56 protein-coding genes (1 of these 56 cut by a window edge) are annotated in these 56,076 nt (G+C 68.9%); 28 read left to right on the top strand and 28 right to left on the bottom strand.

Features of this window, described 5'->3' with window-relative positions; translation table 11 throughout:
* Positions 1-60 precede the first annotated feature (60 nt).
* From E0H92_RS23995 to catC, 4 genes are read left to right on the top strand one after another with little or no spacing between them, the layout of a single operon-like run.
* Positions 61-606 (top strand): flavin reductase family protein, encoded by a 546-nt coding sequence (locus E0H92_RS23995; protein WP_131460073.1) that lies wholly within the window; start codon positions 61-63, stop codon positions 604-606.
* Positions 607-618: 12 nt separating this feature from the next.
* Positions 619-2,172, top strand: coding sequence for a 4-hydroxyphenylacetate 3-hydroxylase family protein (locus E0H92_RS23990; RefSeq protein WP_131460074.1), 1,554 nt, complete (start codon positions 619-621; stop codon positions 2,170-2,172).
* Between the two features lie 11 nt (positions 2,173-2,183).
* Positions 2,184-3,029: a catechol 1,2-dioxygenase gene (catA, locus tag E0H92_RS23985; protein WP_131460075.1), complete on the top strand. Its 846-nt coding sequence runs from the start codon at positions 2,184-2,186 to the stop codon at positions 3,027-3,029.
* Complete coding sequence (catC, locus tag E0H92_RS23980) at positions 3,029-3,310, top strand: muconolactone Delta-isomerase (protein WP_131497777.1); 282 nt, start codon at positions 3,029-3,031, stop codon at positions 3,308-3,310. The genes catA and catC overlap by 1 nt, the downstream gene beginning before the upstream one ends.
* Here the strand turns inward: catC and E0H92_RS23975 are convergent.
* The 4 genes from E0H92_RS23975 to E0H92_RS23960 form a co-directional block, all read right to left on the bottom strand.
* Positions 3,270-4,592 (bottom strand): sensor histidine kinase, encoded by a 1,323-nt coding sequence (locus E0H92_RS23975; RefSeq protein WP_131497776.1) that lies wholly within the window; start codon positions 4,590-4,592, stop codon positions 3,270-3,272. The genes catC and E0H92_RS23975 overlap by 41 nt on opposite strands.
* A gap of 2 nt (positions 4,593-4,594) precedes the next feature.
* Positions 4,595-5,287 (bottom strand): response regulator transcription factor, encoded by a 693-nt coding sequence (locus E0H92_RS23970; RefSeq protein WP_131287356.1) that lies wholly within the window; start codon positions 5,285-5,287, stop codon positions 4,595-4,597.
* A 114-nt stretch (positions 5,288-5,401) separates the two neighbouring features.
* Complete coding sequence (locus E0H92_RS23965) at positions 5,402-6,043, bottom strand: hypothetical protein (protein WP_131497775.1); 642 nt, start codon at positions 6,041-6,043, stop codon at positions 5,402-5,404.
* 14 nt (positions 6,044-6,057) lie between these two features.
* The gene (locus tag E0H92_RS23960; RefSeq protein ID WP_131287360.1) at positions 6,058-6,879 is read right to left on the bottom strand and encodes a tryptophan 2,3-dioxygenase; all 822 of its coding nucleotides are present in this window, start codon (positions 6,877-6,879) and stop codon (positions 6,058-6,060) included.
* An 82-nt stretch (positions 6,880-6,961) separates the two neighbouring features.
* On the opposite strand from E0H92_RS23960, the gene E0H92_RS44250 reads away from it, so the two are divergent.
* From E0H92_RS44250 to E0H92_RS23915, 8 genes are all read left to right on the top strand, one after another.
* A complete protein-coding gene (locus tag E0H92_RS44250; RefSeq protein ID WP_165549932.1) occupies positions 6,962-7,477 on the top strand; it encodes a hypothetical protein in 516 nt (171 codons plus the stop codon).
* Between the two features lie 173 nt (positions 7,478-7,650).
* A complete protein-coding gene (locus E0H92_RS23950) occupies positions 7,651-9,018 on the top strand; it encodes a glycoside hydrolase family 76 protein (RefSeq protein WP_131498354.1) in 1,368 nt (455 codons plus the stop codon).
* 143 nt (positions 9,019-9,161) lie between these two features.
* On the top strand, positions 9,162-11,255 hold the full coding sequence (locus E0H92_RS23940; RefSeq protein ID WP_165549931.1) for a hypothetical protein: 2,094 nt from the start codon (positions 9,162-9,164) through the stop codon (positions 11,253-11,255).
* Entirely contained in the window at positions 11,252-11,740 is a 489-nt protein-coding gene (locus E0H92_RS23935; RefSeq protein ID WP_131497772.1) for a hypothetical protein, read from the top strand. The genes E0H92_RS23940 and E0H92_RS23935 overlap by 4 nt, the downstream gene beginning before the upstream one ends.
* Entirely contained in the window at positions 11,733-14,207 is a 2,475-nt protein-coding gene (locus E0H92_RS23930) for an Hsp70 family protein (protein ID WP_131497771.1), read from the top strand. Before E0H92_RS23935 ends, E0H92_RS23930 begins: the two co-directional genes overlap by 8 nt.
* The gene (locus tag E0H92_RS23925; RefSeq protein WP_131497770.1) at positions 14,204-15,118 is read left to right on the top strand and encodes a hypothetical protein; all 915 of its coding nucleotides are present in this window, start codon (positions 14,204-14,206) and stop codon (positions 15,116-15,118) included. Before E0H92_RS23930 ends, E0H92_RS23925 begins: the two co-directional genes overlap by 4 nt.
* A 17-nt stretch (positions 15,119-15,135) precedes the next feature.
* Positions 15,136-15,627, top strand: a complete 492-nt coding sequence (locus E0H92_RS23920) for a DUF2505 domain-containing protein (RefSeq protein WP_131497769.1) — start codon at positions 15,136-15,138, stop codon at positions 15,625-15,627.
* A gap of 76 nt (positions 15,628-15,703) precedes the next feature.
* A complete protein-coding gene (locus E0H92_RS23915; protein WP_131287374.1) occupies positions 15,704-15,910 on the top strand; it encodes a hypothetical protein in 207 nt (68 codons plus the stop codon).
* Between the two features lie 3 nt (positions 15,911-15,913).
* Here E0H92_RS23915 and E0H92_RS23910 read toward each other — a convergent pair whose 3' ends face one another.
* Together E0H92_RS23910 and E0H92_RS23905 are read right to left on the bottom strand one after the other, a co-directional pair.
* Positions 15,914-16,576, bottom strand: a complete 663-nt coding sequence (locus E0H92_RS23910) for a hypothetical protein (protein ID WP_131460087.1) — start codon at positions 16,574-16,576, stop codon at positions 15,914-15,916.
* A 47-nt stretch (positions 16,577-16,623) separates the two neighbouring features.
* Positions 16,624-17,487, bottom strand: coding sequence for an esterase/lipase family protein (locus E0H92_RS23905; RefSeq protein WP_131497768.1), 864 nt, complete (start codon positions 17,485-17,487; stop codon positions 16,624-16,626).
* 140 nt (positions 17,488-17,627) lie between these two features.
* Between E0H92_RS23905 and E0H92_RS23900 the strand changes: the two genes are divergently transcribed.
* On the top strand, positions 17,628-18,260 hold the full coding sequence (locus E0H92_RS23900) for a TetR/AcrR family transcriptional regulator (protein ID WP_131497767.1): 633 nt from the start codon (positions 17,628-17,630) through the stop codon (positions 18,258-18,260).
* A 2-nt stretch (positions 18,261-18,262) separates the two neighbouring features.
* Here the strand turns inward: E0H92_RS23900 and E0H92_RS23895 are convergent, their stop codons facing one another.
* Positions 18,263-19,315 (bottom strand): hypothetical protein, encoded by a 1,053-nt coding sequence (locus E0H92_RS23895; RefSeq protein ID WP_131460090.1) that lies wholly within the window; start codon positions 19,313-19,315, stop codon positions 18,263-18,265.
* Positions 19,316-19,380: 65 nt separating this feature from the next.
* Positions 19,381-21,009: an L-glutamate gamma-semialdehyde dehydrogenase gene (gene pruA / locus E0H92_RS23890; protein ID WP_131497766.1), complete on the bottom strand. Its 1,629-nt coding sequence runs from the start codon at positions 21,007-21,009 to the stop codon at positions 19,381-19,383.
* Positions 21,010-21,137: 128 nt separating this feature from the next.
* Between pruA and E0H92_RS23885 the strand changes: the two genes are divergently transcribed.
* Positions 21,138-21,527 (top strand): nuclear transport factor 2 family protein, encoded by a 390-nt coding sequence (locus E0H92_RS23885; RefSeq protein ID WP_131497765.1) that lies wholly within the window; start codon positions 21,138-21,140, stop codon positions 21,525-21,527.
* Between the two features lie 6 nt (positions 21,528-21,533).
* Here the strand turns inward: E0H92_RS23885 and E0H92_RS23880 are convergent, their stop codons facing one another.
* From E0H92_RS23880 to E0H92_RS23865, 4 genes are read right to left on the bottom strand one after another with little or no spacing between them, the layout of a single operon-like run.
* A complete protein-coding gene (locus E0H92_RS23880; protein WP_131497764.1) occupies positions 21,534-21,986 on the bottom strand; it encodes a VOC family protein in 453 nt (150 codons plus the stop codon).
* On the bottom strand, positions 21,983-22,909 hold the full coding sequence (gene ku, locus E0H92_RS23875; protein ID WP_131460095.1) for a non-homologous end joining protein Ku: 927 nt from the start codon (positions 22,907-22,909) through the stop codon (positions 21,983-21,985). The genes E0H92_RS23880 and ku overlap by 4 nt, the downstream gene beginning before the upstream one ends.
* 16 nt (positions 22,910-22,925) lie before the next feature.
* Entirely contained in the window at positions 22,926-23,447 is a 522-nt protein-coding gene (locus E0H92_RS23870) for a DUF6912 family protein (RefSeq protein ID WP_131460096.1), read from the bottom strand.
* A complete protein-coding gene (locus E0H92_RS23865) occupies positions 23,444-24,901 on the bottom strand; it encodes a WS/DGAT/MGAT family O-acyltransferase (protein WP_131497763.1) in 1,458 nt (485 codons plus the stop codon). Before E0H92_RS23865 ends, E0H92_RS23870 begins: the two co-directional genes overlap by 4 nt.
* Before the next feature lie 169 nt (positions 24,902-25,070).
* Here E0H92_RS23865 and E0H92_RS23860 point away from each other — a divergent pair, with 169 nt between their 5' ends.
* Positions 25,071-25,565 (top strand): cupredoxin domain-containing protein, encoded by a 495-nt coding sequence (locus E0H92_RS23860; protein WP_131460098.1) that lies wholly within the window; start codon positions 25,071-25,073, stop codon positions 25,563-25,565.
* The gene (locus tag E0H92_RS23855; protein WP_131498353.1) at positions 25,565-26,881 is read left to right on the top strand and encodes a hypothetical protein; all 1,317 of its coding nucleotides are present in this window, start codon (positions 25,565-25,567) and stop codon (positions 26,879-26,881) included. The genes E0H92_RS23860 and E0H92_RS23855 overlap by 1 nt, the downstream gene beginning before the upstream one ends.
* Here the strand turns inward: E0H92_RS23855 and E0H92_RS23850 are convergent.
* From E0H92_RS23850 to E0H92_RS23830, 5 genes are all read right to left on the bottom strand, one after another.
* Positions 26,842-28,080, bottom strand: coding sequence for a glycosyltransferase 87 family protein (locus E0H92_RS23850; RefSeq protein WP_238152495.1), 1,239 nt, complete (start codon positions 28,078-28,080; stop codon positions 26,842-26,844). The genes E0H92_RS23855 and E0H92_RS23850 overlap by 40 nt on opposite strands.
* Positions 28,077-28,733, bottom strand: coding sequence for an HAD family hydrolase (locus E0H92_RS23845; RefSeq protein WP_131460099.1), 657 nt, complete (start codon positions 28,731-28,733; stop codon positions 28,077-28,079). The genes E0H92_RS23850 and E0H92_RS23845 overlap by 4 nt, the downstream gene beginning before the upstream one ends.
* Positions 28,734-28,791: 58 nt before the next feature.
* On the bottom strand, positions 28,792-29,586 hold the full coding sequence (locus tag E0H92_RS23840) for a DUF4097 family beta strand repeat-containing protein (protein ID WP_131460100.1): 795 nt from the start codon (positions 29,584-29,586) through the stop codon (positions 28,792-28,794).
* 98 nt (positions 29,587-29,684) lie between these two features.
* The gene (locus E0H92_RS23835; RefSeq protein ID WP_131460101.1) at positions 29,685-30,962 is read right to left on the bottom strand and encodes a CpaE/TadZ family protein; all 1,278 of its coding nucleotides are present in this window, start codon (positions 30,960-30,962) and stop codon (positions 29,685-29,687) included.
* Entirely contained in the window at positions 30,962-31,621 is a 660-nt protein-coding gene (locus E0H92_RS23830; protein WP_131460102.1) for a CpaB family protein, read from the bottom strand. The genes E0H92_RS23835 and E0H92_RS23830 overlap by 1 nt, the downstream gene beginning before the upstream one ends.
* Before the next feature lie 185 nt (positions 31,622-31,806).
* Here E0H92_RS23830 and E0H92_RS23825 point away from each other — a divergent pair, with 185 nt between their 5' ends.
* Complete coding sequence (locus E0H92_RS23825) at positions 31,807-32,055, top strand: helix-turn-helix domain-containing protein (protein ID WP_131287409.1); 249 nt, start codon at positions 31,807-31,809, stop codon at positions 32,053-32,055.
* A gap of 110 nt (positions 32,056-32,165) precedes the next feature.
* On the opposite strand, the gene E0H92_RS23820 is transcribed toward E0H92_RS23825, so the two are convergent.
* The gene (locus E0H92_RS23820) at positions 32,166-32,714 is read right to left on the bottom strand and encodes a hypothetical protein (protein ID WP_131287411.1); all 549 of its coding nucleotides are present in this window, start codon (positions 32,712-32,714) and stop codon (positions 32,166-32,168) included.
* Positions 32,715-32,883: 169 nt separating this feature from the next.
* Here E0H92_RS23820 and E0H92_RS44710 point away from each other — a divergent pair, with 169 nt between their 5' ends.
* The 3 genes from E0H92_RS44710 (at position 32,884) to E0H92_RS23805 (ending at position 36,001) form a co-directional block, all read left to right on the top strand.
* Positions 32,884-34,056 (top strand): LysM peptidoglycan-binding domain-containing protein, encoded by a 1,173-nt coding sequence (locus tag E0H92_RS44710; protein WP_202873786.1) that lies wholly within the window; start codon positions 32,884-32,886, stop codon positions 34,054-34,056.
* Between the two features lie 292 nt (positions 34,057-34,348).
* Entirely contained in the window at positions 34,349-34,963 is a 615-nt protein-coding gene (locus E0H92_RS23810; protein WP_131497762.1) for an Rv3235 family protein, read from the top strand.
* 264 nt (positions 34,964-35,227) lie between these two features.
* Entirely contained in the window at positions 35,228-36,001 is a 774-nt protein-coding gene (locus E0H92_RS23805; protein ID WP_238173566.1) for a VanW family protein, read from the top strand.
* 1 nt (position 36,002) lies between these two features.
* Here E0H92_RS23805 and E0H92_RS23800 read toward each other — a convergent pair whose 3' ends face one another.
* Complete coding sequence (locus tag E0H92_RS23800; RefSeq protein WP_165549930.1) at positions 36,003-36,296, bottom strand: cupin domain-containing protein; 294 nt, start codon at positions 36,294-36,296, stop codon at positions 36,003-36,005.
* A 177-nt stretch (positions 36,297-36,473) separates the two neighbouring features.
* Here E0H92_RS23800 and E0H92_RS23795 point away from each other — a divergent pair, with 177 nt between their 5' ends.
* Together E0H92_RS23795 and E0H92_RS23790 are read left to right on the top strand one after the other, a co-directional pair.
* Positions 36,474-37,181, top strand: a complete 708-nt coding sequence (locus E0H92_RS23795) for a helix-turn-helix domain-containing protein (protein ID WP_238173565.1) — start codon at positions 36,474-36,476, stop codon at positions 37,179-37,181.
* Between the two features lie 12 nt (positions 37,182-37,193).
* Complete coding sequence (locus E0H92_RS23790; RefSeq protein ID WP_131460104.1) at positions 37,194-38,219, top strand: aminoglycoside phosphotransferase family protein; 1,026 nt, start codon at positions 37,194-37,196, stop codon at positions 38,217-38,219.
* Here the strand turns inward: E0H92_RS23790 and E0H92_RS23785 are convergent.
* The 6 genes from E0H92_RS23785 to E0H92_RS23760 are packed head-to-tail and all read right to left on the bottom strand — an operon-like array spanning position 38,200 to position 45,144.
* Complete coding sequence (locus tag E0H92_RS23785) at positions 38,200-40,092, bottom strand: hypothetical protein (protein WP_131497759.1); 1,893 nt, start codon at positions 40,090-40,092, stop codon at positions 38,200-38,202. The genes E0H92_RS23790 and E0H92_RS23785 overlap by 20 nt on opposite strands.
* Positions 40,089-41,147 (bottom strand): glycoside hydrolase family 130 protein, encoded by a 1,059-nt coding sequence (locus E0H92_RS23780; RefSeq protein ID WP_238152498.1) that lies wholly within the window; start codon positions 41,145-41,147, stop codon positions 40,089-40,091. Before E0H92_RS23780 ends, E0H92_RS23785 begins: the two co-directional genes overlap by 4 nt.
* A 10-nt stretch (positions 41,148-41,157) precedes the next feature.
* Positions 41,158-41,976 (bottom strand): carbohydrate ABC transporter permease, encoded by an 819-nt coding sequence (locus E0H92_RS23775; protein WP_131460106.1) that lies wholly within the window; start codon positions 41,974-41,976, stop codon positions 41,158-41,160.
* The gene (locus E0H92_RS23770) at positions 41,973-42,857 is read right to left on the bottom strand and encodes a carbohydrate ABC transporter permease (RefSeq protein ID WP_131497758.1); all 885 of its coding nucleotides are present in this window, start codon (positions 42,855-42,857) and stop codon (positions 41,973-41,975) included. The genes E0H92_RS23775 and E0H92_RS23770 overlap by 4 nt, the downstream gene beginning before the upstream one ends.
* Positions 42,854-44,122 (bottom strand): extracellular solute-binding protein, encoded by a 1,269-nt coding sequence (locus tag E0H92_RS23765; RefSeq protein ID WP_131460108.1) that lies wholly within the window; start codon positions 44,120-44,122, stop codon positions 42,854-42,856. Before E0H92_RS23765 ends, E0H92_RS23770 begins: the two co-directional genes overlap by 4 nt.
* Positions 44,119-45,144, bottom strand: a complete 1,026-nt coding sequence (locus E0H92_RS23760; protein ID WP_131497757.1) for a LacI family DNA-binding transcriptional regulator — start codon at positions 45,142-45,144, stop codon at positions 44,119-44,121. The genes E0H92_RS23765 and E0H92_RS23760 overlap by 4 nt, the downstream gene beginning before the upstream one ends.
* A gap of 274 nt (positions 45,145-45,418) precedes the next feature.
* Between E0H92_RS23760 and E0H92_RS23755 the strand changes: the two genes are divergently transcribed.
* The 6 genes from E0H92_RS23755 to melA are packed head-to-tail and all read left to right on the top strand — an operon-like array spanning position 45,419 to position 51,502.
* Positions 45,419-46,222, top strand: a complete 804-nt coding sequence (locus E0H92_RS23755) for an endo alpha-1,4 polygalactosaminidase (RefSeq protein ID WP_238173564.1) — start codon at positions 45,419-45,421, stop codon at positions 46,220-46,222.
* A gap of 34 nt (positions 46,223-46,256) precedes the next feature.
* Positions 46,257-47,549 (top strand): ABC transporter substrate-binding protein, encoded by a 1,293-nt coding sequence (locus tag E0H92_RS23750; RefSeq protein ID WP_131460110.1) that lies wholly within the window; start codon positions 46,257-46,259, stop codon positions 47,547-47,549.
* Entirely contained in the window at positions 47,549-48,472 is a 924-nt protein-coding gene (locus E0H92_RS23745; RefSeq protein ID WP_131460111.1) for a carbohydrate ABC transporter permease, read from the top strand. The genes E0H92_RS23750 and E0H92_RS23745 overlap by 1 nt, the downstream gene beginning before the upstream one ends.
* Entirely contained in the window at positions 48,469-49,281 is an 813-nt protein-coding gene (locus E0H92_RS23740; protein WP_131497756.1) for a carbohydrate ABC transporter permease, read from the top strand. The genes E0H92_RS23745 and E0H92_RS23740 overlap by 4 nt, the downstream gene beginning before the upstream one ends.
* A 5-nt stretch (positions 49,282-49,286) precedes the next feature.
* Positions 49,287-50,210, top strand: coding sequence for a carbohydrate kinase family protein (locus tag E0H92_RS23735; protein WP_131460113.1), 924 nt, complete (start codon positions 49,287-49,289; stop codon positions 50,208-50,210).
* A complete protein-coding gene (melA, locus tag E0H92_RS23730) occupies positions 50,207-51,502 on the top strand; it encodes an alpha-glucosidase/alpha-galactosidase (RefSeq protein WP_131460114.1) in 1,296 nt (431 codons plus the stop codon). The genes E0H92_RS23735 and melA overlap by 4 nt, the downstream gene beginning before the upstream one ends.
* Here the strand turns inward: melA and E0H92_RS23725 are convergent.
* From E0H92_RS23725 to E0H92_RS23715, 3 genes are all read right to left on the bottom strand, one after another.
* Positions 51,466-52,365, bottom strand: a complete 900-nt coding sequence (locus E0H92_RS23725) for an NAD(P)H-dependent flavin oxidoreductase (RefSeq protein WP_238173563.1) — start codon at positions 52,363-52,365, stop codon at positions 51,466-51,468. The two genes, melA and E0H92_RS23725, sit on opposite strands and share 37 nt — an antisense overlap.
* A 151-nt stretch (positions 52,366-52,516) precedes the next feature.
* Positions 52,517-55,486 carry a preprotein translocase subunit SecA gene (secA, locus tag E0H92_RS23720; RefSeq protein ID WP_131460116.1) on the bottom strand — a complete coding sequence of 990 codons (2,970 nt, stop codon included), beginning with the start codon at positions 55,484-55,486 and terminating at the stop codon, positions 52,517-52,519.
* A 198-nt stretch (positions 55,487-55,684) separates the two neighbouring features.
* Positions 55,685-56,076: the end of a winged helix-turn-helix domain-containing protein gene (locus E0H92_RS23715; protein ID WP_131497755.1), read on the bottom strand. 823 nt of this gene lie beyond the right edge of the window; 392 of the gene's 1,215 nt are visible here — the last part of the coding sequence; the start codon falls outside the window, past its right edge; the stop codon is at positions 55,685-55,687.

Here is a 56,076-nt window from a genome sequence, read left to right as displayed (position 1 = left end):
CTTGTCGTACGCCAAGCGTACGAGCTGTACGCAGAGCGTACAACCAAGGAGGTAGCGCCGATGGACTCGCGAGAACTCCGGAACGCGTTCGGTCAGTTCGCCACCGGCGTGACCGTCGTGACCTGCACCAGCGCGGAAGGCGGTCCGCACGGCGCGACCGTGAACGCCTTCACCGCGGTGTCGCTCGAGCCCGCGCTCGCCCAGGTCACGCTGACGCGCACGTCCAAGGCGTGCCAGTACCTCGACGGCAAGCCGTTCGCGATCAACGTGCTCGCCGACGACCAGCTCGACGTCGCCTGGCACTTCGCCGGGCGACCCGCGGACCGTGCGCCCGGCTGGGTCGACGGTCCGACCGCTCCGCTGCTCGAGGGCGCGGCCACGACGATCTCGTGCCGGCCGTGGCGGACGTACGACGGCGGCGACCATCTCATCGTGATCGGTGAGGTGGCCGCGGTCGGCATCACCGCCCGGGACCCGCTGCTGTTCCACGGCGGCCGGTTCCGCTACCTGGGTCCGGTCGAGACCCACTGGTCGGGCTCACTCGACTGCCCGGACTCCGGCTGGTTCGACGCCAGCGCCGTCTTCACGCCCCTAGCCCTTGCCTGAAAGGACCTTTCGATGACTACCACGGCCGACCCCGAGACCACCACGAAGCGCCCGATGACGGGTGCGGAGTACCTCGACTCGATCCGCGACGACCGGGAGATCTGGATCTACGGCGAACGCGTCAAGGACGTCACCGAGCACCCCGCGTTCCGGAACCCGGCGCGGATGGTCGCCCGGTTGTACGACGCGTTGCACGACCCCGCGACCAAGGACGAGATCACCGTCCCGACCGACACCGGCAACGGCGGCTACACGCATCCGTTCTTCCGGACGCCGTACAGCTCGGCGGACCTGCAGAAGGACCGGGTCGCGATCGAGCACTGGGCCCGGCAGACGTGGGGCTGGATGGGCCGCAGCCCCGACTACAAGGCCAGCTTCCTCGGCACGCTGGGCGGGAACACCGAGTTCTACGCGCCGTACGAACAGAACGCGAAGCGCTGGTACAAGGAGTCGCAGGAGAAGGTCCTGTACTGGAACCACGCGATCATCAACCCGCCGGTCGACCGCAACCTGCCGCCGGACGAGGCCGGTGACATCTTCATGCGGGTCGAGAAGGAGACCGACGCGGGCGTGATCGTGTCCGGCGCGAAGGTGGTGGCGACCGGTTCGGCGATCACCAACTACAACTTCATCGCGCACTACGGCCTGCCGATCAAGAAGAAGGAGTACGCGCTGATCTGCACGGTCCCGATGGACGCGCCGGGCGTGAAGCTCATCTGCCGGCCGTCGTACACCATGCAGGCCGACGTGATGGGCAGCCCGTTCGACTACCCGCTGTCCAGCCGGATGGACGAGAACGACACGATCTTCGTGTTCGACAAGGTGCTGGTGCCGTGGGAGAACATCTTCCTGTACGGCGATGTCGACAAGATCAACGGCTTCTTCCCGCAGTCCGGGTTCATCCCGCGGTTCACGTTCCACGGCTGCATCCGGCTGTCGGTGAAGCTCGACTTCATCGCCGGACTGTTGCTCAAGGCCCTCGAATGCACGGGCAGCAAGGACTTCCGCGGCGTCCAGACCCGGGTCGGCGAAGTGATCGGCTGGCGGAACCTGTTCCGCTGCATGGCCGACGCGATGGCGCTGAACCCGGACCCCGGGCCGAACGGGACCGTGCTGCCGAAGCTCGACTACGGCCTGATCTACCGGCAGTTCATGATCACCGGGTACCCGCGGGTGAAGGAGATCATCCAGCAGGACGTCGCCTCCGGCCTCATCTACCTCAACTCCAACGCCGTGGACTTCAAGACGCCCGAGGTCCGGCCGTACCTGGACCGCTTCGTCCGCGGATCGAACGGGTACGACGCGGTCGAGCGGACCAAGCTGATGAAGGCGCTGTGGGATTCGGTCGGCACCGAGTTCGGCGGGCGGCACGAACTGTACGAGCGCAACTACTCGGGCAACCACGAGAACGTCAAGGCCGAGATCCTGTTCGCCGCCGAGGCGCAGGGCGAGACCGCGGCGATGAAGAGTTTCGCCGAGACGATGCTCAACGAGTACGACCTGGACGGCTGGACCGTGCCGGACCTGGTCAACCCGACCGACGTCAGCCGGATCCTGAACCGCTGAAGGAGAACATCATGACCACAGTGCACGATTCACCGACCGCGGCCGGCTCCGGCGCGAACGCCAGCTCGAACTTCAAGGACCGCGCGCGAGACACCGCCGACGTCTCCCCCGAACGCGTGAGCACAGTCGTGACCGCCGTACTGCACGGTGTCCACGCGGCGATCCGCGACAACCAGGTCACGTACCCGGAGTTCCAGGCCGCGAAGGCGTGGCTGATGGCGGTCGGCGAGGGCGGCGAATGGCCCTTGTTCATGGACGTTTTCGTCGAGCATGTGGTGGAGGAGGTCGCGGCCTCGTCGCAGCGCGGGACACTCGGCACGATCGAGGGTCCGTACTATCTGCCTTCGCAGGTCCAACTGAACGCTGACTGTGAGCTGCCACATCGCGAGGACGAGAAAGGTACGCCGCTGGTGCTGCGCGGTCAGGTCCGCGACCTGGACGGTACGCCGTTGGCGGGCGCCGAGGTGGATATCTGGCACGCCGACGCCGACGGGTACTACTCCGGGTTCGCGCCCGGGGTACCGGACGGCAACCTGCGTGGAGTCGTCACGACTGATGCCGATGGCAACTTCTCGATCCGGACCGTGCAGCCCGCGCCGTACCAGATCCCGACCGACGGCCCGACCGGCAAGCTGATCGAAGCCGCTGGCTGGCACCCGTGGCGCCCGGCCCACCTGCACATCATGGTCCGCGCCGACGGCCACCGCACCATCACCACCCAGCTCTACTTCGCCGGCGGCGACTGGCTCGACTCCGACGTCGCCGAGGCCACGAAACCCGACCTGATCCTCGACCCGGTCGACGACGGCACCGGCGTCCGCGAGGCGACGTACGACTTCGAACTCGAGGGGAATTGATGCTGTTCCACGTCCGCATGGACGTCCAGTTGCCGCCCGACCTGGACCCGGACGCGCGCGCCTCCCTCCTCGCGCGCGAACGGGACCGGGCCCTCGAGCTCCAGGCCGCCGGCAGCTGGCCCGAACTGTGGCGGATCGTCGGCGAGTACGCCAACTTCAGCATCTTCGACGTCGAGTCGAACGACGACCTGCACGAGATCCTCTCGAGCCTGCCGCTGTTCCCCTACATGTCGATCCAGGTCACCCCGCTGGCGAGGCATCCGTCGAAGCTCGGAGCGTGATGACGACCTCGTTGCGGTGCAGGGTCAGGGTGCCGCCGGCGGCTTCGGCGCAGCGGCGGGCGATGTCCAGGCCCAGGCCGGTGGAGCCGCGGTCGCTGCGGCCGCGCTCGCCGGCGCCCAGCGGGATCCCAGGACCGTTGTCGGCGACAACTATCCGGACGACGCCGTCCGCGCGGGTCAGCGTGATCCGCGCGGGCGTTCCGTCGGGGGTGTGCGCGACGACGTTCTCCACCAGCGCGTCCAGCGCCGCGCCGAGGTCCTCACCGGACGATCGGACCGTCGCGGGCGCGTTCGGCAGGTCCAGCGCGAGCTCACGGCCTTGGTCCTCGAACAGCGGTTCCCAGAACGCGGCCCGCTGACGCGTCACCTCGACCGCGTCCGAGTGCGGGACACGGCCTTCGCGCTGCGGCCGGCGGGCGGCACTGATCACCGCGGTCAGTGTCCGTTCGAGCGTGTTGACCTGCGTGTTCAGCTCCTCGGCGCTCTCCCGGTCCGGGAGCGCCTCGACCTGCAGGCGCAGCGCAGTCAACGGCGTCCGCAGGCGGTGCGACAGGTCCGCGACGGCCTCGCGTTCGACCGCGATCACCTCGTCGATCCGGTCCGCGAGCCCGTTCAGCGCGGAGCCGACCTTCGCGACCTCGGCCGGCCCGGTCGTCGGGGCGCGCGCGTCCATGTCGCCGCGGGCCAGGCGTTCCGCCGTACTCGCGGTCTCCTCCAACGGGCGCGCGAGTCGCCGGGACACCAGTTCGGCGCCGGCGATGCTGAGCAACAGGACGAGCAGGCTCCCGCCGATGAGGACCAGGATCCTTGGGACCACACTGTCGTACAGCTCGTCGCTGGTCAGATACAGGCAGACGGAGGCCGCGCCGTTCGGCGTACCGACACCGACGTCCACCGCGAGACCGCCGCCGACGTCGCGGTAGTCGGCGTCGCCGATCTTCGGCGGGCCCTTGTCGTCACGGTCGCCGTCGCCGTACCCGGCCGGCACGTTCTTCGGCGTCGGCACCCCACCGGGCGGCGGATCGCCGAGCGTCGTACCGTCCGGCATCCGCACCGAGATCCGTCCCGGATGATCGCTCAGGCCGTTGAGGTACGCCGTGATGTCGTCGTTCGTGTGGTCCTTGTCGCCGACGTAGTACGCGACGCTCTCCGCCAGGTACCGCGCCTTGTCCTTGGACTCGCTGGCCGTCGTACTGCGCAGCAGAATCACCAGCGGGACGGCGAACGCGAGCACGACCAGCGTGGTCATGCCCACCGAGAGCAGGAGGATCCGGCGGCGCATGCTCAGCCGTCCCCGTCGGGCACTGAGAGCTTGATCCCGACGCCGCGCACGCTGTGCAGGAACCGCGGCGCGGCGGCCGTCTCGCCTAGCTTCCGGCGCAACCACGAGAGGTGGACGTCGACGGTCCGGTCACCGCCGCCCCACGGCAGCCCCCAAACCTCGGCGAGCAGTTCCCGCTTCGTCACCACGGCTCCGGGCCGGCGCGACAACGCCAGCAGCAGGTCGAACTCCTTGCGGGTCAGGTCGACCGGCGCACCGTCCACGGTCACCTCACGGCTCCGCGGATCAATCCGCAACCCGCCGACCTCGACCGTCGACTCCTCGTGCGGGTCCTGTCCGAGCCGCCGCAGTACGGCGCGAATCCGGGCATCCATCTGCGCCGCGCTGAACGGTTTGATCACGTAGTCGTCCGCGCCCGCGTCCAGCAGCCGTACGACGCTCGCGTCGTCGTCCCGCGCCGTCGCCACGATGACCGGTACGTCACTGACCGCCCGCACCATCGCGAGCACGTCCCGCCCGTCGAGGTCCGGCAGCCCGAGATCGAGCAACAGCACCTCGGGCCGCTCCCGCGCGACCGCCGCGACCCCGTCGGCACCGGCCGCGACCGCCGAGACCACGTGCCCAGCCGCCGTCAGAGACTTCCCCAACGACGTCCGAATCGCATCGTCGTCCTCGACCAGCAGCACCCGCGCCATGCCCCGAGCGTATCCGCCGACCCGGCGGCCGATCCTCAAGCTGGTGTTAAGGGCGGACGCCCACCACTCACCAACCTCGCGCCCGCGCAGTCGGCCACGCTCGGCGGGCCGGGTTCACGGGGCATCGGCGGGGGTTTCTGAGTGCTGGAGGTCCGGCGGTGGCTTCAGCCCGGTGCTCCGGAGTTCGAGGGTCGCCAACGCTCTGACGACCTCGCGGTCGCCCTCGCGCCAGGCGGTGACCGGGTCGGCGGAGATCTTCGCGAGTTTGTGCATCGGCTGGTTCGCCATCGCCCGCAGCGCGAACAGGTCCAGATCCGCCGCGTTGTCGATGAACCGCTGCGCCGCCGTGGCCCGGCGCGCGAACCGGATCCGGCGCGGCAGCCAGATCAGTACGGCGAACAGCACCGGCACCCCGATCGTCACGGCCGCCAGCACATACGCCAACTGCTCCACCGCGTGCGCCTGGTCCCGCCCCGCCTGCGCCAGCTTCCCCGCCGCGCCGGCCGCACCGTCGATCGGCGCCCGCAGCTGATCCCCGACCGCCGGCACCTTTCCGATCGGCTCGGACATCCGCCGCAGATCCCCCGCCAGCCCGTCCCCCGCCTCAGCCGCCTTCCGCCCCGGCGCCCCGAGCGCATCGGTCACCTTGTAGACCAGCAGACCGAGCTCCACACATGCCCACACCCACGCCGCCAGCACCAGATCACCGACAACCTGCCCGAACCGCTGAACCGGTACGTCGGAGTAGAGCTTCAAGAGGCCCGCCCTGGCTAGAGGTTGCTGCGGAGGTTCCAGAGGAGAGGGTAGTAGCGGAGGTCGAGACGGCTGCGGAGGTAGTTGGCGCCGGACGAACCACCGGTGCCCGGCTTGGTGCCGATCATGCGCTCGACCATCACCACGTGGCGCGCCCGCCACGCCGCGGCGAGTTCGTCGTGCTGGACGAGGGCCTCGGCGAGTTCCCAGATGGCAGCGTAGTGCGAGCGGTCGCCGGCGACCTTGCGGAGCGCGTCGCGGATGGCGTCCTCCGAGTCGGTGTCGAAGCCCGACTTCCCCAGTACGTCGAGATACGCGTCCCAGAGCGTCGGCTCCTCCAGCCGGCGGCGCAGGCGGTCCTTCTCGATCTCGGTCAGCCCGCGGAACCGGCGTACGAAGGACGGATCCTTCGCGCCGGACAGGAACTCGATCTCGCGGAACTGCACGGACTGGAACCCGGATGCGGGCGACAGCCGGTGCCGGAACTCACCGAAGTCCTGCGGTGTCATCGTCTCGAGGATGTCCACCTGCTGCGTCAGCACGCGCTCGATCGTGTGCACCCGCCGCAGCAGGTGCTCGGCCAGCCAGTGCTCACCGGCGAGCATCGCGTCCCGGGACGCGGTCAGCTCGTGCAGAACCTGCTTGAACCACAGCTCGTACACCTGGTGGATCGTGATGAACAGCAGCTCGTCGTGCGCCGGCGGATCGGACTCCAGCCGCTGCTGGTCGAGCAGCTCGGCCAGTCGCAGGTAGCTGCCGTACGTGAGCCGGCCGCCCTCCTCACCGAAATGCACGTCGACCCCGCCCCACTGCCCCGCAACCCCGTCACCAGTGCTCATGACACGGAGACTAACCGACCATTTCGTGACCGGTCAGTGATTCGTTCGTTGGTTCTTCCGTACGCCGAGTTCGAGGAGATGCATGTCCGCCACGGTCGAGACACCGATCGTTCCCGGTCCGGTTCAGGGGCCGACGCGTGAAGAGCCGCTGATCGAGGCCCTGCTGCTCGACGACTACCGGTCGCTCGTCCACCTCGCTTATCTGATCCTCCCGCCTGCGATCAGCCGGGCGAGGCGGGTGGCGGCCGCGCACGCCGTCGTCCAGCGGGCGCTCCCGCCGGGGCTGCCGCTCCCGAGCGCCCTCGTACTCCCGTCGAGCCTGACCGTGCCGCCGGACGTCAGGGTTCCGGCGACCAGGCACCGGGAGTTCCTGCGCCGCCGGGTCGTCGAGGAGGCGACTCGGCAGGCGGAGCATCGGCCGTTCCTCGCCCGCCTCGGCAGCGCACTCGCACCGGCCGACGAGCTCGGTTTCGACCCGTGCGGCCTCCGCCCCGACCGGTCCGCGATCGGCCGCCGCCAGGCCCGCGGCCGCCGCTTCGCGATCGCGGCGACCCTCGTCCTCACCGCCGGGATCCTCACCGCGCTCCTCACGCTCTAGCCCGCATCACGTCTTGACGTGGTGTCGCGCCCCACCTACCTTCAGTGACACCGCTCTCTTCCTACCGCCCCAGGGAGATCTGTGATGTACGTTGGAATCGTTTCCAGCCTGTCCCTGCTGATCGCTCCCCTCGGCGCACCCCGCCCGCGCCGGCTGAGACCCCCTCGGTGAACATGTCGACCCAGGCAACGATCTGCAACAAGTACTGCGACGCCCGCGACCCGGCCCTCGCACCGACCGACCGCGCCCCGGTCTCAGCCACGCTCTTCGGCCGCACGATCACCCTGCACTTCGACGACGACGACGCGATGGACTGGGCCTCGATCGAGAACGGCAGTCCCGGCGACGAGGTCTGGCTGGACCGCTCGATGGACGGCGGCCGCACCTGGTCCGGCGGCAGCCGCCTCGGCAACACCGCGATCCCGGCCGGCCAAGGCGGCTGGCGGACGCAGATGTTCAACGTCGACGACTGGAACAACCTCGGCGTCGGAGCACTCCGCGCATGCGGCAAGGCCGGCGATCGCGCCGACATCGCCTGTACGCCGTGGGCCCGTACGACGTGGAACGCCTGGGACCGTCGTACGGCGGCCGCGACCGCGTTGATGCAGGACTACAACCTGACCAGCGGACTGTTCGACACCACCGGCTGGTGGAACTCGGCGAACGCCCTGAACGCGCTGATCGACAACGCCCGGGTCAGCGGGATGCAGAGCTACCGGTACGCGATCGGCAAGACCTACGACCTGAACCTGACCAAGTTCGAGGGCCAGTTCCGCAACGACTACATCGACGACACCGGGTGGTGGGGACTCGCGTGGGTCGCGGCGTACGACCTCACCGGGGAGGCCCGCTACCTGCAGACGGCCCGGGCGGACGCCGATCACATGGCGGCGTACTGGGACAGCACGTGCGGTGGTGGCGTGTGGTGGAGCGAGGCGAAGACGTACAAGAACGCGATCTCGAACTCGCTCTACATCCAGCTGAACGCGCAGCTGCACAGCCGGATCGGCGGCGACACGACGTACCTGCAACGTGCACAGGCCGGGTGGACGTGGTTCCAGCAGACCGGGATGATCAACGGGTCGCACTTGGTGAACGACGGGATCGACCTGTCCACGTGCAAGAACAACGGCGACACCGCGTGGACGTACAACCAGGGCGTGCTGATCGGCGCGCTCACCGAGTTGTCCAAGGCAACGAACAACTCGGCGTACCTGACGTCGGCCCGCCAGCTCGCCGACGCGTCGACCACGGCGTCGTCGCTGCACACCGCGGACGGCATCCTGCGCGAGCCGTGCGAGAGCGGCGACTGCGGCGGCGACGGCCCGTCGTTCAAGGGCGCGCACGTCCGCGGCCTCGGCAAGCTGAACGCGGCGCTGTCCGACCACCCGTACACGTCGTACCTGCAGCGCCAGGCCGACCGCGCCTTCGCGGCCGACCGGACGCCGATGGACCAGTACGGATTGCGCTGGTACGGCCCGGTCGACAAACTCGACGCCGCCCGCCAGCAATCGGCGCTCGATCTGCTCAACGCCATCTGAAAATGCAGGTTCGGTCCAAGGTCTGTCCACAGGGGATCCAGGGGAGGTCCAGACCGGTCTGAAGGCGGCCGAAAGGGTCCGTTTCCGGTGTCAGGGTGAAATGACGGGGTCGCACAGGACCCGACAACCCTGGGGGTGAGCCGGTGGCGGATCCGATTGTCGACGAGTTGCGGAGACTGGCCGGGCCGGACCTGTATCGGCGGAACGCCTTCCGGATCAGCGGTCTGCTCGCGGATGCGAACGCGCGCACCACCCGTCAGGTCGCGCAGCGGTTGCGCGCGGCGCTCGAGGTGGGCGCCGATATCGACCTCGGTACGGCGTCCTCGCGCGACCCGCACGAGATCCAGGCCGCCTGTGACCTGATCCTCGGCGACCCGCGCCGCCGGCTGGTCCACGAGGTGTTCGCGCCGTGGGGCGACGACGTCTCCGGCTGCGGCTGCCATCCGCAGGTGCACCAGGACCACGACGCCGCGGTCGCGGCCCACCACGAGTCGATCAGCCGGGAGCAGAGCCGGGGTACGCCGGACATCGAGTGGAGCCGTGCCTCGCAGTCCTGGTCGAAGGTCTCCGGCGCGCTGACGAACCATCTGGAGTACCGGGTCCGCGTGCTGGACGACCGGCAGCTCGACGACTCGGCCGTGGCCGGGATCGAGCGGGAACTGCCGCGGACCCTCGTCCAGCCGGCCGTCGATCTCGCCGTCAACGGTCCGCTCGGCCGTACGGGCGTGCTGGTCAAGACGGCGCGCAGGTTCCCGAAGGCGGAGACCGTGCACCGCAGGCTGGTCGAGGCCGCTGCCGCGCCGCTGTACGAGGACCTGGAGGAACGCCGTACCCAGGTGGCCCGGCGGATCGGTGAGGAACCGGTCGACCCGCTCGTCGCCGAGATCGAACGCGACCTGCTGCCGCAGCTGAAACGACTCGACGCCCTGCTGCCGCCGAAGGACAACCACCGGACCTCGGCGCTGCACGACCAGCTCGCGATCCTGCTCAACAACTGCGCCGTCGAGCTGATGAATCGCGGCGACGCCGGCGACGGCCGCGCCGAACGCTGGCTGGACCGCGCCAGGAAGCTGGTGATCGACCAGCGCGACCGCGACCTGATCACCGAGAACCGCGACGCGGTGCTCGAGAACCAGCGCGCGATGCGGGAGTTCCGCGAGCAGGTCGAGTACCTGTTCCGGATGAGCGGGAAGTACGCCGCCCAACGGCTGCTCCGGCAGGCGCGGGCGCAGACCAGCTCGCCGTCGGTCCGCGCCGAGATCGACCAGATGCTCGCCGAGATCTCGGCCGGCACGTTCGACTCGTTCTACTCCCCTTCACCACAGACGACGAGACCGACCAGGCCGCCGCGGAAGCCCGTGTCCCCGAAGCGCCGCCGCGGTCGCCGGCTGGTCGCCTGGCTGCTCGTCCTCGCGCTGATCGGTCTGGGCGTGTGGCACTGGTGGCCGCAGAAGATCAGCATCTCCAACGACAAGATCTCCGACAACGCACCGGCCGGGACCTGCCTGGACGAGCAACCGGCCGGCCCGCAGACAGGTCTCAGCGGCAGCGACTGCGACTCGCCGCACTGGGGCGAGATCATCGGGTACGTCGCGATCACCAAGGTGCCCGCGACGTACCCGGGCGACGCCCAGGCGAACGCGCTCGGCCAGTTCCTGTGCGGCGAGAAGATGGTCCAGCAGCGTCTGAACGACGACGTGTACGACGTGACCACGCTCCACGCGCCCGCGCAACGCTGGAACAACGGCAAGAACTCGAGCAAGTACGAGAACTACGCGGCCTGCGTGGTCCATCGGCAGGACGGTCTCGACCTCCACGGCGGACTGACACCGATCGCCGAGCTGAAGGATCCGAAGCCGGTCGCGATGGACCTGCAGGCCAAGAAGGTCGCCGACAACGCGCCGGTCGGCACGTGTGTCCGGGACCGGATCAACGGCCAGGTGACCGACGGAGCACTCATCGACCAGGTCATGATCGTCCGCTGCACCGAGTGGCACTGGGGTCAGATCTTCGGCTACCCGACGCTCTACGAAGCCGGCCAGTCCTTCCCCGGCGACAGCGAGGTCAACGCCCTGTCCCGGAAAGCCTGCGCGGCCAGGATTCCCAGCCTGCCGGGTTTCGCGACCTGGGTCGGGCCGCCGGACTATCCGTCGTGGTCGGACCTGGAGCAGGTCAAGTACGCCATCTGCGTGGTGCACCGCGCCGACAACAAGCCGTTCAAGGGAGCAGCGAAATGACCTGGGCCTGGTTCCGCCAGTGGCGGCAGCACAAGGCGTTCCGGATCGCGGCGCCGAGCTGGTCCGGTTCGGCGTACGACGACCTGGAACGCTCCCTCGCCGAGCTCGGGCAGACCGCGGCGCAACCCGCCGAGGACGCGGACGACGACGCGCTCGCCGAGGCCGCGACCAATCTCTGGCGGGCCCGCCGCAAACTTGCCCAGGGCAACGATGGCCAGGGGAAGCAGGCTGCGCGGTACCTGCGGACCTGCGCCGGTGCGCTGGCGTCCGCGGGGCTCACCGTCCAGGACCACGACGGGGAGCCGTTCCACGCCGGCCGTTCGGTCGACGTACTGCTCTACTCCGACGATCCCGAGGTGACGGTCGAGACCGTCGTCGAGACCGTACGGCCCGCCGTGTACCACCACGACCGGCGGATCCAGACCGCCCAGGTGATCGTCGCCGTACCCACCGGCTCGAAGAACAGCGAGGACAGCCATGCGTGACACCATCGACATCGGGATCGATCTCGGCACCACCAACAGCGCGATCGCCCTGGCCGAGGGCGACACGGTCACGGTGATCAAGAACAACGAGAGCCAGGACACCACGCCGTCGGCGGTCTGGATGCCGCGCGCGGGCGAGGTCCGGGTCGGCACGAAGGCTCGCACCCGGGCCGAGTCCGATCCGGAGAACACCGCGTCCGAGTTCAAGCTGGAGATGGGTCTGGCCGATGTGGCCCGGAAGTTCGTCCGGGCCGGCGTCCAGCTCACGCCGCCGCAACTGTCGGCCGAAGTCCTGAAATCCTTGCGCCACGACGCGGGCCGGTTCCTGAACGAGGCTCCGACCGCGGCCGTCATCACGGTCCCGGCGGCATTCGCGCTGAACCAGAACAAGGCGACCGTCGAGGCCGCTACCCTGGCAGGGTTCGTTCCCGGTTCGCCGCTGCTGCAGGAGCCGACCGCGGCCGCGTTCGCGTACGGGCTCCAGGACACCAGCGACCGGGCGTACTGGATGGTGTTCGACTTCGGCGGCGGCACCTTCGACGCCGCGGTGGTGAACAAGCGCGACGGCGAACTGCGGGTGCTGCACCACGCCGGCGACCCGTACCTGGGCGGCAAGCTGATCGACTGGGCGCTGGTCGAGCGCGTGCTCGCACCGGCGGCGGAGGCAGAGTTGGGGCTGTCCGACTTCCGCCGCGACAACCCCGCGCACGCACACAACTTCGCCCGGCTGAAGGCGGCCGCGGAGGAAGCCAAGATCGCCCTCTCGGGCATCGAGTCGACCTCCGTCACGGTCGAACTCGACACCCCGGGCGGCGACCGCGAGGCGTTCGACTTCACGCTCTCCCGCGGCGCCCTCGACCGCGTCGCCGAGCCGTACTACGTGCGCGCGATCAACCTCTGCCGCGAAGCGATGCGGGAGAACGGCCTGTCGGCGGACGCGATCGACAAGCTGCTGCTGGTCGGCGGTGTCACGCTCTCCCCCGGTCTGCGCGAACGGCTCGCCGACCCGGCCTCCGGCATCGGCATCGAACTCGAGACCCGGCTGGACCCGTCGACCGTGGTCGCGCGCGGCGCGGCGTTGTTCGCGAGCACCATCCGGCATCCCGCCCCGCTGGCCGCGGCCCCGGCAGCAGGCGAGTTCGCCGTCGAACTCTCGTACGAACCGGCCGTCACCACGACCACGACGACCGTGGCGGGCCGGCTGCGCGCCGGGCGGGACCTGGACTGGACCGGGTACTCCGTCGTCCTCGCGAACCCCGAAGGCCGGCCGCCGTTCCGGACCGCCAACATCGCGCTGAACCGGGTCGGCGCGTTCGCGACCGAGGTCGACGTGGACGAGCGCCGGACATCGCGGTTCACCGTCGAGCTGATCGACCCGGCCGGCGCGCCGCAGAAGGTGGTGCCGAACACGCTGTCGATCACGCACCGGACCGAGACGTTCGGCGGGGCCCGGCTGGCGCATTCGCTCGGCATCCAACTGGCCGACAAGACGTTCTCGCCGCTGCTCCGCAAGGGCGCCGGCGTGCCGACGACGGAAACGGGCAAATTCCGTACGTCGTACACACTGCTCCGGCGCGACGACGAGGCGATGATCCAGATCCCTGTCGTCCAAGGGGAACGGGTCCGCGCGAACCGGAACCGGCCGGTCGGGATGCTGACGATCAAACCGGTCGACCTGCGGATGGACCTGCCGGTCGGGACCGAGGTCGAGGTCACGTTCGAGGTGGACGCGTCGAACCTGGTCACGGTGGTCGCCGACGTCCCGCTGATCGGGGCCCAGTTCGAGGCGGAGATCGATCTCGGGTCGGTGCGAACGCCGTCGGCGGACGTACTGACGCAGCAACTGGCCGAGGCCGAGGACCGGTACGACGTGTTGCGGCAGTCGGCGGATCTGCCGGACGTGGACGAGCGGCTGCGGCGGCTGGAGGCGGAGGGCACGTTGCCGACCGTTCGCGAGCAGGTACGGGCGTCTGCGACGGATGCCGGTGCGGCGGCGACGGCCGAGGATCGGCTGCGCGACTTCCAGGCGGAACTGGACGACATCGACGATCTGGCCGCGTTGCCGCGTCGTACTCGTCAGCTGCTCGATCTGCTCGCGGAGGCGGCCGAGTTGGTTCAGCAGTCGGGTGCGGTGCGGGACGAGCAGGAGCTGACCGCGCTGCGGGAGGCGGCGCAACAGGCGATCGACGACCGCGATCTGAAGGCGATGGACGCGGCGACGGAGCGGACCGAGATCTTCATGGCGCGGCTGTACCGCAGGCAGCCGGGGTGGTACGAGGCGGTGTACTGGGAGGTTGTGCGGTCGCCGGGGATGTTGCCTCCGACCGCTGAGGCGGATCGGTTGGTGGCGGAGGGGCGGGACGCGATCAACCGGCGCGACCAGCGGGCGGTGGAACAGGTTGTGCAGCAGATGATCCGGCTGCTTCCGCGTGATGAGCGGGAGATCATCATTGGGCTCACCCAATGACCGCCATTCGCCAGCAGGTTGCCGTCGCCCGAGCTGCCGAACTGGCCCGCCAAGGCGACCTCTCCGGCGCTGCCACCTTGCTGACCGATCTCGACGATCCTTCCCCCGAGGTCCTCGATCTGCTGGCCCGAATCCGAGCCCAGCAAAGGAGATGGGACGAAGCCGACGCCCTCTGGGCAGAGGTGGAGAAGGCCGGTGCGGGTGGGACGGTGGTGGCGGGGGCTGTTGCCGGGCGGCGGGTGGTTGCGGGGATTCGGCGGCGTCGGCGGGCTTCGCGGCCTGTGTTGCCGGGGGTTATGGCTGTGGTGCTGGTGGGTGCGGTGTTTGGTGGGGGTGTGGTTGTTTTCGGAGGTCGTGGGGATGTGCCTGTGGTGCAGACGACTCCGGTGCTGACGACTCCTACACCGACGGTCGACTCTGGCGCCGAGGAGCGAGCGGCTGAGCTGGCTCGGCGGTTGGCGGCGTTGGAGGCACAGAGGCGCGCCGAAGCAGCTGCAACCGCAGCCAAGCTGAATGCGATCGCCAAACGCGTCGCCGGCGCAGGCGTACTAGTGCAGCGCGAGAAGAACGCCGTACGCGTCGTCTTCACAGAAGGCGTGTTCGCCACCGGCACCGACCTGAGCCCAGCCGGCGAGCGCGCCCTCGCAGTACTCGGCAAACGACTCCCCGGGCTGCAGGCAACGATCACCGTGACCGGCTACTCGGTCGTCGTACCGGGCGGAACCAACTCCGGCGGTTCCCGCACCGCACTCCTCCGAGCCCGCGTCGCGACCCAGGAGCTCAGCACCGCGTCAGGTCTCCCGTTGACCGCGTTCACGATGCAGTCCGGCGACCAGGCGCACCCGCCGTACCGCACCGACGCCCAGAACCGCACCGTCACGGTCACGTTGACGCCGGGTGCCACGCCCTAGATGCCATGATGACGGGCATGGAGCTGAAGATGTCGGCGTCGTACGACGCCACCCCCGAGGAAGTGTTCGCGATCGTGACGGACAAGGCCTTCCGCGAGCAGGCCTGCGAGAAGACCAAGGCACTGTCGTACGACGTCACGGTGAGCACGTCAGGGACCGACACGGTCGTCCGGGTCTCCCGCCAGATGGAGTCCACCGACATCCCCGACATGGCGCGCAAGTTCGTCGGCGACACCCTGACCGTCGTCCAGACCGAGACCTGGCACGCCGCCGCGACCGACGGTTCGCGGACCGCGGACGTGTCCGGCGAGATCGCGAACACTCCGGTCACCCTGAAAGGCACCGCCCGGATCGCCCACGACGGCGCTCAGACCGTCCAGGCCATCGACCTGGACGTCAAGGTCGCCGTACCGCTGATCGGCAAGAAGCTGGAGCCCTTCGTCGTCGACGCCATCCGCTCCGGCCTGCAGAAGGAGCACGACCTGGGCCACGACTGGTCGGGCAAGTAACCCGTGTCGTTGCGCTGAGCGGGTCGCCTCCGGTGGCAGTCTGAGAAGAAGTGTTGCACCGGAGGTGACCCGTTTGATGCGAAGTTCCCTGCGCAAGAAACACGATCGGCCGCCGTCGACCGACGCGGCCCAGTACTGCGCGTTCTGCGCCACCGTCATGCCCTTCGAACGCATCGAGCCGTCGGACTACCTGGTGGACGAACCCGACGAGTGGATCTGCGTGAAGTGCGGCTCCGCACTCCTGGTGGACCCACCCACCCAGCAACTCCACCGATCCGCCTGACTCCTACGGCTGGTTCGCGGCGTCGGCGGTTGCGAGGTTCGTGCGCATGGTTTCGCGTACGTCGGGGGGCCAGGGGCCGGTGTTGGTGAGTGGGAGTTCGGTCATGAAGCGGCGTTCGGGCTCGGGGATGGTTGTCACCACGAGCTTCGGGTCGTCGACGACTGCCGCGTAGAGCCTCGGGCCGTCGGCGCCGAAGAGATCCGCGGCGACCAGCCGGCCGTCCGCGTTGCGCATGATGTTGTCCGGGTTGTCGTCCAGCTTCGGCCCGAACCACGGCAGCTCGCGGCGCCCCCGCTCGTGTACCCGCCGTACGACGTCCGCGAGCTCGGCGACCTCCGGTTCCCGCGCCGCCAGCGCCCGGTGGAACTCCGCAGCCTCGTCCGCGTCGACCGGCTCGAGCCATTCCATGATCTGCAGGTCCCCGCCGCCCACCAGCCGCCGATGTGCGAACAGCCGCGGAACCTGACGGGTGTACGCCGCCTCCCGGTACAACGCCACCGTGTACGGCGCTGCCGGGTCGAACGGACTGATCCGCGCCGCCGCACGACCGTCCGGAGACCGCAACGCGATCGCCCAGTCCCCCGCCCCGCAAGGAGTCCACCCGGCGTCCCGCAGCGCACGCTCTACTTCCCGATGGTTTTCGGGTGATTGCTCGTCGGGGCTCACGGTGGCGAGGATAAGCAACGGCGCGTGTGCACCGCCTCCGAATATGGCTACAGCGGCGGGCCGAACGCGCAGATCACCCGGGTGGCGTGAGTCGGGTTCAGTGCATTGGCGACCAGTTGAGCGACGGTCGGGTCGAAGGCGAGGCCGACGTGGCCGACCGGGTCCAGCGGGCAGGTGTCCTGGACGTACTCGTTGCGCACGCCGGGCTCGCGGATGAACGAGGTCTCGTGCGGCGTCACCAAGGCGTCGAAGCGGGAGGCGATCACGGTGTACTTCACGCCCGGCTGCGCGATCGGGCCCGCGGTCAGCTTCTCGACGGCCGATCCGCCGACGATGAGTTCGTCGCAGGCCGGGCAGCCGAACTGCCGCAGGACCTGGTCGACGAGCGGTCCCAGGCCGAGATAGTCACCCACGCTGACCAGCCCGCCGAACGTCGTACCGTGCGTCGGCGGGGCCAGTGCGATCACCTTGCCCACCTGGTCGGCGTACCCGAGGACCTTCGGTCCGTAGATGGACTGGAAGCCGCCCTCGGAGTGCCCGACGATGTCGACCTTCGCCGCGCCGGTCGCCGTGCGGACGCGCTGGACGAAGGACGCGATCTCCTTGGACGACTGCGTGATCGAGACCGTGCCGCCGACCGGGATCGCCGGCGTCGCCTGGCCGTAGGTGAGAGTGAAGGCGCAGTAGCCCTTCGCGGCCAGGAACGGGCCGAGGTACGAGTAGTTGCCGGGACCGTTGCCGCCGAGGCCGTGCAGCAGGACGAGCGGATTCGGATGGGCGGCCGACGGTTTGCAGGCCCAGTCGTCGAATCCCGAGGTCGAGACGGCGGAGGCGGGGGCCGCGGTGAGAGCTCCGGTCAAGAGGACGGCGGCGAGCAGGACCGCGGCGGTTCGGCGGAGGCGGTGGCGCATGACATACTCCCCGTGGATGTGTCGATGAGTGATCACTAGATCACGGGTAGTGGAGCACGTCGGCAGGTTATAAACAAGAGCTCGTGTTCATAACAAGTTCCCTCGGTTACGAATGCACCACTCGGGGTAGTGTCCTGCGCATGGGTCGCACGATACGGGGGCTGGACGCCGGGCAGCGCCGGGCTGAACGCCGCGAGCAGTTGCTGGACGCGGCGCTCAAGTTGTTCGCCGACAACGGTTATCTCGGGACGTCGATCGAGCAGATCTGCAGTACGGCGTACATCGGGACGAAGAGTTTCTACGAGCTGTTCACCAGCCGCGAGGAGTGCTACCTGGCGCTGCTCCGGCGGACCAGCGAACGCCTCGAGGCGCTGATGGAGGGCGCGGCCGCGCAGGCGACCGGGAACGAGCGGCAGGAGGCCCCGCGGCTGCTCGCGATCTTCGTGCACGCGCTGGTCGACGATCCGCGGATCACCAAGGTCACCTTCGGGATGGCGTCCGGCATCTCGGAGTCGGTCGAGCGGCAGCGCCGCACCAACCGGCGCTGGGCGGCCGGCTTCCTCGTCCAGCTCTGGGACCGGTACGACGGACCGCAGCCCGACGAGCAGCGCGCGAACCGGCACAGCGTCGCGATCGGGCTGATCGGCGGCATGTTCGACCTGGTCTCCGACTGGCTGCTGGACGCGGACCTCAGCGCCCCGCCGCAGGTGGAGGCGCTGATCGACGACCTGACGACCTTCTACATCACGGTACGGCGGGGCCTCGCGACCTGATCTCAGTCGAAGACGAGTGTGCGGAGGGCGACGTGCCCTTCCTCATCGATGACGTAGTGCGCGTGGCCTTCGTCGTCGACCGCGATGCCCTCGACCCGGCGGACGTCACCGAAGTGGTGGACCAGCTTGCTCCCGACCACCCCGCCGGAGTCGGACGTCAGCTCGAAGCGGATGTGCTCGGAGTCCGCGCGGGCACCTTCCGGGTGGTCCGCCAGTACCGTCGCCGACTTACCCGACGCGTCGAGATCCCCCACCACGGCGTCGAACACATCGCCGCCCCGCGTTTCGAGAGCTCGCAGCCCCGCCGGTGCCTCCACGCTGCCGGCATCGCCAAGGACCCAGACGTTGCCGCAGCGCGGTACGGCGTCCGGGTCGTCGAACAACTCGCCGACGTTCTCGAGCTCCACCAGCAGCGGGTGCCCGTCGGCCGTCACTGGGTACCGCAACCCCAGCAAAAGGTTGCCGTTGGCACGGAACTCGGCGGCCTCGAGGTTGATCGGATGATCGGCCGGACGCACCGTCCCGTCCCAGCTCTTGGCCTTGAGCTGTCCACGAGCGATCGTCGACTCGACGTACGCCTGCCGTCCGAGCTCCCCGACCGGGAGCAGCTCGACGTCCGCGAGCGCGTCGTTCACCGCCCGATGCAGCCCGAACCGGAACCGCACGATCTCCAGCGACACCGGCCCGACACCGGCGATCGACTGCTCCGCGACCCGCGCGATCCAGGAACGCTTGGCCGACAGCGGCCCGGCCTTCTTCCCGAACTGCGAACCGAGCAGGTACACGTACCCGTCGCGGGCGGCGCAGGCCTCGGCGTCCTCGGTCTTCCCCGCGCTCAGGCCTCCGTCGGCGTGGATCCGCCGAGCCGACCAGCCCTCGTCCAGTGCCGCTCCGGCGGCGTGCACGAGCAACGCCAGCGCGTCCTCCGCAGTCGTCTCGTCCAGGACGGTGACGAACGCCCGGTCCCAGCCGTGCCGCGCCAGCACGTCAGGCGTGAAGACACGGCACAGGTCGGAGGCTTCGTTCGGTTCGAGGTGCAGATCGGTCGCATGCATACCCGAGGAACGACGGACCGGGCGAGACTGCTCCCACCGGCCGCCGATTCCCGGGTTATCCCCGATCAACCCTGGTGCGGGTAGCGGTAGTCGGTCGGCGGTGCGAAGGTCTCCTTCATCGACCGCGGCGAGGCCCAGCGGATCAGGTTCCACATCGAGCCGGCCTTGTCGTTGGTACCGGACGACCGCGCGCCACCGAACGGCTGCTGCCCGACCACCGCACCGGTCGGCTTGTCGTTGACATAGAAGTTCCCGGCCGCGAACCGCAGGTACTCCGCCGCCTCGGCCACCGCATGCCGGTCCTGCGCGATGACCGCACCCGTCAGCCCGTACGGCGCCGAGTGCTCCATGCCCTGCATCACGCTCGCGTAGTCCGCGTCGTCGTACACATGCACCCCGAGGATCGGCCCGAAGTACTCGGTCGTGAAGATCTCGTCGGTCGGGTCGTCGGAGACCAGCAGCGTCGGGCGGACGAAGTACCCCTCGCTGTCGTCGTACGTGCCACCGGCGACCACATCGATCGAGTCCGTTGCCCGGGCCCGGTCCAGCGCCGCCTTGTGCTTGGCGAACGCACGGTCGTCGATCACCGCACCGATGAAGTTCGACAGGTCGGTCACGTCACCCATGGTCAGCGACTCGGTCTCCGCGACGATGTCGTCCTTGATCAGGTTCCACACCGACCGCGGGACATACGAACGCGACGCCGCCGAGCACTTCTGCCCCTGGTACTCGAACGCGCCCCGCACCATCGCGGTCTTCAGCACCGCCGGGTCCGCGGACGGGTGCGCCAGGATGAAGTCCTTGCCGCCGGTCTCGCCGACCAGCCGCGGGTACGTCTTGTACGACGCGATGTTCGCGCCGACCGTGCCCCACAGGGACTGGAACGTCTTCGTGGAGCCGGTGAAGTGGATACCGGCCAGGTCCGGGTGGGTCAGCGCCGCCTTGCTGACCTCGATACCGTCACCGGTGACCAGGTTGATCACCCCGGCCGGCAGGCCCGCGGCCTCGAACAGCCGCATCGTCCAGTGCGCCGCGAACTGCTGCGTCGGCGACGGCTTCCACACCACGGTGTTGCCCATCAGCGCCGGCGCGGTCGGCAGGTTGCCGGCGATCGCGGTGAAGTTGAACGGCGTGATCGCGTAGACGAAACCCTCGAGCGGACGGTAATCGACCCGGTTCCACACGCCCGGCGACGAGATCGGCTGGTCGCTGACGATCTGCCGCGCGAACGCCACGTTGAACCGGAGGAAGTCGATCAGCTCGCAGGCCGCGTCGATCTCGGCCTGCTGCACGGTCTTGGACTGGCCGAGCATGGTGGCCGCGTTCAGGGTGTCGCGCCACGGTCCGGCCAGCAGGTCGGCGGCCTTCAGGAAGATCGCCGCGCGGTCGTCGAACGACAGCGAACGCCACGACGGAGCCGCCGCCAGCGCCGCCTCCACCGCCGCCCGGCCGTCGGCCTCGGTCGCGTTCCCCAGGGTGCCCAGGACATGCGCGTGCTTGTGCGGCTGCACCACCTCGATCGGCGCACCGCCACCCACCCGCTGCTCGCCACCGATCGTGCAGGTCAGATCGATCGCACCCGCCGCGGTGAACTCCTTGAGCTTCGCCTCCAGGCTCGCTCGCTCCCCGGAACCAGGCGCGTACCCCTTGACGGGTTCGTTGGCAGGCGTCGGAACAGCGGTAACCGCATCCATGGTGCAAGCTCCTCTACTGGGTGGGGGCCGGTATGGGTGGGCGGCCTGCCCGTTGATAACACAAGCATGGTGCCACGACTCACCACGCGAAACGAACCTGACCACAGAACCGACAGCTAGGAGCGACGATGGACGCGGACGACCGGATCGCCATCACCGACCTGATCAATCTGCACGGGCATCTCGTCGACAGCGGCGAGCGGTACGACGCGTTGTTCACGCCGGACGTCGAGTACGACGTGTCGGGGCTCGGAGGGGGTGTGATCACCGGGCGGGCCGCGCTGTGGGAGGCCGGGCTCGCACTGGGCGAGAACAATCCGGTCGGGCATCACGTGACCAACATCGTGCTGACCCAGGTCGGGCCGGACGAGGTCACCGCCCGGTCCAAGGCGATCGGGATCATGGCGAACGGGAGCTGCGCGAGCCTTGTCTACGAGGACGTCGTGGTCCGGACGCCCGACGGCTGGCTGATCAGCCGCCGGGCGGTGGTTCCCAGGCGTCGTCCCTTGGGGCGGTAGTTACCGCTAGCGGCGCCAGGGCATGTGCTGGAGGGCCCAGGTGTTGCCGTCCGGGTCCTCGAACCAGGCGTAGTACACACCGCCGAGGTCCTCGGTCTCGCCGACCTCGACACCTCGGCTGATGAGCTGTTGCCGTGCGGCCTCGATGTCCTTCACGACCAGGTGCAGCGCGCGCAGAGACCCTGGCGCCATGTCCGCCATCGGCAGGCCCTTGAGCAGGCTGATCGAGCAGTACGAGCCGGGCGGCGTCAGCTGTACGACGCGGACGCCGTCGGCCGGCGACACGTCCACGTCGACAGCGAACCCGCACTGCTCGGAGTAGAACCGCTTCGCCCGATCGATGTCGGACACCGGCACCGGAATCAGCTCAAGCAGAAACGCCCCAGGCTCCACCACCGGAGCCCCAGGATCATCCGGAATCTCCGAAGCATCCTTCGGAATTTCTGTCCGCTCGCTCATGCGCTCTTCTTCGTGGCCTTCTTGGCGGTCTTCTTAGCCGGAGCCTTCTTGGCGGCGGCCGCCTTCTTGGCCGGGGCCTTCTTCGCCGCGGCCTTCTTGGCGGGTGCCTTCGGGGCCTCCGCCTCACCGGACCCACCGCCCGCGCGACGCGCCTTCGCGGCCTCGACCGAGGCGCGCAGCGCGGCGACCAGGTCGACGACCTCGGCGCCCTCCGCCTCCTCCTCCTCGGACTCCGGCAGCGGCACCCCCTCGGCCTTCGCCTGAACGACCTTCTCCAGCGCCGAGCGGTACTCGTCGTGATACTGGTCCGGGTCGAACTCACCACGCAGCGTGTCGATGTACGACGACGCCATCGCCTTCTCCTGTGACCGGATCTCGACGTCCTCCGGCGGCGCCGCGAACGCCTTGTCCCGGATCTCGTCCGGCCACAGCATCACCTGCAGCACCAGGACGTCGTCGACCGTCCGCAGCAGCCCCAGGCTCTCCCGGGACCGCAGCGCGACCTTGACCAGCGCATACAGCTCGGAGCCCTCGAGCGCGTCCCGGAGCAGCACGTACGGCTTGGCACCAGGTCCGCCGTCGGCCGCCAGGTAGTAGGACTTCCCCAGGTACAGCGGGTCGACCTGATCGGCCGGCACGAACTCCAGCACGTCGATGACCTTCTTGCTGGACAGCGGCAGGTCGGCGAAGTCGTCCGAGTCCAGCACCACCATCCGGCCGTCCGGCATCTCGTACCCCTTGCCGATATCGGAGTACGGCACCTCTTCGCCGTCGATCGAGCACACCCGCTTGTACTTGATCCGGCCCCCGTCGGCGACGTGCACCTGACGGAACGAGATGTCCTTCTCCTCGGTCGCGGAGAACACCTTGATCGGGATCGTCACCATCCCGAACGAGATGGCCCCCTTCCAGATCGCCTGCATCGCCATCAGCTCCCTGTCAGCTCAGCCCGCTACGCGGCCCCTCCGCCGCGAGCAGATCGGGGATCTCCTGTGTCGCGTACCACATCAGGTCTTCACCTTCGCACGAATCCAGGGCGAACACCGCGTCGTCGTCACCGTTGCGTGCGGCCTCCCAGAGGTCCGCGGCCTTGCCGATCACCGTGGTCGCCTGCGGCGCGTCCAGATGCACGGAGGCCACCGACCGCCACGGAATCACCACATGCAGTTCCAGCCGGGCGTCACCGAGCTCCACGGACCCGTCCGCGGGCGGCACGGCGCTGACCTCGGCCGCGATCACCACCCGTCTCCGTGCGGTCCCCGGATCGGCGGCCAGCAGTCCTACCGAGGCGCGAGCCGCCTGCGCCATCGCGGCGTACTCCAGCTCCTCGTCGTCACCTTCGACGTACCACTCGCGCAGCGCCGGCGTCACGCCGTACGCCGTCAGCGGCGCCGGGCCGATCTCGCCGGCGTTGCACACCGCGCTCAGCATCGCGAGCGTGGATGGGACGTAGACCCTCATGAGCCCGCCTTCTTGGTCTGTTTCTTCCGGCCCCGGGACGCCCGGTTCCGGCTGCCCTTGGTGGTGTCCAGCAACTCGTCCAGCGCATCGGTCACACATTGGGCGAAAACGGCCAGGTCCGGCATGGCGGTGCGGTCCGCGTTCAGACCGTAGTACACCTTCCCGTCGTACGACGTGACGCCGACCGACAGGCCCTGACCGGGCATCAACGGAACCACCGGGTACGACGCGAGCATCGGGGCGCCCTGCGCGTACAGCGGGAACTGCGGACCCGGCACGTTGGTGATCACGACGTCGTCGATCGGCCGGACCGTGGTGGTCGCGACCCGGGCGGCGAGCGCGTGCAGCGTGGTCGGGGCGAACCCGGCGATCCCGACCAGCGAGCGGGCGCTGACCGCGCGGCCGGTGTCCTTGTGCACCTTCGTCTGGTACGAGATCTGGTGCAGCCGCATGACCGGGGAGTTCTCGCCGACCGGCAGGTTGACGCTCGAGGCGATCACGCTGGAACCGAGCGAGGTCGGCTCCTCGTCCTCGTCGTCGCGGATGCTGACCGGGACCACGGCACGCACGCTGCGCGTCGGCCCGACGCCCTCGCCGCGGGTCATCATCCAGGCCCGGAACGCGCCCGCGACCACGGCGAGGATCACATCGTTGACCGTGCCGCCGTGGGCCGCGCGGATGGTCCGGTAGTCCTCCAGGCCGGTCTGCACGGTCGTGAACCGCCGCTGACCCGACGTCTTCACGTGCAGTGAGCTCTCCTGCGCATGCCGCTGCGCGACCAGCGAGCCGACCACGCCGCCGAGCACCTCGCGGACCGAGGTCGAGCCGGTCAGGCTGGCCATCTCGGCCCGGGCCAGCTCCAGGACGGCGCTCGGATGCTTCGTGGCGTCGGCGAACACCCCGGCGAGCAGCTCCAGCGCGGACGGCGGGTGCTCCGGCTGCCAGGTGTCGGTCGGTGTGTCCTTGGGGTGCGCCGTCGAGTCCAGGACGACCTGGCCGATGTCGACCGTGCTGTTGCCGTCGACAAGCGCCTGATGGGACTTCGCGATGATCGCGAACCGGTCACCCTGCAGGCCCTCGACGAGGTACATCTCCCACAGCGGGCGGGCCCGGTCGAGGCGCCGGGACATGATCCGGGCCACCAGCTCGAGCAACTGCGCGTGCGTCCCGGGGCGCGGCAGGGCGGAGCGCCGGACATGGAAGGTGATGTCGAACTCTTCGTCGTCCACCCACACCGGTCCGGCGAACCGGCCGGGCACCTGCTGGACGCGCTGCCGGTACTTCGGGACGAACGTGATCCGGTCCCGGATCAGCGCCACCAGACTCTCGTAGTCGAACCCCTCGTCACCGTGCACCGGCGGCTCGAAGATGTCGACCGTCCCGACATGCATCGGGGTGGCCGGCGACTCGGCCTTGAGAAAGGTGAGGTCGAGCGACGTCAACCGGTCGGGCACGGCGGTCACCTTCCTCTCAGTTCGACGGATTCTCACCCTAGCTGCCTCGACCGACAGTGGGCTGCGACACTGCTTGTACGGGAACACTGAGCTATCCGTGTTCGTCAGGCAAGAGGGTGCGTCACGCACCCGGATATGTCACATGACCCCTTGAAAGGCTCCTGGACCGATGCGTTCGACGCTCACTCGCGGTGCCGCCACCGCTCTTCTGCCCGCCCTCGGCATGCTGGTCCTCGCCGGCTGCGGCGGGGACTCCACCGGCGGCACCACCACTCCCTCCCCGAGCGCCCCGGCCAGTACGCCGGCATCGACCGAGCCGACCGTCCCGACCAGCACCCCGACCCCGGGCAAGCCGAATCCGACCTCGCCGTCGAACACCGCCGACCCGTCGGGTGAGCAGGCCGACGTCACCGTCGACGTCACCGTTGCCAACGGCAAGGTCAACCCGAGCGGCGCGACGATCAAGGTGAAGGCCGGCCAGACCGTCCTGGTCAAGGCGATCAGCGACGCCGCCGAGGAGCTGCACATCCACGGGTACGACAAGGAACTGGAGCTCACCCCGGGCAAGGCCGCCTCGGTCAAGTTCACCGCGAACATGAAGGGCACCTTCGAGGTCGAGACCCACAAGAGCGGCAAGCTGGTCGCCAAGCTCGTCGTCTCGTGATGATTCCCCTCCACGGGATCGGTGGTCGTCAGGACCTGCCGGTTCCGTTCGGGCTGGCGGTCGGCGGGGCCGCGGTCGCGGTCGCGTTGTCGTTCGTCGTGCTCGGACTGGCCTGGCGTAGCCCGAAGTACCGCGGCAACGCGTCCGGCGTACCGTTGCCGATCGCAATCACCCGGACCGTCGACGCCGGCTGGTTCCGGTGGATCGTGCGGCTGTTCGGGCTGGCGACGTTCCTGTACGCGATGGTGTCGCTGATGTTCGGCGTCGACCGGCTGACGAACCCGATCTTCGGCTTCATCTACATCCTGGTCTGGGTCGGGCTGGTGCCGATCTCGCTGGTCTTCGGCCCGGTCTGGCGGACGCTGAACCCGCTGCGCACCGTGCACCTGCTGCTCTCGAAGCTGCTCCGCCAGCCGCCGTCCAAGGGCCTGCTCGAGCTCCCGGCCTGGGTGGGCCTGTGGCCGGCCGCGCTGGGCATCTTCGCGTTCACCTGGCTGGAACTGGTCGCGCCGGACCGCGCCACGATCCCGGTCCTGCAGGCCTGGATCGCGCTGTACGTCGTGATCACGCTGTTCGGAGCGATCCTGTTCGGGGACCGGTGGTTCGCGCAGGGCGATCCGTTCGAGGTGTACGCGACCCTGATGTCGCGCCTGTCGCCGTGGGGTCGCCGTACCGACGGGCAGTTGGTGCTCCGCCGGCCGCTGGAGAACCTCGACGGCCTGCGCGCGCAGCCCGGACTGGTGGGGATGGTCGCCGCGCTGCTCGGCTCGACGGCGTACGACGGCTTCTCGAACTCGTCCGCGTGGATCGGCTGGGCGCAGAACCAGGACATCTCGATGACCTGGCTCGGCACCGGCGCGCTGATCGTCTTCATCCTGTTCGTGCTGATCACGTACTCCGGCGCGACGGTCCTGGCCGGCCGGCTCTCCGACAGTTCACGGACCTCACTACCGGGCCTGTTCGCGCACTCCGTCGTACCGATCGCCTTCGGGTACGTCGTCGCGCACTACCTGACCCTGTTCATCCTGGAGGGGCAGCGGACGCTGATCTACCTGAGCGACCCCCTGAGCAACGGCGCCAACATCTTCGGCACCGGCCTCCTCGCGGTCAACACCGGCATCACCAACCACAGCACAGCCATCTCGGTCATCCAGGTAGCAGCAGTAGTCTGCGGCCACCTCCTGGGCGTCGTCTCGGCTCACGACCGCGCAGTAGCCCTCTTCCCCCGCACAAAGGCCCTAGCCGGCCAACTCCCCCTACTAATCGTCATGGTCGGCTACACCTGCGCGGGCCTGCTCTTGCTGTTCTCGTCCTGACGCAGGCCGCGGCTTGTGATGGCCAGGAGGATGAAGGCGATCATGCCGACGATCAGGTGGGAGTTGCCGGGGATGGATTGCCAGAAGGTCCAGTTGAGTTCGCGGTCGTCGCGGAACGGGACCCACCAGATCGAGCGCAGGACGAACAGGCCGTAGAACAGGACGCCGGTGACGACCGCCGGGTTCAGGCCCCAGACGCGGTTGACGCCGCGGATCAGGCTCACGCCGAGCGGGATGATCCACACCCAGTGGTGACTCCACGAGATGGGTGACGCGTACAGGACCGCGAGCGCCATCACGGAGATCGCGGTGACGCGCTCGTCGGCGAGCCAGTACTTGCGGGCCAGCCACAGCACCGCCAGCCCGAACACGGCCGACAACACGAACCAGGTCGGCTGCACCCAGCTCGCCTCGTCACCGATCCGGTGCAGGAAGCCGTTGAACGACTGGTTGCCGGTGTACGCGAGCCCACCGACCCGGTTCGCGTCCAGGATCACGTCGGTCCAGTACCGCCACGACTGGTGCGGCACGATCGCGAACCCGATCGCCATCGTCGCCAGCAACCCCAGTACGGCGTTGCGCAGCGCACGCCACTGCTTCGTGACCACCAGCAACGCGAGGATCGGCAGCGGGGTGAGCTTGACGCCGATCGTCACACCGAGCCAGAACCCGCGCAGGCGCGCGTCGTTCGGGCGGATCAGGTCCAGCAGGATCATTGCGGTCAGCAACAGGTTGATCTGGCCGAACTGGATCGTCTGCCAGACCGGTTCGAGCAGCAGCGACAGCACGGTCAGCGCGATCAGCACCGCCGTACGCTTGCGCTGGGTCACGAACGACCAGAACGTCTTCGTCAGGCTCGCCCGCCACAGCGCGGTGATGCACAGCACCGAGATCGTCGTCCAGACCACCAGCGCGACACCCCACGGTACGGCGCCCAGCGGGACCATCGCGATCGCGGCGAACGGCGGGTACGTGAACGGGAGGTTCGACCCGCCCGGGAGCTTCGCGTCGTACAGCGAGTCGCCGTGCAGCAGCACCGAGCCGCCCATCCGGTAGACGCGCAGGTCGATCATGCCGCCGTACAGATGGAGGATCCAGGCGCCGAGCGCCACCAGGATCGCGCATGCGGCGATCGCGATGACGACGCGACGACGACCGGCCGGACGAGTGGGGGAAGAGGGAGGGGTGGTCACGGTCACGTCAGGTCGGCTCCGAACAGGGTTTCCAGCGCTCGCCGGGTCTCGTCGTACTCGGTGTGAAGAATCGCGGTCATCCCGACCTCGCGGGCCCCGTCGACGTTGAGTTGCAGGTCGTCGATGAACACGCACTCGGCCGGCTCCAGGCCGAGCCGCCCCGCGGCGAGCTGGAAGATCTCCGGCTCGGGTTTGCGCAGGCCGACCTCGCCGGAGATGACGATGTCGTCGAACATCCCGTCCCAGGTGTCCCGCGGGTACGTGTTGCCCCAGGAGTTCGACAGCAGCGCGGTCCGGATCCCGTGCTCGTTGGCGCGGCGGACCAGCGCGGACATCGCGGGCTGGTGCTCGAAGTGCGCGAACATCCGCTCGATCAGTCCCTCGGCGGGTACCGGCGTACCGTCGCGGCGGACCAGGATCGCGGCGAGTTTGCGCTCGAAGTCGGGGACGGCGATCTGGCCGCGTTCGAGCGCGTGCACCGGGTTGAGCTCGGCGGTCACGGTCTCGTTGGGCAGCCATTTCATGACCGCTTCGAGGTAGGAGTCGAAGTCGAAATCGTCCAGCTCCGCCCAGCGCCGCAACGCCGGCTCCAGGCCCGAGGTGAGCACACCGCCCCAGTCCACCAGCAGACCACGCGGCACCAACCGCTCCTCGACCATGCGCGCAAGCCTACTCAGGCGACAGTCGCCCTCACCCTCCCGACCCCGCCCATTACATTCAGTGGTTGTATTCGATGCTCACATCACCGGACGACGTCTTCGCGGTGATCGTCCGGGTCGCGCCCGGATCGATCTTCACGTTCGCCGACTCGTCACCCGACGACGTGTCGGTGTCGACCTTGTACGCCTCGGTCCCGGACGGGATCCGGATCGAAACGTCCCCGGAACTCGTCTTCGCCTCGACCGTCTGCGGCGCGACGCTGAAGTCCAGCGACGTACTCCCGGAACTGCTGTGCGTGGTCACCGACGTCGCACCGATCCCGTCCGCCTCGAGATCACCGGAGCTCGACTTCAGATCCAGCGGACCGCGAATCTCATGCGCCTCGATATCACCCGAACTCGACCTCAGCTGGGTCGCGCCCTCGATCCCGGTGACCGTCATGCGCCCACTGCTGCTCTCCACCGTGAGCTTCAGATCCCGCGGCACCGTCAGCACGTACGTCGTCTTGCACCCGAACGACAGGAATCCGCACCCGCCGCTGTCCAGCTCGAGCTTGCCTTCGCTCTCGTTGTACGTCTCGTCCGGATCCGAGCCGAACACGTTCCGCTCGGACTGCCGGTCGACCTTGATCTCGGTCCCGTCCCCCGGGCGCACCTCGATCGTCGCGGAGCCGCTCTTCACGAGCAGCGCACTGTTCTGCACCGGGTAGCTGGTCTGGCTGTTCTTGGTGCCCTCGGTCAGTCCGGTGAGCGCCCAGTACGCCCCGCCGAGGATGAGGGCGACGGAGATCGCGATCCCGTACCGCCGCTCGACGCTCATCGAGCTCCGCGGCCGGCCTTGGACATCGGACATGACGCTCCCTCAAGTACAGGTCGAAGTGCTTCCAACACTGGCACATCGCGGCCCTGCTGTCGGTGGGGATATCCCCCAACTCGACCCTGGTTCCGGCGTCAGGCGGGGACTGAATGGAGGTCGTCGGCCACCGCCGTGGCGAGCTGCTGGAACGCCTTGCGCAGCTTGCTCGACTTCGCGGCCTCGGCCAGGCTGCGCCCGTGCGCGACCGCGGTGTCGGTCGCGCTCAGGTCGTACGGCAGGAGGGCGGCGTTGTCGATCCCGGCGTACTGCCGCAGCGCGTCCAGCGCCGCGTCACCCGGTGAGCCGCCGAGCGACCCGGACCGCAGCCGGTTCACCACCACACGGGTGTTGACGGACGGTACGACGGCGCGCAGGTCGTGAACCGCCCTGATCAGGCGGGTCAGGCCGACCGGGTCCGCCGTACCGACGACAACGACCTCGTCGGCCTCCTCGAGCGTCACCACGGTCGCCCCGTTGCGCCGCGGCGCCAGCGAGTCGAACGAGATCTCCTCGTCGGTCTCGATACAGAACCCGGCGTCCACCACCGTGATCGGGGCCAGCGTCCGCGCGGTCGACCAGATCGCCTCGACCGCGGCGGGCCGCAGCTCCGTCCACCGGTCGGCCCGGCTGAGGCCGGTCAGTACCAGGAGGTGCGGGTTCATCTCGCGGGCGTGCCGGGCGAGCATCACCATGTCGAGCGAGCCGTTCGACGCCGAGCGCGCCGCGGCGGCCAGGCCGGAGGTCTCGTCGAGCATCCCGAGCATCTGCGCCACGGTCCCGCCGTACACGTCGACGTCCGCGAGCAGCGTCGGGACCCGCTTCGCCGCCAGTTCGGCGGCGAGATTCACCGCGACCGTCGTCCGCCCGGGCGCGCCGGTCGGTCCCCAGACCGCGACCAGCCTGCCCGTACCCTGCGGGAAGGCCGGCGGCTGCGGGTTGCCGGCGTTCTCCGGCGAGAGCGGGACGAAACCGCCCGCGAAGTGCGAGCTCGTGACCGGCGGCCCGGCCTCGACCGCCTCGGAGATCGCCCGGCCGAGATCCGCGGGACTCACGTCGGCGGGCAGGATCCGCTCGATCCCCATCCGGCTCAGCCGGTCCTCGGCACCGAACGGCGCACCGGTCTCCAGCGGGTCGACCAGGGCGAGCACGGCGATACCACGGGCATACAGCGCGGCGACCGCATCGGACGACAGCCGCGGCAACGCATCGGCGAGCAGCACCGCACGGGCCTGGCCGCTCGCAGCCGCCGCCATCACGTCAGCGACGTCGACACAACGCCGTACGATCCGGATCCCGGGAGCGCCCTCGGTCCGGCGTACGACGTCTGCTTCCCACGGGGCCCCGGTCACGGCCAGCAGCACTGGGACCGACATCAGCTGTCCTTCCGGACCAGGGTCGGCTCGCCTGCGCTGAGCGCGGTGAGAGCGGCCGGGATCCGGGGCAGGTCAGCCGAGGCGAGCGCGATCGTCACCTGTCTGCGTGCCGAACCGCCGGAGACGCCCTTCACCGAGTCGATCTGCAGCACGCGGACACTGCTCCACAGCGGCCGGGCGGGCTGCCCCTCCTCCTTCGGCACCACCCACACGTCCACCACATCGCCGGGCGCGGTGTCGGCCGGCAGACGGCCGGCCGCGATCGACAGCGGGAACTCGGTGCGGTCCTGGTCGGACTTCGGTACGGCGGCGTCCTTCGGTACGAACTCGCCCTGACCGACCGTGCGGTCGACGACCAGACCCTTCAGGTCGGTGTCGGCGGCCAAGTACCGCGCCGAGTCGTCGCCGCTGGTGAAGCGGACCCGGACAGTGGTCAGGTCGTCGTCGGTCAACGCCGTCCCGGCCTTCAGTTCGTGCTTGGCGGCCCAGATCGTGGTGGTGTCGTCGGCGGACGACAGCAGCTTGGCCCCGGCCAGCGCGGTGACGGCGACCAGCAGCACGCCGAGCACCAGGCGGCCGTCCTTCCAGCGCGCCTTCCGGTTGCGCTGGGCCGGTGCGGCCGGCGCCCCGAAGCCACTTCGCACTGCTGTCTCGACCACTTCGTCTCCCCAGTCGGCGTCTTTGGATCCCGATCCCGATCCCGATCCCGGGACATTCTGCCTGCTGACCGCTCGCAGGGTGAACGGTCATCCACAGGCTGTCATGGCCTGGGGACAAACTCGGCCATCCACTCGCCAACCGTGGCAAACTGAAGGAACCAGCCACTATCCGAAGGAGTACGACGATGCCGGGTCCCCGCTTCCTCCAGCTCGCCGACGTCGCCGAGGTCCTCAACATCTCCGCGAACCAGGTCTACGCGCTGGTCCGTCGCGGCGACATCCCCGCGGTCAAGATCGGCGGCCGGGGACAGTGGCGCGTCGAGTCGGCCGAGCTGGAGAAGTACATCGAACGCCTCTACACCGAAACCAAACAGTTCATCGACACCCACCCCTTCGGCGAAGAGGTCGACACCACCGAGGACGCCAACCTCTAGCTCGCGCCTCCCCTCAGCGGGCTGGCGCTGGAGGGGTTGCACAGGAAATGGGGTGTGGGAACAGGTAATTGCCTGTTCACGGCCCCCGCGAGGGGTGCACTGGCCGGGCGCTACCGGCGGCGTAGGGCGCGGAGGGCTTGGGTTGGGACCAGGCGGACGTTGTAGACCTCGCTGCGGCGGCGGGGTGCGTCCAGGGGGTGCTCGGCGAGCTCGAGGAAGTCGGCGCCGACGCGGTCGATGGTGCCGGTGACCGGACCGCCCGCACTGCAGAACAGCGTGACCGGTGAGCGATCCCGCGCGATCCCCCGCAGCAGATGCGTCAGGCCGAGCTTCCCCTCGACAGCTCCGACCGCCGGCTCCGCCCACGGCCCCAGACGGTGTACGGCGACCAGCGCGTCCACCGGGATCAGCCACTCCTCGTAGCGCTCGGTCTCGAGCAGCAGGCAGTCCTTCCCGACCCGGCTGAGCAGCCCACGGACCGGTTCCGCGTCCATCAGCTCGACGCGTACGACGGTGTTCACCGCCCCGCGCAGACGGTCCAGCACCGTGATCTTCCCGACCTCGGCGCGGATCCGATCGGCCACCTCGCCGTACAGATCGCTCTCCTGGAGCGCCTCGAACTGCGACTCCAGGTCCGCGAACAACGCATCCCACCGCATGACCGTGAACCTACCGGTCCCGAGCTTCACCGCGCCCCGCGGCCGTCACCGTCCGCAGTGGAAACCCACGCAGCGTGCGTTAAGGACTTGCAAAGCAGGCGTAGTACCGGTCTATAGTGGTCAAGCCAAAGCAAACTAACGCAAACTCATAGGTCGGGGGCGAAGCGGGATGAACGCGATGATCCGGGTGATCAAAGGCACGCTCGCGCTGGCAGGTCTGATCGGCCTCGGCCTGCTCCTGCGGTGGTTCACCGCCGGCTCGATCAGCGGCCTGCGGACCTACGACCTGGACTCGCTGACGGTTCTCGCCGTCGGGACGGTCGCCTGGATCGCGTACGGGTGGCTGGTGCTGGCCGTCGTACTCACCGCACTCGAGCAGATCCCCGGCGCGGTCGGCGCCCTCGCCGGAGCCGTCGCGGGCCGGATCACCACCAAGACCGCCCGAGCCCTACTCCGCTCCGGCCTCGGCGTCGCCGCCGTCACTCCCCTGACCGTCAGCGCAGCGCACGCCGCCCCCAGCGACACCGCCCACGTCCAGCAATGGACCAACCCCGCCACCACCACCAACTACCGCGCCACGGAGCCCCACTCCACCGTGGAGCTCGCCGGCCACGACACCTCCTACCGCGCCACCGAACCCCGCTCGATGGTCGAACTCGGCGGCGCGGACACGTCGTTCCGCCACACCGAGCCTCACTCGACGGTAGAACTCGGCGGCTCCAAGAGCACGGCCGACACCAACGACTACCGAGCGACCGAGCCCCGCTCCACGGTCGAGCTGGGCAGCACGCCGCAGCCCAACCACCGCGCTACCGAGCCGCCCTCCCAGGTCCACCTGACCACCCCGACCACACCCGATGACTCCACCAGCCGACGTACGGCGTCTGCGCGGCCCGCAGCTCCCACCGGACCAGTGGACTCAACCGCCTCGCCTACTGCCCAGCCGAAGAGCAGCGACCAGCCCACCGACGCCCCGAAGAGCGGGAACAACCTGCCTGCCGGTGGAGAGAAGGGCGTGAGCGACGGGCCTGTGGGTGGGCGGGCTCGGGTGGGGGTGCCGGATCGGCCGACGTCGGGTGCGCCGACGCGGTACACGGAACTGCGGGCGGCCGTTCCCGTGCGGGTCGTCGTACGGAAAGGCGACTCGCTCTGGAGCATCGCCGCCCGCGAGCTCGGCCCGAGCGCGACCACCCAAGCGATCGCCGCCCGCTGGCCCGACTGGTACGCCGCGAACCGCCACGTGATCGGGAACGACCCCGACCTCATCCTCCCCGGGCAGGTACTCCGCATCCCGCCCGTACCCACCGGCGACCACCTCCCGCCCCACCCCCAGGAGCAGTGACATGAGCCAGCCCCACCACTTCCAGCCGGAAGACCTCCCGCTGGAAGACCCCAAGCACACTGCTCCGCTCACCGCCGCCCCCACCCACCCGGACGCAACGGAGGCTTCCATGGCCGCCCCAACCACACCGCCTGCCGCTCACTCTGTCCCCACCGCCACAGATGCCCCAACAACCAAGCCTGCAGCCGCTGACACTCCGACTACTGGCACGCCGGTGGATGTGGTGGGGATGTTGGCTGCGGTGGCTCGGCCTCGGTTGGCGTCGGTTGCTGCGGAGGTTGGAGAGCACGCTGTGCCGGCGACCGCGCGTTACGCCGGTGAGCTGACGGATGGGGCGTTGGCGCTGCGGTTGCAGGCGATCACGCGACTCGGTGTTGTGTCGGCACCGCCGTTGGACGCCGCTCCGGAAGAGCGCGGTGGGGTGGCGAAGGAGAGCCGGAAGCTCAGCGTGGTGCCGCCGGTTGCCACGCACTCGGTCGCGACGCCTGGGCAACCTGACGGGGCCCAGGCGTCGCTCAAGACAACAGACACCGCCCTCGCCAGGGTGGGGGTGCCGGGGGCGGCTCCGGTGTTGCCGGAGGTTCGGGTTTGGGGGGCTCGGTTGGCTCAGGCGGTTTCGGAGGTGCTGGCGGGGGATCGGCCGATTTCGCAGCTGGTGCGGTTCACCGACGACGTGGTGTTCATGGAGTTGAACCGGCGGGTGCGGATGCTCGGGATGAACTCGACCGCAGGTACGCGTGGGGCGAAGGAGAAGAGCACGGTGCGTTCGGTGCGGGTATTCATGCCGGAGCCGCGGATCGCCGAGGTCGCCGCGCATGTGCGGCACGGGCAGCGTTCGCGGGCGGTCGCGTTTCGGCTGGAGGTTCGCCGCAACCGCTGGGTCTGCACCGCACTCGAACTCGGCTAGAGCGACGGCCAAACCAACCGGGCGCCCTGCGCATCCAACGAGGGCAGAGGCGCAATTCGATTGTGGGCTTTTCGTCATCTGGCTGCTGCTGGGGCGGCGTACGGTGGCCGAGGTCGTCTGGTTCGGGGGAATGGGATGCTGGAAAGTGCAGCGGCGTGGCAGGTTGATGTTCGGGAGTTGACGGCGGCTGAGCGCGCGCGGGTTCTGCCCGCGGTACGTCGGCGGCGGTGGAGTGAGCGTGTTCGCGCGTTGTATCCGTTGGCGGTGCGCTACCACCGTGCAGCGAAGCGGCTGGAGTGGATGACGTCCAGTACGCCGTACGCCGGGACGCGCGAGGTGGGCGACCTTCCGGTCAGGATCAAGCGGCACAAGTCGTTGCTGTTGCGCCAACTCGGGGAGACCGAGATGTGGATGCAGCACAACAAGGTGACGAATCTGAGGCTCGCCTGCGCGCAGGTCGACGGGCTGGTGATCCGGCCGGGTGAGACGTTCTCGTTCAACAAGGTGGTCGGCAACGCGACCCGCCGCAAGGGCTATGTGAAGGGCATGCGCTTGTCGAACGGGCAGGCGAAGCCGGGTATCGGCGGCGGCATCTGCCAGCTGGCGAACCTGCTGCACTGGATGGTCCTGCACTCGCCGTTGACCGTGACGCAGCGGTCAACGCACAGCTTCGACCCGTTCCCGGACAACGGGCGGGTGCTGCCGTGGGGCGTCGGTTGCAGCATCGTCTACAACTACGTGGACCTGCAGTTCCGCAACGACACCGACCAGACGTTCCAGCTGCACGTCGGCGTCGGCGATCGCTATCTCGAGGGCGAGATCCTCGCCGACGTCCCGGTCGCGTCGTCGTACCGGGTGTTCGCCAAGGAGGAGCGGTTCCTCCGGGTCGGCGCGGACTACTTCCGGCGCAACGAGATCTGGCGGACCGTGATCGATCGCCGCACGGGTACGGCGGTCCGCGACGAGCTGATCCGCGAGAACGTTGCCCTGGTCAAGTACCTGCCGGTCGACGTACCGGTCCTGGACGTCCTGCTCTGAATCACCCAAGCAGCGAGCACCCGTACTTCTCGAACAGCGCCGCCACATCACCCGAGAACCCGCCGTGCAACTCGCGCAGCATCGCGTTGGTGGTCGACGACATCACCAGCACGTACCGCGCCGGCTCCTCGCCCGGGTTGCCGAACGTGTGCGGCACCCCGCGCGGCCCGACGATCCCGGACCCGGCCGGTACGTCGTAGTCCTCGCCGTCGATGCGCATCCGCATCGTTCCCGACAGCACGTACCAGGCCTCGTCGTCGGTGTGATGCACATGCAGCGGCGCCTGCCACGCCACCTCGTCCGACGTACGGCCCGCGGCCTCCCATTCGGCGAGGACGAGGCCGGATCCCTCCGGTGCGATCGTCCGCCCGAGCAGTGGAACCCCTTACAGATCGTCACGTCGCGTCACAGGACCTCTTATGCCCCGAACGGCCAACAGCAAACTGTCGGAAGCGCGTAGCAGACTGGAGAGGTGACTGTCGCTGTCGAGCCGTACCGGGAGCGCCCCGCGCGCATCGCCGGCGCCGACCTGTGGACACGGACGGCGGAGGGCGGTGAGTACCGGATCCTCCCCGACGGCTGTATGGATCTGCTGCTGATGGACGACGACCTGATCGTCGCCGGTCCGGACAGTCGCGCCTGGACGGGCAGCGCGCCGCGGGGCACGCGGTACGCCGGGATCCGGTTCGCGCCGGGCGCCGCGCCGGGTTTCCTCGGCGTACCGGCCCGCGACTTGCTGAACCAGCGGGTCCGCCTCGCCGATCTGTGGTCGCCGAACCGGAGCCGGCGCCTGCTGGACCGGATCCGGGCGGCCCCCGACAGCGCGACAGCGCTCGACCTCGAGGTCGCCAAACTGCTCGAGGACCCCACCGACCGGCTGACCGCGCACGTACTCCGCAGCGTCCGCGGCGGTCTGCTCCGCGGCACCGCCGGAGTCTCCCGTCTCGCGGCAACGATCGGCCTCAGCGAGCGGCAACTGCACCGCCGCTGCCTGGACGCTTTCGGCTACGGGCCGAAGACCCTCGACCGGGTCCTGTGGATGAATGTTGCCCTCGACCACGCGCGCACCGGCCTCCCGCTCGCTGACGTCGCCGTACTCACCGGGTACGCCGACCAGGCCCACTTCACCCGCGATGTGAAAGCCCTCACCGGTCTGCCACCGAAGATCCTCTTGGGCTGACAAACTCTCCTCATGACCGAAGTCGGTACGACGACGTTGCGGCACAACCCGCTCAACGCGGTGACGGCGAACGTCGAACGGGTGACGTACGCCGACGGACGGACCGCCGTACGCAAGGAACTGCGGCGGCCGAGCGACTCGTCCGGCCCGTGGGCGGCGTCGACCGAGCCGCGGCACTGGAACTACTGGCGCCGCGAACTCGAGGTCTATCGCGACGACGAGCTCCGCGACCAACTCGCCGACGCCGGACTGGTCCTCCCCGCCGCCGAGGTCGACGAGCGACCGGACAGCGCCGTACTGCTGATGGACGACATTGCCGGTACGCCGGGAACACACTTCAGCCTCGCGGAACACGCGGCGCTCGCCCGCGCCTGCGGCCGCTGGCAGGCCCGCCCCGCGCCCGAACGGCCATGGACGTCGACGGGCTTCCTGCGCGACTACTCGACGACCCGCGACGTCCCCTGGCAGCTGATGACCGACGACGCGGCCTGGCGGCAGCCGCTGATCCGCGAGACCTGGCCGGCCGAACTGCGCGAAGCCTGGACCGGTCTGCTGGTCCATCGGGACGCGCTGCTCGACCTCGTCGCGACCCTCCCGCGCGCCCGCTGCCACCTCGACTTCTGGGTGTCGAACGTGATCCAGCGACCGACCGGTGAGCTCGCACTGTTCGACTGGTCGTTCCTCGGCGACGGCGCGCTCGGCGAGGACATCGGCAACTACATCCCGGACGCGGTGTTCGACCTGTTCTGGCCGGCCGAGCGCCTGCCCGAGCTGGCAGAGACCTGCATCGCCAACTACCTCGACGGCTTGCACGAGGCCGGCTGGCGCGGCGACCCGGACCAGGTGCGCCTGGCGGTGATGGCGTCGGGTGTGAAGTACGCCTGGCTGCTGCCCGGCTTGCTGGGCCGGGCCGCGGACACGACGCACAACGCCTACCACCGCCAGGTCGACAGCCGGTACCTGTTCCACCAGCGCGGTCAGGCCTTGCTGTTCGTTGCTGACTGGTGTGCCGAGGCGCTCAGCCGAGCACGACGGTGAAGCCTCCGGGTACGACAAGTGGCTTGCCGCGGGCAACCAGACGACCGCTGGAGTCGTACGTGTACGCGTGCCCGCTAGCGCTGACCACGCGGGGACGGGTGTCGACGCTGACCAGCAACGTCGCTGCTCCGATCCGGAAGCTACTGATCGTTGGCAGCAGCAGTACTGCGTCCAGCTGAGCCGTGCCCGTCGACTGCGCGCTGAGCGTGGTCACGTTGGCAGGGAGCGGGTTGGCGAGTGTCAGCGGCTGAAGCGCGCCAGGTGCGGCCGAAATGCCTTGCGGGCCGCACCTGTGCACCAGTGTGCCGAGAGTGCGGCCGCCGCTCGTCCAGGTGGTCCGGGCCGGCGTGGGTGTGTCGACGAGGTTGACGACCGGGAGAACCAGCCGCGGCTGCGTCGACGGTGGCACGGTCCACGTCGCCGTACCGTCGACGGAGAGGTAGGAGCCGTTGCTCCATTGGGATTCTCCGGTCCACGCCGAGGGTGGTACGACGACCGCACCACCAGTGGCCGTCTCCGCCTCGATGACCTGCAGCCCGTCGTACGCCGATGCGCCCGACAGGCGGGTGATGTCGGGGCGGGCGTCGAGGGCGAGCATCGAGAGCTGGCCGTGGATCGTGGATTCGGCGCCGGAGTTGCGGTTGATCACGCCGTCGCCGGAGATGCCGTCGTACGTGCGGCCGGTGGCGGCGTCGTACATGGGTTGGCCGGCGCGGTTGGCGCCGAAGTACCAGGCGGCGACGAAGGCGGCGAGGTGTTTCTGGCCGGGACGGTCGATCGCGAGGAGCGCCTGCAGGCGGGCGTCGACGCCGTACGCGATCTGGGAGCGGTCGATCGGCACCGGGAGCCAGCCGTTGTCGGGTCCGCCGGCGGTGAGCAGGAGCGGGGTGAAGCCGGCCGTGTCACCGATCGCCGCGGCCAGGAACACGTTTTCGTCGAGCGTGGCCGCGGCGGCGGCGAGGGCCGACGACATCTGGGCGCCCCAGGCGTGCCAGTCGGAGATCGACTCGCCCCAGGGCAGGAGCGCACGGAACGGCCACTCACGGGTCGAGCCGGCCTGCATCTGCGCGATGCCCTCGGCGAACCGCGTGAGGGCTCGACGGGCGCGCGGAGATCCGCCGGCGGCGACGTACGCCGACAGCCCGAGGACCGCTTCGGAGGTGGCGTCCGCACCGTTCACGATCAGCCACGCGGGCAGGCGGCGGCCGTCGACGACGTTGTACTGGCCGTAGCGGATCAGCACCTGGCGGTCGAGAGCAGCGATCGCCAACTCGAGGCGATCACGGAGGAAGCCGGCGAAGGCGCGATCGGTACGGCGGAAAACGTCGTACCCCTCCCCCAACGCCCAGACGGTCCGAGCCAGCCAGTACGACGGCCCGGAGTCGGAAGGGTCGGGAAGCTCCACCGGCTCGGCGCTCGGGTTGAGGGTGCCGTCGGGCTGCATCCACAGCACGACGTTTCCGTTCGGCGACTGCAGGAACGTGAGGGCTCGCAGCAGGTCGCGGGCGGTCTGCAGCGAAGTCGCCTGGTGGAAGAGTTTCCAGTGCCGCAGGTAGACGACGGCGGCCCGGGCGATGTCGTCCGCGTTGTAGGCGCCTTGGCCGTAGGTGTTCGTCGCCGGGTCGTAGGTCCCACCACCGATCCGGCGGTACGAGCCGTCCGCCTGGTGGTCGGCGTACGTCCACAGAACGCCCAGAGGGCCAGACCCGTAGGTGGTGTGGCCTGCGGCGGCAGGAGGCGAGACCGACGCGCGGAGGAAGTCGAGGTGGGCGAGATTGGTCAGGCGGGTGGTGGCAGCAGCGGGAAGCGTGACTGTCGAGGCGGCAGCCACCGCGAGTGCTCCGCCGAGGACGGTGCGGCGGGTCGGGTTCATGGCAAGCGGTCCAATCTGGCCACGCCGATGGCGGCGTCGGCCATGCCGTAGAAGACGTAGTGCACGCCGTCGACCTCTTCGATCGCGGTCGGGAAAACAACGTTTCCTACCGTTCCGACCTTTTCCTCTTCGGTTTCCGGGACCATCAGGGGTTCGGTGGTCCGGGCGACGACCCGGGTGACGTCGTCGGGGTCGAGGATCAGCGCACCGGCCGCGTAGCACACCTTCTGGGTGGTGGGGTCGAAGCCTTCGGGCTGCTCGCCGGTGACGCCGTGGTGGATGACGAGCCAGCCTTCGGGGACCCGCAGCGGGGCCGGACCGGCGCCGATCTTCAACTCCTCGAAGGGGTACTCCGACATCGCGACCAGCCGGTGCTGACGCAGGTGGACGAGGTTCCGCAGATCGGCCTCGACGGCCGCCACGGGGACGAACGACACCCAGATCCCCGGCCGGTCGTCGGTGACGCCCGCCGGCAGGTGCACGCCCTCCCCCTCACGGAACCATCCGAGATCCCACATCGGCCGGTGCAGCATCGCGTACGCCGGTTCGCCGTCCGGACCCGGCACCGGCTCGGGGAAGAAAACGGTGTCCTTGTTCGGGAACAGGTTGAGATCGGTGTCCAGATCGGGCTGGTACTCGAAGTGCAGCGGACCGAGCCGCCGCCACTCCCGAAGGTCCGACGACACGGCGAGGGCCGGCTTCGGCCCGAGCGGACCGTAGGCGACGTAGGTCATCACGTGCAGCCCGAGGGACGGAACGAACGTGACGCGCGGATCCTCCACTCCGGCGTTGTTCGTGCCGCGCTCCCAGCCTTCGTCCGGTGCGAGCACGACACCTTCGCGCCGGACACCGACCGGTACGCCGTCCGCCAGCTCGACGGCGGCCAGGCCGACCCGTGACACGTTGCCGTTAGCAACCAGCCGCGGCAGCAGGTACAGCTGACCGTCCGGCGTGTGCCCGGTGGCGGGGTTGAGCACCCCCTCCGCCTCGAGTTCGTTGCCCGGCTCAGCCGTCATCAGCACGCCGACACGAGAAAGGGTGTAGGGAACAGTCACAGGAAACCTTTCAGCCTTTGACGCCGGACGACAGGTTCGTCGAGATGAACCGGCGCTGGAAGATGATGAACAGGGTCACCGCGGGTGCGGCGAGGACACAGGCGCCCGCGAGCACGGCGCCGAACGGGTTCGCGGCACGTGCGGACACAGTCGTCAGGTAGTTGGACAGCGAGACCGCGAGCGGTTGCAGGTCCTGCTGCTTGGTGATCAGGAAAGGCCACAGAAACTCGTTCCACGGCCCGATGAACGTGAGCAGCACACCGGTCAGCAGAGCCGGCCGCACCAGCGGTACGGCGACCCGCCAGAGGATGCTCAGCTCCGACGCCCCGTCGATCCGGGCCGCGTCGAACAATTCGGCCGGCAACTGCAGGAAATACTGCCGGAAAACGAAGACCGCGGTGGAGTTGATCAGGAACGGCAGCATCATCCCGAGATAGGAATCCGCCAGCCCGTAGCTGCGCACGATCAGCACGTACAGCGGGATCGTCAGCAACTGGAACGGCACGACCTGGATCAGCAGCATCAGGTTGAACACCAGGCCGCGCCCGCGGAACTGCAGCCGGGCCAGCGCGTATCCGGCGAGCACTCCGAACACGAGCGTCCCGAGGATCACGCCGCCGGTGAAGATCCCGGAGTTGAGCAACGACCGGCCGAGATGGATCGCCTGGTTGATCTCGGCGTAGTTGTGTCCGGTCAGATTGCCGGGTGACGGAAACGCTCCGGAAACCGACGGATCCGGCTCGGCCTGCAGCGAGCCGATCAGCATGTAGTAGAAGGGAAACAGGAACACGAAGGCCCCGATCAGCAGGGCGACGAACTTGAGCTTCACGCGTCCTCCTTCCCCACGAAACGCCGCTCGATCAACGCGAGCGCCAGGACTCCGATGACGAGGAGCACGCCGATCGCCGAACCCACGTCGGGGTTGCCCTGCTCGATTCCGCGCTGGTACATGATCAGAACCGGTGACGCGGAGGCGCCGTCCGGTCCGCCGCCTCCGGTCAGCAGGTAGGGCTCGGTGAACAGGTTCGCGCCGGTCACCGTCGCGACCAGCACCACCAGCGTGGTCGCCGGCCGCACACCAGGAACGGTCACGTTGAGGAACGACTTCCAGCGGCCGGCGCCGTCCATCGACGCGGCCTCGTACAGGTCCTTCGAGACGTTCTGCAGCGCGGCGAGGTACAGCAGGATGAAGAAGCCGAGCTGTTTCCACGTGACGTAGATGGCGACCGTCGGCATCGCCAACGACGAGTTCACCAACCAGGACGGGTCGGGCGCGAGCGGACCGAGCACCGAGTTGACCAGGCCGTTGGAGTTGAACAGGAACAGCCACACGCCGACGACCGCGACGGACGCCGTGACGTACGGGACGTAGTACGAGACCCGGAAGAACGTGCGCCAGCGGATCGCCGCGTTCAACGCGTTCGCCAGCCCGAGCGACAGCACCACGGTCAGCGGAACGTTGATCACCAGAAACACCAGAACGTTTCCGAACGCCCGCCGTACCGCCGGATCCGACAGCACCGTCACGTAGTTGTCGAACCCGACGAACGGCCGGTCCACGATCGCCCCGGGCGCCGCGAAGAAGTAGTCGTGGAAGGACATGTAGACCGCGAACCCGAGCGGATACGCGAACACAGCCGCGAGGAAAACGACGTACGGCGTGACGAACGCGGTCCCGATCGGATGATCGCCCAGGAGGCGCCTTCTCATGACTGTTTCGCGAGTTGGTCGACCTTCTGGGCGGCGCCGTCGAGGGCTGAACCGGTGTCTTCCTGGCCGAAGATCACGGACTTGGAGTACGCGTCACGGAACGTCTGCCAGATCGTGATCGAGTTCGGCACGTTCGGGACCTCGACGGTCCGGGACGCCTGGTCCGCGAAGGTCTTGTAGTCGGGGTTCTTCGCGAAGTAGTCGGCGAACGTCGACGCGACGTCCTTCCGCAACGGCATCTGCCCGGTCGCGGCCAGGAACTTTCCGTCCTGGTCCTTGCTGGTCGCGAACTTCAGCACGTCCGAGGCCGTTCCGCGGTTCTTGCAGGCCGAGTACATGGCCACGTTCTTGGCGTCGGAAAACGTGTGAATTTCGTTCGCCGGCTTCCCCGACGACGTCGGCACCGGGACGACGCCCCAGTCGACCTTGCCCTTGTACGTCGCGATCGCCCACGGACCCACCACGGCCATCGCCGCCGTGCCGTCCACGAACGCGTCGCCGGTGTACTTCTCGGGCGACGCGAGCTTGTCGGCGTACATCGTCCGCCAGAACTGCGCGACCTTCTTGCCCTCGTCGGACGCGAACGTCGCCTTGCCGTCGGCCACCAGCTGCTTGCCGCCGCTCTCGGCGGCGTACAACGGGTAGAAGTCGAACCAGGACTGGTAGAACTCGTTGCTCGGCGCCGGGTAGATCGCGAACTTCGCGGCCTTCGACGCGACCACCTTGCGCGACGCGGCGAGGAACTCGTCGTACGTCTTGAGCGAAGGATCGGTGATACCGGCCTTCGCGAAGATCTTCTTGTTGTAGAAGATCATCACCGGGTTCGACTTCCACGGCAGCTGGTAGTACTTCCCGTCCGCGGACTTGTACTGCTGCGCGACATCGCCGGACCGCTCCTCGATGTACGACGCGTCCAGCGGCACCAGACCGCCCTGTTTCTGGAACTGCGAGACCGACGCCGGCGAGGTGTTGAAGATCAGGCACGGCGCGTTCCCCGCGGTGATCGCGGCGCCGATCACCTCCTCCGACGACTTCCCGGTCGGGATCTCCTGGGCGGTCACCTTCTGGTCGGCGTGCTCGGCGTTCCAGGCCGCGACCATCTGCTTGCCCCAGGCCACTTCCTCGGCGTTGTTCGAGTACCAGACCGTGATCGGCCCGCGGGCCTGGGCCGCGGTGTCGGCGTCACCAGCGCCGTCACCGCCGCTCCCGCACGCGGCGAGTGAACCGGCCAGAACCACGGCCAGCAATCCAGCTTGCACCTTCATCGTGTTCCTCCTAAGCGGGCAGTGGAGCGGCGGACGACGAGTTCCGCGGGCGGCAGCTCGACGTCGGGTACGTCGGTCTCGCCGTCGACGACCCGGTTGAGGGTCTGGGCCGCCGTCTCGCCGAAGCGGAACGGGTCGGCGCGGACCGTGGTCAGGCCGGGATGCACGTACTCGGCGAGCTCGCTGTCGTCAAAGCCGGCGATGCTCAGGTCGTCCGGCACGGTCAGGCCCGCGGCCTGGGCGGCGCCGAGACCCGCGATCGCCATCCGGTCGTTCGCGTAGACGATGGCGGTCGGCGGCTCCGGCAGCGCGAGCAGCCGCCGGGTGGCCTCGATCCCGCCGGCCGCCGTGAAGTCACCGGTCTCGACCGCGAGCGGCTCCAGACCGGCTGCGGCCAGTGTCTCGACGAAGGCGGTGGACCGGGCCGTGGCGTGCACGAACGCGGGCGGGCCGGCGACGTGCGCGATCCGGGTGTGCCCGAGCTCGAGCAGGTGCTCGACGACCGCCCCCGTACCAGGTCGGTCGTCGAGGGTGACCGCGGGGAACGGCGAGTCCCCGTCCGGCCGGTTCAGGGTGACCGCCGGCAGACCGAGCTCGACCAGCAGGTCGATCCGCGGGTCGTCGTGCCGGAGGTCGGACAGGAAGACCCCGTCGACCCGCGCGTCTTGCGCGAGCCGCTGGTAGCCGTCGGCCTCCGAGCCGTCCGCGACCACCTGCAGCACGAGGGCCTGGCCGCGCGTCGACAGCACGCTCTCGACGCCGGCGATGAACGCCGGGAAGAACGGGTCCGACGACAGCACGGCCGGATCCCGGGTGATCACCAGGCCGAGCGCGAACGCCTTCGAGACCGACAGCGATCGCGCGCGGTTGCTCGGCCGCCAGCCGAGCTCGTCGGCGGCCGCGAGAATCTTGTCCACGGTCGACTGCGCCAGCCCGGGGCGCCCGTTGAGCGCGAACGACACTGAGCCCTTGGACACGCCGGCCCGGCGCGCCACATCCGCGATCGTCGGCCGCTTCGTCACGCGATCCTCCGTTTTAACCGGTTTAAACAGCATCTAAACCGGTTTAAAGCCAGGCTGTCAAGATCTCGCGCGCTGCGCAGTACCGCAATCTCCAGGCAGTTCCGCGCACTCGTTTGCAGCCGATCGCTTGACGGGCGCCGCCGGCGAGCGATTCACTGGTCCGCAGTGACGCACCCAGCCGGTACCAGGCCGACGGCCTGAAGTCCGGTTTCCCGGCGCCAGGGTGGTGAGAAGCCCGAGGCGGGGTCGCGTCCCCGGGACCGATGGAGCAATCGTGTCCAGACTCATCCGCCGCCTGCTGGTAGCAGCCGCGGCCACCGCCCTCGCAGTCACCGCCTCCACCCTCACCCGAAACCCCGCCGACGCGGCCGTCACGCTCCCGCCGGCGCACGCGAAGTTCGACTACCAGATCGGCGGCGCGTACACCCCGCCCGCCGGCGTCCAGGTCGTCACCCGCGACCGGACCGCCGCACCGGCGGCCGGGCTCTACAACATCTGCTACGTCAACGCCTTCCAGGTCCAGCCCGGCGAACAGGGCCAGTGGGCCTCCGATCTGCTGCTCCGCGATGCCACGGGCAACCTGGTGATCGACGAGGACTGGGGCGAACCGCTCCTCGACCTCCGGACGGCGGACAAGCGGACCCGGATCGCCGCCAAGGTCAACGGCTGGATCGACGGCTGCGCCGCGAAGGGCTACAAGGCGATCGAGCCCGACAACTACGACAGCTACACCCGCTCGAAGAACCTTCTCACCGCCGGCCAGGCGAAGGCGTACCTGACCTTGCTGGCCACCCACGCACACGGCAAGAGCCTCGCCATCGGCCAGAAGAACACGGTCGAGCTGGCCGGCGCCCGATCCACGGTCGGCCTCGACTTCGCGGTCGCCGAGGAATGCGGCCAGTACGACGAGTGCGGTGACTACGTCGATGCCTTCGGCAACAACGTGATCGTGATCGAGTACACCGACAACGGTCGGCGGAAAGCGTGTTCGCAGTACGGCGGCACGCTGTCGATCGTGCAGCGCGATGTGGACGTCTCTGTCCCGGGCGACTCCGGGTACGTCCGCAAGACCTGCTGAAACTCCTTTTCCTCCACCCCTTCTGGAGACCGTCATGTCTCAGCATGCTCGAAACCTGTCCCGTCGTGACGTCCTGCGCGCGGCCGCGGCCGTCGCGGCCGTCGGCACCTTGGGCGCCTGCGGGAAGCAAGAGGATCAGAGCGCCGACGGCGTCGTGACCCTCGACCTCTGGCACGGCCAGGTGGATCTCGGCAAGGCCGCGATCGACTCCCTGATCACCGCGTTCAACCAGTCGCACCCGAAGATCAAGGTGGTCGGCGGCGGTGGCGGCGTGACCGCGGACAGCATGCTGCAGAAGGTCACCGCGGGTCTGGCGGCGGGGTCCTACCCGGATATCGCGTACATCTTCGGGTCGGACCTCGCCAGCCTGACCAAGTCTCCGAAGGTCGCCGATCTGACCGGCAAACTGAAGATCGACGACTACTGGCCGGCCGCGAAGGACGCGGTCAGCGTGAAGGACAAGGTCCGCGCGGCTCCGGCGCTGCTCGACTCGCTCTGCGTGGTCTACAACAAGAAGCTGTTCGCGGCCGCCGGCGTCGCCCCGCCGAAGGCCGGCTGGACCTGGGACGATTTCGTTGCCACCGCCAAACAACTGACCAACCCGGCGAAGGGCGTCTTCGGCACCGGATGGCCGGGGGTCGGCGACGAGGACACGGTCTGGCGGATCTGGCCGATGATCTGGGACCTCGGCGGCGACGTGGTCAGCGGCGACGGCAAGAAGGTCGGCTTCGATGCGGTCGGCCAGAAAGCCCTCGAAACCCTGGACCGGCTGCGCACCGACAAGTCGCTGTACGTCGACCCGAAGCCGGGCAGCGAGCAGCTGTACCAGGTGTTCCTCGGCGGCCGGATGGGAATGGTTGCCACCGGCCCCTGGCAGCTCCCCGAACTGAAGGACAACGGCCTCGAGTACGGCGTCGCGCCACTGCCGTCGTACTCCGGGAAGCCGATCACGATCTCAGGACCGGACACCTGGACGGTCTTCGACAACGGCAAGGCCAAGGTGCAGGCGGCCACCGAGTTCGTCAGCTGGCTGGCCGAACCGGCGCAGGACCTGCAGTGGGACATCAAGGGCGGCAGCCTGCCGATCACCAAGGCCACCGCGGAAATGCCTGAGTGGAAGAAGCATTCCGCGGCGACGAACGGGCTCGACGTGTTCGTGACGGCCCTCGACACCGCGAAGGTGCGGCCGACGATCTCGACGTACCCGCAGATCTCGGAGCACATGGGTCAGGCGATCGCGGCCGTACTGCTCGGGAAGCAGAGTCCCGCGGATGCGTTGAAGCAGGCCGTCGACCAGTGCAACCAGGTGCTGGCGGTGCCGAACTGATGGCCAGCGTGGTCGGGACGTTCACCGTCGATCCACGATCCCGGGCTCCCAAGCGGCGGATGCGTGGGGAAGGTGCGACCGGCTGGGCGTTCGTCAGTCCGTCGGTGCTGATCATTCTGGGACTGAGCGTCGTACCGGTGCTGTGGTCGTTGCTGCTGTCGTTCCAGGTCAACGATCTGGTGTCGCCCAGCGAATGGGTCGGGCTGGCGAACTACAAGGCGCTGGTGAAGGACCCGGCATTCGGGTCCGCTGTCTCGCACACGCTGATCTACACCGCGCTGTACGTACCGTTGAGCGTGGTCGCCGGCTTGGGGATCGCGATCGCGCTGGACCGGAAGATCGCGTTGATCGGGCTGTACCGGACGTTGGTGTTCGTACCGTTCGTGGTGTCGGCGGCGGCGCAGGGCGTGCTGTTCTCGTTCGTGCTGGATCCGGAATTCGGTGTCGCGAACTCGCTGCTGCACAAGCTCGGGCTGCCGGCGCAGGGGTTCTTCAGCGATCCCGGTCAGGCGCTGTACCTGCTGGTCGCGATCTCTCTGTGGAGCGGCACCGGGTTCTGTGTGATCGTGTATCTCGCCGGCCTGCAAGGGGTTTCGAGTGAGCTGGTCGAGGCGGCGCGGATCGACGGCGCCGGTCGTTGGGGCGTACTGCGGCACGTGACGCTGCCCGCGCTGGCGCCGGTGACGGTCTTCCTGCTGCTGTTCCAGACCATCAATGCGTTGCAGGTGTTCGACCTGGTGTTCGTCACCACGAAGGGCGGGCCGCTCGGGTCGACGACGGTGATCGTGTACTTCATCTGGGAGAAGGCGTTCAAGACGTTCACGGCCGGCTACAGCGCGGCCGCGGCGTACACCTTGGCCGTCGCGTTGCTCGTGATCGGCGCCGCTCTGCAGATCTACCGGAGGCGGGTGGCTGCCCGATGAAGCGCATCAGCGGTTGGCATTTCGTCCTCGCCCCGCTGGCGGTGCTGTTCGCGTTGCCGCTGGTCTGGCTGCTGGTCAGCTCGGTGATGAGCAACGCGGAAATCAACCGTTTTCCGCCGGCGTTGTGGCCGCACGGGATCAAGCTCGACGGCTACCGGTACGTGCTCGGAAACGCGTTGTTTCCGCGCTGGTTCCTGAATTCCCTCATCGTTTCCGCGGTGGCCGTGACGGCGAACCTGGTGCTCGGGTCGCTCGGCGGGTACGCGTTCGCGCGGATCCGGTTCGCCGGGTCGAAGCTGGTCCTCGGGCTGATGCTGGCGACGATGGTGATCCCGTTCCAGCTGACGATGATCCCGACCTTCCTGGTGATGAAGCAGCTCGGCCTGATCGACACGCTCGGCGCGCTGATCGTGCCGTCGCTGGTCACACCGCTGTCCGTGTTCCTGTTCCGGCAGTTCTTCGTCTCGCTGCCCCGCGAACTCGAGGAGGCCGCCTGGATCGACGGCTGCGGGCGGCTCCGGATCCTGGTGTCGATCGTGCTGCCGCTCGCGCGGCCGGCGTTGAGCACCGTCGCCGTACTGACGTTCCTCGCGACCTGGAACGACCTGACCTGGCCGTTGATCGCGATCAACAGCGACTCCACCTACACCCTCCAGTTGGGACTCACCACGTTCCAGGGACAGCACCACACCCAGTGGTCGGCCGTGATGGCCGGCAACGTCATCACCGTGCTGCCCGTCCTGCTGGGGTTCCTCCTGGCCCAGAAGGCGTTCATCCGCTCGCTGGCCTCCACCGGACTCAAAGGCTGACCAGAATGTTCGATCTTCTCGTGATCGGCGACGCGAACCCCGACGTGGTCGTCGGGCCCGTCGACCAGCCGATCCTCTTCGGCCAACGGGAACGGCTCGTTCCCAGTGGCTCGCTCGTGCTCGGTGGCTCGGCGTCGATCATGGCGTGCGGCGCGGCCCGGCTCGGGCTGACCGTCGCCTTCGCGGGCCGGGTCGGCGACGATCCGGCGGGCGACTTCGTCCGTACGTCGCTCGCGGACCGGGGCGTCAACGTCGACGCGTTGGTGACCGACCCAGACCTGCCGACACCGCTGACCACGATCCTCACCTCAGGGGACGACCGCGCGATCCTGACCTCCCCCGGATGTCTACCCAGCACCACAGCGGAGGACGTGCCGCCCAGCCTCATCAGGTCGGTGCGACATGTGCACGCTGCCTCGTTCTACTTGATGCCAGAGCTCGCCGCGGGACTCGCGGGGATCTTCAAGGAGGCCAAGGCCGCGAAGGCGACCACGTCGCTGGACCCGAACGACGATCCGGCCGGGAAATGGGACCGGACCGTCCTCGATCCGGTCCTGCGGGTCACGGACTACTTCCTGCCCAACGCGGCCGAGGCCCTGGCGCTCACCGGACACCACTCGGTCGAAGACGCCGCCGGCATCCTCGCCCGCCGCGGCCCCCTCGTCGTGGTCAAGAACGGCATCGACGGAGCCATCGCCCACAACGGCTCCAGAGTCATCACGACGCCGGCGTTGAAGGTGGACACGGTCGACGCCGTCGGCGCCGGCGACAGCTTCGACGCCGGCTGGGTGGCCGCCGTACTGAACGGCTCCCGCCCGGACCGCGCCCTCGCGATTGCCGCGGCGTGCGGCTCGCTCTCGACCCGCGCAGCAGGCGGCACAGCAGCACAACCCGACTGGGACCTAGCAGTGGAAAGCGTGACGTCATGACCAGGATTGCGTTCATCGGCGCGGGCAGTGTGGTGTTCACGCAGGGGCTGCTCGCCGACCTGTTCGCGCTCGAGCTCGGGCCGTTGCAGATCGCTCTGCACGACATCGACCCCGAGCGGCTCGAGACAGCGGCGGCCGCGGCGGCGTACATCGCTCAGGAGCGTGGCGCCGTACCGCAGATCAGCACGCATCTCGAGCGGCGCGCGGCGCTGGACGGCGCCGACTTCGTCATCAACATCGTGCAGGTGGGGATGAACGCGGCGACGCACGCCGACTTCGAGATCCCCGCCCGGTACGGGATCCGGCAGACGATCGGCGACACCCTCGGCGTCGGCGGCGTCTTCCGCGCGCTGCGGACGTTCCCGGTCCTGCGGGGGCTCGCGCAGGACATCGCCGACGTCTGCCCGGACGCGTGGCTGCTCAACTACACCAACCCGATGGTGATGAACGTCTGGTACCTCAAGGCGCTCGGGGTACGGAACGTCGTCGGGCTCTGCCACTCGGTGTACTGGACGATGCAAGGGCTGTCCGAGCTGGTCGGCGTACCGTACGACGACGTCACGTACCTGGCCGCCGGGGTGAACCACCAGTCTTGGGTACTGCGGTTCGAGCGCGGCTCCGAGAACCTGTACGACCGGTTGGACGAGGCGATCGCGGCGGATCCGGAACTGCTGCGACGCGTCCGGGTCGACATGTACCGGCGGCTCGGGTTCTACCCGACCGAGACGAGCGAGCACTCCGCGGAGTACGTGCCGTGGTACCTCGGCCACGCCCGTGAGGTCGAGCGGCTCCGGCTGCCGATCGGGGCGTACCTCGACATCGTCGCGGAGAATCTCGCGTCGTACGAGCACACCCGCAACGCCCTCAAGACCGGCGATCCCGTCGAGGTCGAGCCCACGATGGAGTACGCGCCGCAGATCATCCACAGCATCGTCACCGGCACATCCCGGACGGTCTACGGCAACGTCCCGAACACCGGCCTGATCCCCAACCTGCAGTCCGGTGCGGTCGTCGAGGTCCCTTGTCTGGTGGACGCGTCCGGTGTCCGGCCGACCGCGGTCGGTGCCCTCCCGGCACAGTGCGCGGCCCTCAACCGCGCCTACCTCGGCGTCGCCGAACTCGCCGTACAGGCAGCGATCGAGGAGGATCCGCGGGCGATCCGGCAGGCCGTCATGGTCGACCCGGCGACCGCGGCCGCGCTACCCGTCGAGCAGATCTGGGAGCTGTGCAACGACCTGGTGCTTGCTCACCGCAACTACTTGGACCCGTCGTTGAGGGCGGCGCTCAGGTAGTCGCGGTACGTCGCGAAACCGGCGAGGACCTCGGCCGCGGTCGGCTGTCCGGTCAGTGCGCCGACGCCCTGGCCCGCGTAGATGGACGCGCGGGCCGGGTCGGCGGCCCCTTCGACCCACAGGTCGTGGGCCGAGTCCTTGGTCTTCAGCTCCTCCTCGTGTCCTTCCCACGTGTCGAAGAAGGCGTTGCGGAGCGCGCGGCCGCCGAACTCGTCCGGCCAGCCGGCGCGCGAGGCGGCGTCGAACACGGTGCCGTAGACGGTCTCGGTCTCGTCCGCCTCGATGATGCGCTGCCTCGCGGGTTCCTTCGTCTGCGCCTCGACGCAGGTCAGGAACGCCGTACCGATCCAGCCGCCGACCGCGCCGGCGGCCATCACGGCAGCCAGGCCACGGGCACCGGAGATCCCGCCGGCCGCGAGCACGGGCAGGTCGGTCACGTCGAGGATCGCCTGCAGCAGCGGCAATGTCGCCACCGCGTTGCGCCCGTGCCCGCCGGCTTCGGCGCCCCGGGCAACGATCAGGTCCACGCCCGCGTCCACCGCGTCCCGCGCATCCGCGACCGTGCCGGCCTGGGTCGCGACGACGATCCCGGCCTCCTGCAGCGTTCCGACGTACGGCGCGTAATCCCCGAAGCTCAACGACACGAGCGCGGGCCGCAACTCCAGCACCGCTTCCAGATGCTCGGGATGGTCCTTCACCGACCACGCCATCAACCCGATCCCGTACGGCGTCCCGCCCGCCGCCGCGATCGCGCCCTCGGTGCGGATCCAGTCCGCTGTGACGGCTGAGCCGGCCCCCAGCATCCCCAGTCCACCGGCCGCGGAGATCGCCGCGGTCAACTGCCCGCCGCTCACATTCGCCATCGGCGCCCCAACCACCGGAACCGTCACTCCGAACCGCTCACTCAGCCACATACACCCCAGAGCACCACACACCAGCCCTCCGCCGCCATGGCCGCCACCACACAAACAACAGCCGGCCCGCACAAGGCGGGCCGGCTGTTGGAGGCGTTGCTCAGAACTTGTAGACGTCCGACTGAGGGTCGCCGTGGCAGCGCTTGTACTTCTTGCCGGAGCCACAGGGGCAGGCGGCGTTACGCGGCGTACCGGCGTACTGCAGGGTGCCTTCCTCGACGGCGTCCTGGTGCATCGCGACCTCGTCGTCACCGTCGATCGTCGGCGCCGAGTAGGTCAACCGCTGCGGACGGGGCTCGTTGGTGAGGCCCTTCGCCCGCAGGCGCGGCGTGTCCCGCGGCCGCGGCGTGTCCTGCGGCCGCTCCTCGTCACCGTCGACGAGCTCCGCGGCGGCCGGGCCCGAGGCGAGGATGTCCTGGATCCGGCGGCCCTGGAGGTTGTCCTCGTCCGCGAGCGCCGCCTCGTTCGCGAGCTCCATCTCGGCGCGCATCGCCTCGATGTCCACCTCGACGTTGAAGATGAAGCCGACCGACTCCTCCTTGATCGACTCCATCATCGAGGCGAACATGTCGTAACCCTCGCGCTGGTACTCGACCAGCGGGTCGCGCTGCGCCATCGCCCGCAGGCCGATGCCCTCGCGCAGGTAGTCCATCTCGTACAGGTGCTCGCGCCACTTGCGGTCCAGGACGCTCAGTACGACGCGACGCTCCAGCTCGCGCATCGCCTCCTCGCCGAGCAGCTCCTCACGGCGCTCGTACGCCGCGGTCGCGTCCTCGAGGAAGCGCTCGACCAGGAAGTCCTGGGTCAGACCGGCCTTCTCGCCGCCGGCCTCCTCGATCAGCTCCTCCTCGGTGAGCTCCGACTGGTACAGCGTCTTCATCGCGGTGAACAGCGCATCCAGGTCCCAGTCCTCGGCGAACCCGTCCGCGGTCGCGCCCTGCACGTACCCGGTGACGGTCTCCTCGAGCATGTCGCTGACCTGGTCGCGCAGGTCGGCGCCCTCGAGCACGCGGCGGCGCTCGTCGTACACGACGTGCCGCTGCCGGTTCATCACGTCGTCGTACTTGAGGATGTTCTTCCGGGTCTCGAAGTTCTGCGCCTCGACCTGGCCCTGCGCCGACGCGATCGCCTTCGTGACGACCTTGTTCTCCAGCGGCTGGCTGTCGTCGTTGTTCCGCGACATCGCCCAGTCGACCATCTCGCGCTTGAACAGCCGCATCAGGTCGTCCTCCAGCGACAGGTAGAACCGTGACTTGCCCGGGTCGCCCTGACGGCCGGCGCGACCGCGGAGCTGGTTGTCGATCCGCCGCGACTCGTGCCGCTCGGTGCCGAGGACGTAGAGGCCGCCGAGCTCGCGGACCTCCTCCTGCTCCTCCTTCACCTGCTTCTCGAACTGCTCGAGCATCTCCGGGTACTCGGCCTCGTACTGCTCGATGTCCTCGGCCGGGTCGATGCCGCGAGCGCGCAGCTCCTTGTCGGCGAGGAACTCCGGGTTCCCGCCGAGGATGATGTCGGTACCACGGCCGGCCATGTTGGTGGCCACCGTGACCGCGCCCTTACGGCCGGCCTCGGCGACGATTGCCGCCTCGCGCGCGTGCTGCTTCGCGTTCAGCACCTCGTGCTTGATGTTCTCCTTGAGCAGCTGCCGGGACAGCCGCTCGGACTTCTCCACCGACGTGGTGCCGACCAGGATCGGCTGCCCGGTCGAGTGCGCGTCGACGATGTCCTTGACCACCGCGTCGAACTTGGCGTCCTCGGTGCGGAAGATCAGGTCCCGCTCCTCGACCCGGATCATCGGCTTGTTGGTCGGGATCGGCACCACGCCGAGCTTGTAGACCTTGGAGAACTCGTTCGCCTCGGTCATCGCCGTACCGGTCATGCCGGCCAGCTTGGAGTAGAGGCGGAAGTAGTTCTGCAGCGTGATCGTCGCGAGGGTCTGGTACTCCTCCTTGATCTCGACGCCTTCCTTGGCCTCGATCGCCTGGTGCAGGCCCTCGTTGTAGCGGCGGCCGTGCAGCGTCCGGCCGGTGTGCTCGTCGACGATCAGGACCTCGCCGTCGTCGACCACCACGTAGTCCTTGTCCCGGTGGAACAGGTCCTTGGCCTTCAGCGCGTTGTTCAGGTAGCTGATCAGCGGGGTGTTGGCCGACTCGTACAGGTTGTCGATACCGAGCCGGTCCTCGACCTTCTCGATCCCGCGCTCGAGGATCGCGACGGTCCGCTTCTTCTCGTCCACGTCGTAGTCGGCGACCCGGCGCTTGGTCTCGTCGATCTCGAGGTCGGTGACCCGCGGGTTCTTCCGCTTCAGCTCCGCCTCGTCGGCCAGCGTCCAGGCCTTCAGCGTGTTCGCGATCCGGGCCATCTCGACGTACCAGCGCTGGCTGTCCTCGGCCGGGCCGGAGATGATCAGCGGGGTCCGGGCCTCGTCGACCAGGATCGAGTCCACCTCGTCCACGATCGCGTAGTTGTGCTCGCGCTGGACGCAGTCCTCGATGCTGCCCGCCATGTTGTCGCGCAGGTAGTCGAAGCCGAACTCGTTGTTGGTGCCGTACGTGATGTCCTTGGCGTAGGCGATCCGGCGCTCGGCCGGGGTCATCTCGGGCAGGATCACGCCGTAGTCGAGGCCGAGGAAGTGGTACACCCGGCCCATCCACTCGGCCTGGTACTTGGCCAGGTAGTCGTTCACCGTGACCACGTGCACGCCCTTGCCGGACAGCGCGTTCAGGTACGTCGGGAGGGTGCCGACCAGGGTCTTGCCCTCACCGGTCTTCATCTCCGCGATGTTGCCCAGGTGCAGCGCGGCCCCACCCATGATCTGGACGTCGTAGTGCCGCTGGTGCAGCGTCCGCTTGGCGGCCTCCCGGACCACCGCGAAGGCCTCCGGGAGCAGCGCGTCGAGGGATTCCCCGTTCTCGTGCCGCTCCTTGAACTCCGCGGTCTGCGCGCGCAGCTCCTCGTCGGACATGTTGACGAAGTCGTCCTCGATGGAGTTGACCATCTTCGCGATGCCCTGCAGCTGGCGCAGGATCTTGCCCTCGCCGATCCGCAGGACCTTGTCGACAACCTTCATGGTGGGGAGTTCACTCCTTGCTGCTGAAGCCTGGGTTGCGGCCGAACGCCGACAGGGCACGGCCGACCCACCGGGAAGGCGTGCGTCCCCCATCGTACGGGGCCGGGTGTGCCAAGCCACGCCCGCAGCGTGCCCCCGAGGGTGTCAGGGCCCTACTCGACCCACGTCCGAGCGGCCTCGAAAGTTCCCAGCTGGTCCTCAGGAACCGCGCAGAGCGTCACTGAGCGCTGGCGACAGGTCACCGCCGCCGGCCACCCGGACCTGGTCCAGCCCGAGCCATCCGGCCAGCTGGACGAGCTCCGCGGCCAGCTCCTCGGCGGTCTCCACCGGCGCCTTCGGCTCCGCGTGCGCCGCCTGGACGAGCAGCACCCCGCCGGGCCGGTCCGCCTTGAGGTCGACCCGGGCGACCAGCCGGTCTCCGAGCAGGAAGGGCAGCACGTAGTACCCGTGGACGCGTTTCTCGGCCGGCACGTAGATCTCGATCCGGTACCGGAAGTCGAAGAGGACTTCGGTCCGGGTGCGCTCGTACACCAGTGAGTCGAACGGGCTGACCAGGGCCCGCGCGTTCACCCGCCGCGGCTGCCGCGCAT

The sequence above is a fragment of the Kribbella speibonae genome, from assembly GCF_004331375.1.
Taxonomy (GTDB): domain Bacteria; phylum Actinomycetota; class Actinomycetes; order Propionibacteriales; family Kribbellaceae; genus Kribbella; species Kribbella sindirgiensis.
This window is presented reverse-complemented; position numbering and strand designations above follow the sequence as displayed.

Bases quoted from the DNA above. Each gene is read 5' to 3' on its own strand.
- E0H92_RS23995 (WP_131460073.1), top strand. From the start codon at position 61: ATGGACTCGCGAGAACTCCGGAACGCGTTCGGTCAGTTCGCCACCGGC.
- E0H92_RS23990 (WP_131460074.1), top strand. From the start codon at position 619: ATGACTACCACGGCCGACCCCGAGACCACCACGAAGCGCCCGATGACG.
- catA (WP_131460075.1), top strand. From the start codon at position 2,184: ATGACCACAGTGCACGATTCACCGACCGCGGCCGGCTCCGGCGCGAAC.
- catC (WP_131497777.1), top strand. From the start codon at position 3,029: ATGCTGTTCCACGTCCGCATGGACGTCCAGTTGCCGCCCGACCTGGAC.
- E0H92_RS23975 (WP_131497776.1), bottom strand. From the start codon at position 4,592: ATGCGCCGCCGGATCCTCCTGCTCTCGGTGGGCATGACCACGCTGGTC.
- E0H92_RS23970 (WP_131287356.1), bottom strand. From the start codon at position 5,287: ATGGCGCGGGTGCTGCTGGTCGAGGACGACGATGCGATTCGGACGTCG.
- E0H92_RS23960 (WP_131287360.1), bottom strand. From the start codon at position 6,879: ATGAGCACTGGTGACGGGGTTGCGGGGCAGTGGGGCGGGGTCGACGTG.
- E0H92_RS44250 (WP_165549932.1), top strand. From the start codon at position 6,962: ATGTCCGCCACGGTCGAGACACCGATCGTTCCCGGTCCGGTTCAGGGG.
- E0H92_RS23950 (WP_131498354.1), top strand. From the start codon at position 7,651: ATGTCGACCCAGGCAACGATCTGCAACAAGTACTGCGACGCCCGCGAC.
- E0H92_RS23935 (WP_131497772.1), top strand. From the start codon at position 11,252: ATGACCTGGGCCTGGTTCCGCCAGTGGCGGCAGCACAAGGCGTTCCGG.
- E0H92_RS23930 (WP_131497771.1), top strand. From the start codon at position 11,733: ATGCGTGACACCATCGACATCGGGATCGATCTCGGCACCACCAACAGC.
- E0H92_RS23925 (WP_131497770.1), top strand. From the start codon at position 14,204: ATGACCGCCATTCGCCAGCAGGTTGCCGTCGCCCGAGCTGCCGAACTG.
- E0H92_RS23920 (WP_131497769.1), top strand. From the start codon at position 15,136: ATGGAGCTGAAGATGTCGGCGTCGTACGACGCCACCCCCGAGGAAGTG.
- E0H92_RS23915 (WP_131287374.1), top strand. From the start codon at position 15,704: ATGCGAAGTTCCCTGCGCAAGAAACACGATCGGCCGCCGTCGACCGAC.
- E0H92_RS23905 (WP_131497768.1), bottom strand. From the start codon at position 17,487: ATGCGCCACCGCCTCCGCCGAACCGCCGCGGTCCTGCTCGCCGCCGTC.
- E0H92_RS23900 (WP_131497767.1), top strand. From the start codon at position 17,628: ATGGGTCGCACGATACGGGGGCTGGACGCCGGGCAGCGCCGGGCTGAA.
- E0H92_RS23895 (WP_131460090.1), bottom strand. From the start codon at position 19,315: ATGCATGCGACCGATCTGCACCTCGAACCGAACGAAGCCTCCGACCTG.
- pruA (WP_131497766.1), bottom strand. From the start codon at position 21,009: ATGGATGCGGTTACCGCTGTTCCGACGCCTGCCAACGAACCCGTCAAG.
- E0H92_RS23885 (WP_131497765.1), top strand. From the start codon at position 21,138: ATGGACGCGGACGACCGGATCGCCATCACCGACCTGATCAATCTGCAC.
- E0H92_RS23880 (WP_131497764.1), bottom strand. From the start codon at position 21,986: ATGAGCGAGCGGACAGAAATTCCGAAGGATGCTTCGGAGATTCCGGAT.
- ku (WP_131460095.1), bottom strand. From the start codon at position 22,909: ATGCAGGCGATCTGGAAGGGGGCCATCTCGTTCGGGATGGTGACGATC.
- E0H92_RS23870 (WP_131460096.1), bottom strand. From the start codon at position 23,447: ATGAGGGTCTACGTCCCATCCACGCTCGCGATGCTGAGCGCGGTGTGC.
- E0H92_RS23860 (WP_131460098.1), top strand. From the start codon at position 25,071: ATGCGTTCGACGCTCACTCGCGGTGCCGCCACCGCTCTTCTGCCCGCC.
- E0H92_RS23855 (WP_131498353.1), top strand. From the start codon at position 25,565: ATGATTCCCCTCCACGGGATCGGTGGTCGTCAGGACCTGCCGGTTCCG.
- E0H92_RS23845 (WP_131460099.1), bottom strand. From the start codon at position 28,733: ATGGTCGAGGAGCGGTTGGTGCCGCGTGGTCTGCTGGTGGACTGGGGC.
- E0H92_RS23840 (WP_131460100.1), bottom strand. From the start codon at position 29,586: ATGTCCGATGTCCAAGGCCGGCCGCGGAGCTCGATGAGCGTCGAGCGG.
- E0H92_RS23835 (WP_131460101.1), bottom strand. From the start codon at position 30,962: ATGTCGGTCCCAGTGCTGCTGGCCGTGACCGGGGCCCCGTGGGAAGCA.
- E0H92_RS23825 (WP_131287409.1), top strand. From the start codon at position 31,807: ATGCCGGGTCCCCGCTTCCTCCAGCTCGCCGACGTCGCCGAGGTCCTC.
- E0H92_RS23820 (WP_131287411.1), bottom strand. From the start codon at position 32,714: ATGCGGTGGGATGCGTTGTTCGCGGACCTGGAGTCGCAGTTCGAGGCG.
- E0H92_RS44710 (WP_202873786.1), top strand. From the start codon at position 32,884: ATGAACGCGATGATCCGGGTGATCAAAGGCACGCTCGCGCTGGCAGGT.
- E0H92_RS23790 (WP_131460104.1), top strand. From the start codon at position 37,194: ATGACCGAAGTCGGTACGACGACGTTGCGGCACAACCCGCTCAACGCG.
- E0H92_RS23785 (WP_131497759.1), bottom strand. From the start codon at position 40,092: ATGAACCCGACCCGCCGCACCGTCCTCGGCGGAGCACTCGCGGTGGCT.
- E0H92_RS23770 (WP_131497758.1), bottom strand. From the start codon at position 42,857: ATGAGAAGGCGCCTCCTGGGCGATCATCCGATCGGGACCGCGTTCGTC.
- E0H92_RS23765 (WP_131460108.1), bottom strand. From the start codon at position 44,122: ATGAAGGTGCAAGCTGGATTGCTGGCCGTGGTTCTGGCCGGTTCACTC.
- E0H92_RS23750 (WP_131460110.1), top strand. From the start codon at position 46,257: ATGTCTCAGCATGCTCGAAACCTGTCCCGTCGTGACGTCCTGCGCGCG.
- E0H92_RS23745 (WP_131460111.1), top strand. From the start codon at position 47,549: ATGGCCAGCGTGGTCGGGACGTTCACCGTCGATCCACGATCCCGGGCT.
- E0H92_RS23740 (WP_131497756.1), top strand. From the start codon at position 48,469: ATGAAGCGCATCAGCGGTTGGCATTTCGTCCTCGCCCCGCTGGCGGTG.
- E0H92_RS23735 (WP_131460113.1), top strand. From the start codon at position 49,287: ATGTTCGATCTTCTCGTGATCGGCGACGCGAACCCCGACGTGGTCGTC.
- melA (WP_131460114.1), top strand. From the start codon at position 50,207: ATGACCAGGATTGCGTTCATCGGCGCGGGCAGTGTGGTGTTCACGCAG.
- E0H92_RS23725 (WP_238173563.1), bottom strand. From the start codon at position 52,365: ATGGCGAATGTGAGCGGCGGGCAGTTGACCGCGGCGATCTCCGCGGCC.
- secA (WP_131460116.1), bottom strand. From the start codon at position 55,486: ATGAAGGTTGTCGACAAGGTCCTGCGGATCGGCGAGGGCAAGATCCTG.